This is a genomic window from Candidimonas humi (assembly GCF_019166065.1).
Lineage (GTDB): Bacteria > Pseudomonadota > Gammaproteobacteria > Burkholderiales > Burkholderiaceae_B > Candidimonas > Candidimonas humi.
In genome coordinates, this window is the sequence record NZ_JAHTBN010000001.1 from 741,254 (window position 1) to 797,857 (window position 56,604).

Annotated in this window: 46 protein-coding genes (1 of these 46 running past the window's edge); 20 read left to right on the top strand and 26 right to left on the bottom strand. The window is 64.0% G+C overall.

Annotated elements, in window-relative coordinates; translation table 11 throughout:
• Positions 1 to 1,830: the 3' portion of a WG repeat-containing protein gene (locus KVP10_RS03220; protein WP_217962991.1), read on the top strand. The gene continues 918 nt to the left of window position 1, outside the view; only the last 1,830 of its 2,748 coding nucleotides appear in the window; the start codon falls outside the window, past its left edge; the stop codon is at positions 1,828 to 1,830.
• 389 nt (positions 1,831 to 2,219) lie between these two features.
• The gene (locus KVP10_RS03225; protein ID WP_217962992.1) at positions 2,220 to 4,007 is read left to right on the top strand and encodes a hypothetical protein; all 1,788 of its coding nucleotides are present in this window, start codon (positions 2,220 to 2,222) and stop codon (positions 4,005 to 4,007) included.
• A 75-nt stretch (positions 4,008 to 4,082) separates the two neighbouring features.
• On the opposite strand, the gene KVP10_RS03230 is transcribed toward KVP10_RS03225, so the two are convergent.
• A complete protein-coding gene (locus tag KVP10_RS03230; protein WP_217962993.1) occupies positions 4,083 to 5,246 on the bottom strand; it encodes an ankyrin repeat domain-containing protein in 1,164 nt (387 codons plus the stop codon).
• Between the two features lie 138 nt (positions 5,247 to 5,384).
• Between KVP10_RS03230 and yddG the strand changes: the two genes are divergently transcribed.
• The 6 genes from yddG to KVP10_RS03260 all read left to right on the top strand — a co-directional run bounded on the left by yddG (position 5,385) and on the right by KVP10_RS03260 (position 11,135).
• Positions 5,385 to 6,317, top strand: a complete 933-nt coding sequence (gene yddG, locus KVP10_RS03235) for an aromatic amino acid exporter YddG (protein ID WP_217962994.1) — start codon at positions 5,385 to 5,387, stop codon at positions 6,315 to 6,317.
• A 153-nt stretch (positions 6,318 to 6,470) separates the two neighbouring features.
• Positions 6,471 to 7,253 (top strand): IclR family transcriptional regulator, encoded by a 783-nt coding sequence (locus tag KVP10_RS03240; protein ID WP_217962995.1) that lies wholly within the window; start codon positions 6,471 to 6,473, stop codon positions 7,251 to 7,253.
• 157 nt (positions 7,254 to 7,410) lie between these two features.
• Positions 7,411 to 8,373: a Bug family tripartite tricarboxylate transporter substrate binding protein gene (locus KVP10_RS03245; RefSeq protein WP_217962996.1), complete on the top strand. Its 963-nt coding sequence runs from the start codon at positions 7,411 to 7,413 to the stop codon at positions 8,371 to 8,373.
• 52 nt (positions 8,374 to 8,425) lie between these two features.
• Positions 8,426 to 9,412, top strand: coding sequence for a fumarylacetoacetate hydrolase family protein (locus tag KVP10_RS03250; protein ID WP_217962997.1), 987 nt, complete (start codon positions 8,426 to 8,428; stop codon positions 9,410 to 9,412).
• 47 nt (positions 9,413 to 9,459) lie between these two features.
• Entirely contained in the window at positions 9,460 to 10,014 is a 555-nt protein-coding gene (locus KVP10_RS03255) for a VOC family protein (RefSeq protein ID WP_217962998.1), read from the top strand.
• A gap of 221 nt (positions 10,015 to 10,235) precedes the next feature.
• Positions 10,236 to 11,135: a LysR family transcriptional regulator gene (locus KVP10_RS03260; RefSeq protein ID WP_246600259.1), complete on the top strand. Its 900-nt coding sequence runs from the start codon at positions 10,236 to 10,238 to the stop codon at positions 11,133 to 11,135.
• A gap of 24 nt (positions 11,136 to 11,159) precedes the next feature.
• Here the strand turns inward: KVP10_RS03260 and KVP10_RS03265 are convergent, their stop codons facing one another.
• The 4 genes from KVP10_RS03265 to KVP10_RS03280 all read right to left on the bottom strand — a co-directional run bounded on the left by KVP10_RS03265 (position 11,160) and on the right by KVP10_RS03280 (position 15,813).
• Positions 11,160 to 12,323, bottom strand: a complete 1,164-nt coding sequence (locus KVP10_RS03265) for an acyl-CoA dehydrogenase family protein (RefSeq protein WP_217963000.1) — start codon at positions 12,321 to 12,323, stop codon at positions 11,160 to 11,162.
• 156 nt (positions 12,324 to 12,479) lie between these two features.
• Positions 12,480 to 13,388, bottom strand: a complete 909-nt coding sequence (locus tag KVP10_RS03270) for an NAD(P)-dependent oxidoreductase (RefSeq protein WP_217963001.1) — start codon at positions 13,386 to 13,388, stop codon at positions 12,480 to 12,482.
• On the bottom strand, positions 13,385 to 14,815 hold the full coding sequence (locus tag KVP10_RS03275; protein ID WP_217963002.1) for an NAD-dependent succinate-semialdehyde dehydrogenase: 1,431 nt from the start codon (positions 14,813 to 14,815) through the stop codon (positions 13,385 to 13,387). The genes KVP10_RS03270 and KVP10_RS03275 overlap by 4 nt, the downstream gene beginning before the upstream one ends.
• 14 nt (positions 14,816 to 14,829) lie before the next feature.
• Positions 14,830 to 15,813: a Bug family tripartite tricarboxylate transporter substrate binding protein gene (locus KVP10_RS03280; RefSeq protein ID WP_217963003.1), complete on the bottom strand. Its 984-nt coding sequence runs from the start codon at positions 15,811 to 15,813 to the stop codon at positions 14,830 to 14,832.
• Between the two features lie 7 nt (positions 15,814 to 15,820).
• On the opposite strand from KVP10_RS03280, the gene KVP10_RS03285 reads away from it, so the two are divergent.
• The 5 genes from KVP10_RS03285 to KVP10_RS03305 all read left to right on the top strand — a co-directional run bounded on the left by KVP10_RS03285 (position 15,821) and on the right by KVP10_RS03305 (position 20,431).
• On the top strand, positions 15,821 to 17,002 hold the full coding sequence (locus KVP10_RS03285; protein WP_246600260.1) for an NAD(P)-dependent oxidoreductase: 1,182 nt from the start codon (positions 15,821 to 15,823) through the stop codon (positions 17,000 to 17,002).
• 109 nt (positions 17,003 to 17,111) lie between these two features.
• On the top strand, positions 17,112 to 18,326 hold the full coding sequence (locus KVP10_RS03290) for an ABC transporter substrate-binding protein (RefSeq protein ID WP_217963004.1): 1,215 nt from the start codon (positions 17,112 to 17,114) through the stop codon (positions 18,324 to 18,326).
• Between the two features lie 7 nt (positions 18,327 to 18,333).
• Positions 18,334 to 19,134: an N-acyl homoserine lactonase family protein gene (locus KVP10_RS03295; protein ID WP_217963005.1), complete on the top strand. Its 801-nt coding sequence runs from the start codon at positions 18,334 to 18,336 to the stop codon at positions 19,132 to 19,134.
• A gap of 56 nt (positions 19,135 to 19,190) precedes the next feature.
• Positions 19,191 to 19,580, top strand: a complete 390-nt coding sequence (locus KVP10_RS03300) for a hypothetical protein (RefSeq protein ID WP_217963006.1) — start codon at positions 19,191 to 19,193, stop codon at positions 19,578 to 19,580.
• Positions 19,577 to 20,431, top strand: a complete 855-nt coding sequence (locus KVP10_RS03305; protein WP_217963007.1) for an alpha/beta fold hydrolase — start codon at positions 19,577 to 19,579, stop codon at positions 20,429 to 20,431. Before KVP10_RS03300 ends, KVP10_RS03305 begins: the two co-directional genes overlap by 4 nt.
• 55 nt (positions 20,432 to 20,486) lie before the next feature.
• Here KVP10_RS03305 and KVP10_RS03310 read toward each other — a convergent pair whose 3' ends face one another.
• Genes KVP10_RS03310 through KVP10_RS03320 form a run of 3 tightly spaced genes read right to left on the bottom strand, consistent with a single transcriptional unit; the run spans position 20,487 to position 24,246 of the window.
• A complete protein-coding gene (locus KVP10_RS03310; protein WP_217963008.1) occupies positions 20,487 to 21,086 on the bottom strand; it encodes a DUF488 domain-containing protein in 600 nt (199 codons plus the stop codon).
• Between the two features lie 30 nt (positions 21,087 to 21,116).
• On the bottom strand, positions 21,117 to 21,329 hold the full coding sequence (locus KVP10_RS03315; RefSeq protein ID WP_217963009.1) for a hypervirulence associated TUDOR domain-containing protein: 213 nt from the start codon (positions 21,327 to 21,329) through the stop codon (positions 21,117 to 21,119).
• 55 nt (positions 21,330 to 21,384) lie between these two features.
• The gene (locus tag KVP10_RS03320) at positions 21,385 to 24,246 is read right to left on the bottom strand and encodes a molybdopterin oxidoreductase family protein (RefSeq protein WP_217963010.1); all 2,862 of its coding nucleotides are present in this window, start codon (positions 24,244 to 24,246) and stop codon (positions 21,385 to 21,387) included.
• Positions 24,247 to 24,613: 367 nt separating this feature from the next.
• On the opposite strand from KVP10_RS03320, the gene KVP10_RS03325 reads away from it, so the two are divergent.
• Together KVP10_RS03325 and KVP10_RS03330 are read left to right on the top strand one after the other, a co-directional pair.
• A complete protein-coding gene (locus tag KVP10_RS03325; RefSeq protein WP_217963011.1) occupies positions 24,614 to 25,888 on the top strand; it encodes a M20 family metallopeptidase in 1,275 nt (424 codons plus the stop codon).
• Between the two features lie 111 nt (positions 25,889 to 25,999).
• Positions 26,000 to 26,485 (top strand): DUF421 domain-containing protein, encoded by a 486-nt coding sequence (locus KVP10_RS03330; RefSeq protein WP_217963012.1) that lies wholly within the window; start codon positions 26,000 to 26,002, stop codon positions 26,483 to 26,485.
• A 97-nt stretch (positions 26,486 to 26,582) separates the two neighbouring features.
• Here the strand turns inward: KVP10_RS03330 and gcvA are convergent, their stop codons facing one another.
• A complete protein-coding gene (gene gcvA / locus KVP10_RS03335; protein ID WP_217963013.1) occupies positions 26,583 to 27,500 on the bottom strand; it encodes a transcriptional regulator GcvA in 918 nt (305 codons plus the stop codon).
• A 271-nt stretch (positions 27,501 to 27,771) separates the two neighbouring features.
• Between gcvA and KVP10_RS03340 the strand changes: the two genes are divergently transcribed.
• Both KVP10_RS03340 and KVP10_RS03345 read left to right on the top strand, forming a co-directional pair.
• Positions 27,772 to 28,800 (top strand): alcohol dehydrogenase, encoded by a 1,029-nt coding sequence (locus tag KVP10_RS03340; protein ID WP_217963014.1) that lies wholly within the window; start codon positions 27,772 to 27,774, stop codon positions 28,798 to 28,800.
• 27 nt (positions 28,801 to 28,827) lie between these two features.
• A complete protein-coding gene (locus tag KVP10_RS03345; protein WP_217963015.1) occupies positions 28,828 to 29,253 on the top strand; it encodes a DUF1810 domain-containing protein in 426 nt (141 codons plus the stop codon).
• A gap of 178 nt (positions 29,254 to 29,431) precedes the next feature.
• Here the strand turns inward: KVP10_RS03345 and KVP10_RS03350 are convergent, their stop codons facing one another.
• From KVP10_RS03350 to KVP10_RS03380, 7 genes are all read right to left on the bottom strand, one after another.
• A complete protein-coding gene (locus tag KVP10_RS03350) occupies positions 29,432 to 29,785 on the bottom strand; it encodes a gamma-glutamylcyclotransferase family protein (protein ID WP_217963016.1) in 354 nt (117 codons plus the stop codon).
• 96 nt (positions 29,786 to 29,881) lie between these two features.
• Positions 29,882 to 31,159 (bottom strand): iron uptake transporter deferrochelatase/peroxidase subunit, encoded by a 1,278-nt coding sequence (gene efeB / locus KVP10_RS03355; RefSeq protein ID WP_217963017.1) that lies wholly within the window; start codon positions 31,157 to 31,159, stop codon positions 29,882 to 29,884.
• Positions 31,160 to 31,181: 22 nt separating this feature from the next.
• Positions 31,182 to 32,408: an iron uptake system protein EfeO gene (gene efeO, locus KVP10_RS03360; protein ID WP_217963018.1), complete on the bottom strand. Its 1,227-nt coding sequence runs from the start codon at positions 32,406 to 32,408 to the stop codon at positions 31,182 to 31,184.
• Positions 32,395 to 34,044: an iron uptake transporter permease EfeU gene (efeU, locus tag KVP10_RS03365; protein ID WP_217963019.1), complete on the bottom strand. Its 1,650-nt coding sequence runs from the start codon at positions 34,042 to 34,044 to the stop codon at positions 32,395 to 32,397. The genes efeO and efeU overlap by 14 nt, the downstream gene beginning before the upstream one ends.
• Positions 34,045 to 34,306: 262 nt before the next feature.
• On the bottom strand, positions 34,307 to 35,830 hold the full coding sequence (locus KVP10_RS03370) for a PepSY-associated TM helix domain-containing protein (protein WP_425514637.1): 1,524 nt from the start codon (positions 35,828 to 35,830) through the stop codon (positions 34,307 to 34,309).
• 20 nt (positions 35,831 to 35,850) lie between these two features.
• Entirely contained in the window at positions 35,851 to 38,175 is a 2,325-nt protein-coding gene (locus KVP10_RS03375) for a TonB-dependent receptor (protein WP_217963020.1), read from the bottom strand.
• A 75-nt stretch (positions 38,176 to 38,250) separates the two neighbouring features.
• Positions 38,251 to 38,655 (bottom strand): DUF2946 domain-containing protein, encoded by a 405-nt coding sequence (locus KVP10_RS03380; RefSeq protein ID WP_217963021.1) that lies wholly within the window; start codon positions 38,653 to 38,655, stop codon positions 38,251 to 38,253.
• Between the two features lie 256 nt (positions 38,656 to 38,911).
• Here KVP10_RS03380 and KVP10_RS03385 point away from each other — a divergent pair, with 256 nt between their 5' ends.
• Positions 38,912 to 40,309 (top strand): MFS transporter, encoded by a 1,398-nt coding sequence (locus tag KVP10_RS03385; RefSeq protein ID WP_217963022.1) that lies wholly within the window; start codon positions 38,912 to 38,914, stop codon positions 40,307 to 40,309.
• A gap of 55 nt (positions 40,310 to 40,364) precedes the next feature.
• On the opposite strand, the gene KVP10_RS03390 is transcribed toward KVP10_RS03385, so the two are convergent.
• Together KVP10_RS03390 and KVP10_RS03395 are read right to left on the bottom strand one after the other, a co-directional pair.
• Positions 40,365 to 41,723: a dihydrolipoamide acetyltransferase family protein gene (locus KVP10_RS03390; protein ID WP_217963023.1), complete on the bottom strand. Its 1,359-nt coding sequence runs from the start codon at positions 41,721 to 41,723 to the stop codon at positions 40,365 to 40,367.
• Between the two features lie 3 nt (positions 41,724 to 41,726).
• The gene (locus tag KVP10_RS03395) at positions 41,727 to 43,805 is read right to left on the bottom strand and encodes an alpha-ketoacid dehydrogenase subunit alpha/beta (protein ID WP_217963024.1); all 2,079 of its coding nucleotides are present in this window, start codon (positions 43,803 to 43,805) and stop codon (positions 41,727 to 41,729) included.
• A 125-nt stretch (positions 43,806 to 43,930) separates the two neighbouring features.
• Here KVP10_RS03395 and KVP10_RS03400 point away from each other — a divergent pair, with 125 nt between their 5' ends.
• On the top strand, positions 43,931 to 44,398 hold the full coding sequence (locus tag KVP10_RS03400) for an Lrp/AsnC family transcriptional regulator (RefSeq protein WP_217963025.1): 468 nt from the start codon (positions 43,931 to 43,933) through the stop codon (positions 44,396 to 44,398).
• A 489-nt stretch (positions 44,399 to 44,887) separates the two neighbouring features.
• Here KVP10_RS03400 and KVP10_RS03405 read toward each other — a convergent pair whose 3' ends face one another.
• From KVP10_RS03405 to KVP10_RS21375, 6 genes are all read right to left on the bottom strand, one after another.
• Entirely contained in the window at positions 44,888 to 46,876 is a 1,989-nt protein-coding gene (locus KVP10_RS03405; RefSeq protein WP_343218680.1) for a MacB family efflux pump subunit, read from the bottom strand.
• A gap of 38 nt (positions 46,877 to 46,914) precedes the next feature.
• Positions 46,915 to 48,105, bottom strand: a complete 1,191-nt coding sequence (locus KVP10_RS03410; RefSeq protein ID WP_217963026.1) for an efflux RND transporter periplasmic adaptor subunit — start codon at positions 48,103 to 48,105, stop codon at positions 46,915 to 46,917.
• Between the two features lie 67 nt (positions 48,106 to 48,172).
• Positions 48,173 to 50,689 (bottom strand): TonB-dependent siderophore receptor, encoded by a 2,517-nt coding sequence (locus tag KVP10_RS03415; RefSeq protein ID WP_217963027.1) that lies wholly within the window; start codon positions 50,687 to 50,689, stop codon positions 48,173 to 48,175.
• Positions 50,690 to 50,868: 179 nt separating this feature from the next.
• Entirely contained in the window at positions 50,869 to 51,936 is a 1,068-nt protein-coding gene (locus tag KVP10_RS03420; protein WP_217963028.1) for a FecR domain-containing protein, read from the bottom strand.
• Positions 51,937 to 51,951: 15 nt separating this feature from the next.
• Entirely contained in the window at positions 51,952 to 52,461 is a 510-nt protein-coding gene (locus KVP10_RS03425; protein WP_217963029.1) for a sigma-70 family RNA polymerase sigma factor, read from the bottom strand.
• A 114-nt stretch (positions 52,462 to 52,575) separates the two neighbouring features.
• Positions 52,576 to 53,202: a TetR/AcrR family transcriptional regulator gene (locus KVP10_RS21375; RefSeq protein ID WP_217963030.1), complete on the bottom strand. Its 627-nt coding sequence runs from the start codon at positions 53,200 to 53,202 to the stop codon at positions 52,576 to 52,578.
• A 139-nt stretch (positions 53,203 to 53,341) separates the two neighbouring features.
• Between KVP10_RS21375 and KVP10_RS03435 the strand changes: the two genes are divergently transcribed.
• Positions 53,342 to 54,859, top strand: coding sequence for an MFS transporter (locus KVP10_RS03435; protein WP_217963031.1), 1,518 nt, complete (start codon positions 53,342 to 53,344; stop codon positions 54,857 to 54,859).
• 46 nt (positions 54,860 to 54,905) lie between these two features.
• Here KVP10_RS03435 and KVP10_RS03440 read toward each other — a convergent pair whose 3' ends face one another.
• Together KVP10_RS03440 and KVP10_RS03445 are read right to left on the bottom strand one after the other, a co-directional pair.
• Complete coding sequence (locus KVP10_RS03440; protein ID WP_217963032.1) at positions 54,906 to 56,081, bottom strand: PepSY-associated TM helix domain-containing protein; 1,176 nt, start codon at positions 56,079 to 56,081, stop codon at positions 54,906 to 54,908.
• 20 nt (positions 56,082 to 56,101) lie between these two features.
• A complete protein-coding gene (locus KVP10_RS03445) occupies positions 56,102 to 56,491 on the bottom strand; it encodes a TonB-dependent receptor domain-containing protein (RefSeq protein WP_217963033.1) in 390 nt (129 codons plus the stop codon).
• Positions 56,492 to 56,604 lie beyond the last annotated feature (113 nt).

The following is a 56,604-nucleotide window of genomic DNA, read 5'->3' on the forward strand; positions in this document are numbered from 1 at the left end:
ATCGCCCCACCCGGGCGCTACGCGGGGATCTACCCGGACGGGGACAGCCTGCTCATTACCGCCTTCCCATCCGGCGAACGCCATTGCGCCCACTATCTGCGCGACGACGGATCGCGCGTGCCGCTACCCGCCGGCCTGTGCCCCTATGACGCAGGCCGCAGCCGCGCGCTGGGCTACGCCCTGGTCACGGGACCGCAAGGCCTGGGCGCCGTGGACATCTCCGGGCGCCTGCTCATTGCTGCGACCCATACTCGCCTGCTGCCACTGGATGCCGGCCATCTCGCCTACTCGGACTCCGACTCCGGCAATACCGCCCCGCGCTATGGCGTGCTGGACACCTTGGGCAAGCCGACGCTGGCCATGCGATACCTGGACATCAAGGCCGGCCCCGCCGGCACGCTCATCGTCCGCGACAGTTCCGGCTGGGGGCTGGCAAACCCGGCAGGCAAATGGCTGGTGCCGCCGCAATACGCGGACGTGCGCGTGCTGTCGCCGCAATTGCTGTCGTTCAAGGTAGCGGCCCATGACGGACACGGCGCAATCCAAGTGCTGTTCAGACCCGACGGCACGCGCCTGCCCGACACCAGCCTGTACGAACCGGAGGGCGTGCGAGAGCTCGGCAATCGGCAGTTCGCATGGAAGATCTACGGCCCCGACAGGCAGACCGGACTGATAGGCACCGACGGCCATCTGATCGTTCCGTTGCAGCGATTCTCCGGCGACCCGCGGCCCCTGGGGGATGGATGGTGGCTCATACATCGCGACACCCCGCAAGGCGCGCAGGACCAGGTATATGACGCCCATGGCGCACGCGTGACGGAGCTGGCGCCTTATACATCGATCTCGCCCTTCGTACATGGCGCGGCCACGGCGCGCACCCACGATGGCGACGCAGTGCTGATCGATCGCGGCGGGCATGTGCTGGCGAGCTACGCCGCGCTGTTTCCGCTGTACACCGATGCCGCCCGGGGCGACGCCGTGATCGAACAGACCCTGGACCGCTGCTACGTCGCCGACCCGGCAGCCGAACCCGCTCCAGCCGCAGCGCAGGATGCCGCGGACCACGCGATCTGCGCCGACCCGGCGCTGCGCGCACTGTCGCGCGCCACGGAAAAAGCCTATTACGGCGCGCAGTCCGGCCCCTGCGTGCCGCAGGATTTCATGGCGCTGCGCCGGCCGTACGACAAGGAACTGGCGCAATGCCGCGACAGCGCCTGCCTGGAACACGCCATGCGCGCTTTCCAGGCGCGCCTGGCCGACACGGCCCGGCAATGCGCCCAGTCTCCTGCAACGCTGAAATGGCTGGACCGCCCGGTGGAGCCCGCGCTGCGCGTACGCTTGCGGCGCCTGATCGTACAGCACGGCAAGAATTTCGAAGCGGACCCCGGTTCGGAAACGGACAACAGCCCGGAAGAGAACAAGCCGGAAGAAGACGGGCTTGTATTCCATGCCTTGAGCCTGGACGGCCGCGCAGCAGTCCTCGCCGTCCAGCAAAATGATGCGCACAACGCTCCCTTCTGGCTGCTATTGCGCGACCGGCCCGGCAAGGGCGAGCCGCCGCAATGGCGTATCGTGCTGGAAAACTACGGCGGCTACCTGCGGCCGCTGGAAGGCACCGACGCCGTCCACAATGGGCTGCCCGTGCTGCGCACCCAGCAGCACGTAAGCTGCTGCGAACACCAGGTGGATTATTACGCCTACGACGGGCGACGCTATGCACCCAGCCTGCAATGCACCCAGCTTTACGATGGGGACAGCCCGGTGTTGCTGTGCGGCGACGCGGCCCCGGCAGGCCCCGATTCTGCAGCAGCGCAAGAACAAGAAAACTGACTCCGACCATGCCCCGATACTCCTTACACTCAACATACCCGGCAAGCCTGCTGTTTCGGCCTGCCCCGCCGCATCAACCGCTACGGCCGCGCATCGCCGCGGCCCTGCTCTGCGTCCCGCTCCTGGCGGGCAAGGCCTTCGCGGCCCCGCCAACCCCATCGTCTCCTGCAGCCGCCCCCCAGCCTGCCGCCCAACACGAGGCCGTACCCGCAGCCGCCTCCGGGCCCCGGGCTGCTCCCGAGCCCGACGCCCCGCCCGGCGGAGCCCCGGCAGGCACGGCTGCCGCGACCGAACAATCCGCCTTCCGGCAGGCGCTGCGGCAAGCCGGCGAAGCGGCGCGAGCCGGCAACTTCGATGCTGCCGCGACATCGGCGCAACAGGCTTACGCCTTGGCGGCCAATCCCTATGAGCGCATCAGGGCGGCCGACTGGTATGCATCGATGCGCGAAGAACAGGGGCGCTACGACCCAGCGCGCGGCGCCCTGCACACGATCCGCCCGCTGATCCGCTGTGTATACGGATCGCACGACATGGCGCGCTCGATGGCACAAGAGGCGCGCCTGGCCTTCCTGCAGAACCGGCGCACCGAGGCTTATGCCCTGCTCGCCGAGATACGCGACATGCCGCTATCCGCGCCCGCCGTGACCTGGGGCCAGACGGATCGGGACGACTGGATACCCGAAGGCCGCCAGGCGCGGCTGTACTACAGGCTTGCGGGGATGAGCTTCCCCGGCGCGGCCGGCGGCCTGATGCGCGAGGAATACAAGACGACGGACGATCCCTCGGACTCGTCCACGCTGATCTACACGCCTATCGCGCCGCAAGGCCCGCTGCAAGACATGAAAGTGCGGCTGCGGGTGGGGTCGCGCGATCGCCACGGGACCACGGTGGCACAAGCGCTCGCGCATGAGCTGTCCTACGAACGCGAACTCTACGGCCGCAAGCCGCACGGGCATGAGGCCGGGGAAGCGCCCAAGCCGGATGCCGTTCCCGTCGAATTCGCGCCTGCCGGCAGCACGCACGCCTCGGGAGCCGTCAATATTGCCGACGAGCACGGCGGCCAGGAAGTGCATGGAGTCTGGATCGCCCGCAAAGGCGCCTGGCAGATCATCGTACGCGCAAGCTGGGCGCCGCAGCGCCAGGCCGCCGCGGCCAAAGCTCTGCGGGCATTGTTCGCGGACATAGGCTGGAACGCGCACCAGGCGCGGTATCGCGGGCAAACACCGCAAACCCGGGCACTGAACCAGAGGTTCGACACCGCGCTGGCGAATCAGCAATGGACCGAGGCGGCCGCCCTCGCCAAGCGCCTGCTGCCCACCACCCTGTTTCCCAACCGCCAGGCGCGCCTGTATACCGCCATGGGGATAGCTGCCGCACGCAGCGGCAGCCCGGCGCGGGCCATGCCGCTGCTGCGCAAGGCGTTCGGCAAATGGCGCTACAGCAAGCTGGGCTACGGCTCGGAATCCTTGTTCGACACTTTGCTGCTGTATGCGGCCGATACCGCGTTTCGCGCCGGCGATACGCGCCAGGCCGTAACCTGGCTCAACGCCCATAACCGCGACCTGCCCGATCCCAATTGGAAGCTGGATACGGCCAGTGGCGCGTTGCTCTACCTGCCCATGAACCTGAACCTGCCCGCACGCCTGGGCGACTTCATGCTCGTGAACCATGACCGCAATCTCGCCCGCTACGTACGCCTGCATCCGGACCAGGCCATCGGCGTCACCTTGATGAAGCCCGCGCCCGGCAAGGATCCCGAAGACATGGAAGATCTGCTGCGCAACTGGATGACGCACAAGATGGAACTGCAGGTCGGCAAGGCGACGGAGCTTTCCTACCCGCAAGCGACCCGCGGGGATGCGCACGGCCGCATGCTGCAGTTCACGGTGGCCAGGCCGGACGCAAGCCGCAGCGGCGTGATCAATATCGGCACGGACGCCCTGCCGCCCACGGGGCAACGGCTCATGACATTCTGGCTGTCGCGCGTGGCGGACAGGGAAATCGTACTGCGCACCGAAACCGCAGCCGGCGATACGGCTGCGCTGGCCGCCGCCGGCAAGGCCGCCGCGAGCTTCCCGTGGCCGGTTGCAGCCAGCTCGGCGCCACCGGCCGCCGGAGACCCCTGGGCATTGAGCTGCGCCGTCCCGGCCATGGCTGCCACGCCCAAACTGCCGTGAAGGGCGCGCGGACTCATGCAGCACATCGATAGCACTGGCCCGAGCCGGCGCCATGCTCTCGATTGCGGCCCCGTATCAGGGCAAGACGCAGCCGGGGCTCTCGGGCGCGGGGCCGTGGGGTTCCTCGGGCTGCGCCAGTAATTCGTGCAGTTGCGCCTTTTCGTCCGCCGACAGCAGGCCGGTCTGCGCCCCCGCATCCAGCAGCAGCCTGGCGCTGCGCTGCTCGTGCGACAACACGGCTTCTTCCAGGGGAGTCTTGCCTTGGGAGTCGCGCGCATCGATGTATGCGCCATGCTCCACCAGCATGGACAGGAACGGCGCAATGCGCGGCGAATCCGGCACATCCGACGCGTAACTCATCAAAGCCTGCACCGGCGCCGTGCCCGGATACGGATCGGGGCCATTGACGATGGCATCCACCGGCATATGCCGGGTCTCGATCAGCCATTTGCCGACCGTCAGCGCGGCGCCGCGGGCGGCCGCAACCAGCAAAGTGTCGTTCTGCGCCAGCAAGGGACCGCGGACGGACAAGGGCACGCCCTTGGCCGCCAGATACTGCACCAGGTCGAGATGATCGAGCCGCGCCGCCATCCACAACGCTTCCTTGCGCGCACCTTCGTCGCTGACGGGAAACAGGATATCCACCAGGGCCAGGTCGTGGCGCGCCACGGCGACGCCGAGCGCATTCAGGCCGGGCAGGAAATCCCCTTCGCAAGTACGCAGATCCATGGCTTCGCGCCCCAAGCGGCTCGACACCGAGGCATGCTGGCTGACCAGCGTGCTGGCCGCGGCCTGCGCGCCCGCGTCGGCGGCATCCAGCAGTTGGGCATCGGGCAGGTACAGCGCCGCGCAGCGTTCGCCGCAGGCATGCTGGGCGGCCAGCAGCCGCTGCACATCGTCGGCATGTATGGCCTGGTAGATGGCCTGGCGCTGGTCGCTGGACCGGTCTTCCTGCCAATTGTCGGTCAGTTGCATGCCCGCCAGCGCCAGCGTGGCCAGGGCAGGCAGCACCTGGACCGCAATAATCCCCCGCAGCCAGCGCGGCGCCCCGTACAGGCGCCAGTACAGCAGGTTCAGGACCAGTACCAGCAGATTGCCTGCGCCCAGCACGAGCCAGCCCAGCGCCGCTGCCAGACCCGCAAACATGCCGCCGTGGCTTTCCGACAGCACCAGTCCGCCGCCCAGCGCCAGCGCGGCCAGGGCGACAAGGACGATGAGGGCGCCCAGTACGGTTTTCATATCGCGGCCGCGCCCGCCGAGGCCGGGAAACACAAGAATCGGAGCATGCCTGGACAATACCATAAGGCCGTATCGAGGCAGGAATAGCCCGCGGGGCGCTATCATTGCCACCCGGAACCATCCATGGGAAACACGCACATGAACGATACAGGCAAGCCGCCGGCCGCCGGCGGCACGGGACGCGCCACGCTGGCGGGCATGGCCGCCGTGCTGCTCTGGTCCTGCCTGGCCCTGCTCACCACCCTGACCGCCGGTATTCCACCATTCGAACTGCTGGCGCTGAGCTTCGGCATTGCTTTCGTGCTGGGCGCCGGCCTGCTCGCGCTCGGCCAGCGCGGCGCGTGGCTGGCCGCATGGCGCCAGCCGTGGGGCGCGTGGGCCACGGGCTTCCTGGGCCTGTTCGGCTACCACGCCCTGTATTTCTTCGCGCTCAAATCGGCCCCGGCCGCACGGGCCAGCCTGATCGCCTACCTGTGGCCGCTGTTCCTGGTGCTGCTTTCGGCGCTGGCCGCCGGACGCAAGCCGGGTCCGCGCCACCTCGTGGGCGCCGCGCTGGGCCTGGCCGGCACCGCCGCCATCATGCTGGCGCGCGGCGACCCGGCAGCGGACGCGGACGCGGGCGCGGTCGCGGTCGCCGGCTACGCGACAGCCGGCTATGTGGCGGCTTTCGCCTGCGCACTGACATGGTCGGGATATTCGGTCCTGAACCGGCGCTACAGCCACGTGCCCAGCGGCATCGTCGGCGGCCTGTGCGGACTGGTAGCGCTGGCCGGCCTGGCCTGCCACCTGGCCCTGGAAAATACAGTGTGGCCCGGAACCAGCCAATGGCTGGCCATAGCCGGCCTGGGCCTCGGGCCCGTAGGCGCCGCCTTCTTCGCCTGGGACCACGCCAGCAAGCACGGCAATCTTGCCGTGCTGGGCGCGCTATCGTACCTGGCGCCCCTGATATCCACCCTGCTGCTGATCCTGGCCGGACAGGCCGACGCCGGCCTGTTCCTGCTGGTGCCGGCGCTGCTGATCATCGCCGGCGCGGTCGTGGCGACGGCGCCGCTCAAGCGGGGCGGACGCTGACGCACCAGGCCCAGCAGGCCGGGCTGAGGAAGCCGCCGAAAAGGCCGCTCAGGGTGGAATAGTTTCCGTACAATGGAAACATAACCTCAGACCCGAGCATTGCAGCGAAGATCCACGCTTGCCACGGACAATGCCCGATCCAGGAACCACCGCATGGGCAATACAGCTTCCTCCGAAGAAACCGGCGTACTGGAGCGCGCCGTCCAGCTATTGAAGCTGCTAGCCGCCACAGGCAAGAACGGCATGGCGTTGACGCGCCTGTCCAGCGCTACCGGAATGGCGAATTCCACGGTGCACCGGCTGCTCGGCCAGCTTTGCGCGCAAGGCATGGTGGTGCAGCACGAGGCCAACAAACGCTACGCCCTGGGACCGCTGGTATTCGAACTGGGCCTGGCGGCGTCGCAGTCCTTCGACCCCCGGGATCGCTGCGCACCATTCCTGCGACGGCTTGCCGAAGAGGTGCGGGACACGGTGTACCTGACGGCGCGTAGCGGCTCCGACGCGGTATGCGTGGATCGCCACGAAGGCCCCTCGCCCGTGCGCGTGCTGACCCTGGACGTCGGCAGCCGCCGGCCCCTGGGCATGGGCGCGGGCGGCGTGGCCATACTCGCCTACGTCCGCGATACCGAACGCGAAGAACTGATCCAGAAGCTCTGCAAGCGCAGGCTCGGGCGGCGCGAGCAATTCGAGGAAGAACTCAGGGCCGCGGTGCAGGCCTGCCGGCGCAACGGCTACTCGTTCATCCGCAATCGGGTGAACCCCGGGGTTTCGGCCGTGGGCGTGCCTTTGCTGGATTCTCTCGACCAGCCCATAGCCGCCATCAGCGTGGCGGCTATCGACGCCCGGATGCGCCCCGCGCGCATCACGGCGCTCGCAGCCCTGTTGCAGCAGCGCGTGCGCGTCATCCGCAACTCGATGCTGGGCCCCAGGCCCTGAGCCCGGGCCAGAATCCGGCATCCGGCAAGTCTAGTAGCCCGCACCCCGGAAGGCCGGCCATGCAGCCTAATTCCGTTCAACGGAAATCGACAGCTTTCCCGGCCTCCTCTTCCTATAGTTCCCTGCGTAGACAAAAACATTTCAAAAGGGACTCACTATGAATCATCCATTCCGGCGCATGGCGGCGCTGCTGCTTTTCGCATTCGCATCGACGGGCGCTGCGGCGGCCTACCCCGACCACTCCATCACCCTGGTCCACGGCTTCGGCGCCGGAGGCAATGCCGATTCCGTCGCGCGCGTCATCGCCGACGCCATGGGCAAAAAGCTGGGGCAGACGGTCGTCGTCGATCCCCGGACTGGCGCGGGCGGCACGATCGCCTCGGCTTACGTTTCGAAGGCCAAGCCCGATGGCTACACGCTGGTCATGCTCACCGGCGGCCATACGGCTTCGGCGGCGATGCGCAAAGAGCTTCCCTACGACCCCGTGGCCAGTTTCTCGATGATCTCCACGGTCTCGCGCTTTCCGTTCGTGATCTCGGTAAAGGCCGACAATCCGGCAAAAGATCTGAAGCAACTGCTGGACCAGGCGCGCGCCCATCCCGGCACAGTGACTTATACCTCCGTGGGCGTGGGCTCGACCCAGCACCTGACCGGAGAATTGCTGGCATCCAAGGCCGGCGTGTCCATGGTGCACGTGCCCTACCGCGGCGGCGGCGCGCCGGTGCAGGCAGTGCTGTCGGGAGACGTGAATGTGATGGTCGACACGCCGACGGTTACCGCCCCGCAACTGCAATCGGGCAAGCTGCGCGCCCTGGGCGTCACGAGCCCGCAACCCTGGCCGCTGCTGCCGGGCGTTCCGACCGTCGGCTCGGTCATCCCGGGCTTCACTGTGATGTCCTGGCTGGGCATAGCCGGGCCCGCCGATATGCCGCAAGCCGTGGTCGACACCTTGAACCACACACTCAAGGACGTACTCGCCGACCAGGAGGTGCAAAAGCGGCTGCACGCCATGGGCAGCGAGGCATGGTACGGCTCTCCCGGCGAAATGCGCGACATGATCGCCACCACGACCAAGCAATGGATAGAGGTCGTGAAAGCCGCGAAGATCCCATTGCAATAAGCCCCCTGCGGCAGGCTCTTCCCCATCCGAATTCCCTAAACAAGAGGTATCAATGAAGTTGGCATCCCTGCGCCGCGATCGCGACGGCGCTCTTATAGTCGTGAGCCGGGACCTGGTGAGCGCGGTCAGCGCGGCCGATATCGCCCCCACCATGCAAGCAGCCCTGGACCGTTGGCCGCAAGTGGAAGGCGCCCTGCGGGCCCTCTACGAAAAGCTCAACGCCGGGCAGGCGCAAGGCGCGTTCGCGTTGAAGCTGGAAGAACTCGCCGCCCCGCTGCCGCGCGCCTACCAGTTCCTGGACGGCGCGGCCTACCCCAGCCACATCACCCGCAACCGCAAGGCCCGCGGCGAAACATTGCCGGCGGACTTCTACGAAAAGCCCCTGATCTACCAGGGGATCTCCCACGGCTTCATGGCCTGGAACGAAACGGTGCGGCTGCCGTCCGACGAATACGGCATCGATTTCGAAGCGGAAATCTGCGCCATCACGGACGATGTGCCCATGGGGATATCCGCCGAGGACGCCCCCTCCCACATCAAGCTTTTCGTGCTGGTGAACGATATTTCCCTGCGCGCGCTGATCCCGTCCGAACTCAAGCGCACATTCGGGTTCCTGACGGGGAAACCGGCCTCCAGCATGGGCCCGATCGCCGTCACCCCCGACGAGCTTGGCGACCTATGGGACGGCAAGCTGGTATCCGGCACCATGAATTGCTGGGTGCGCGGCGAGCGCGTAGGCGAAATCGAAACCGGCAAAGATACCCCGTTCCACTATGGACACCTGATCGCCCATGTGGCTCAGACCCGCAAGTTCGAACCCGGAACGCTGGTGGGCCTGGGCACGGTTTCGAACAGCGACGAAAGCGCGGGTTGCGCCTGCATCGGCGAAATCCGCGCGCTGGAAGTGCTGCGCGACGGCGCGGCCAAGACCCCCTTGTTCGCCTTCGGCGACGAAGTCCGCATCGAACACCTGGATCGCAACAACAAGCCGGTGTTCGGCCGCATCCAGCAGAAATTCGCCCCCTTGGACGCCGCATGATGCGCTCGCGGACACGGCCAGCGACACACGCACACAGGAGATAACCCATGCTTTGCAAAAGCCTGCACCACGCGGCGTTCCGCTGCAAAGATGCGCGGCAGACCGTCGACTTCTATACCCAGGCACTGGGACTGAAATTCATCCACGCCATGGGCGAGGACCACGTGCCGTCCACCGGCGCATACAGCCCGCACATCCATGTGTTCCTGGAAATGGAAGACGGCAGTTGCATCGCGTTCTTCGAACTGCCCCACGACAAAGGCGAACCGTCCGGGCGCGATGCCGAAACCCCCGGCTGGGCCCAGCACTTCGCCTTCCGCGTCAAGGACGAGGCCACCCTGATGCAAGCCAAGGCGAACCTCGAAGCCCGCGGCATCAAGGTCCTGGGCCCCGTCAATCATGACGACTTCCTGCTGTCCATCTACTTCCATGACCCCTCGGGCCACCGCCTCGAGCTCGGCGTCAATATTTCCACGCCCGAGCGCGACGCCGTGTTCCGCAACGAGGCCGCATCGGTATTGGCGTTGTGGGACCAGACGCACGACTGGTCGCGGCGCGCCGAACTGTACGGCGCGGCAACCGGCTACCAGCGCGCCGACTGAGCAGCAAGGTATCGGGGGGCGGCGCGACCCGGCAGCCGCGCCGGCCGCCTCCGACTACGTGTCCTGTTTCAGAGGACAGGCTGGGCGCCTGTCAGGCACGGTATCCGCATAATGCGCCGCCACCGCGACCAGGGCCGGCACGCTGTATCCCGCACATTACAATGAATAAAAAACGGGACAGTAATTCTTCTCCGATACCCATGCCAAGAAAAATCCCCCCCATGAACCCCCTGCGGGCGTTCTATGTGGTCGCTCGAACCAATAGCCTGACCAAGGCCGCCAAGGAGCTGCATGTCGGCCAGTCGGCCATCAGCAAGCAGCTCGACGTGCTGGAGAAATATTTCGGCGTCAAGCTGTTCCGGCGCGAACAGCGCGGCATCAGCCTGACGGACATAGGCCAGGAACTCGCCGAACGGGTCGTGCCCGCGTTCGACCAGATCCTGGACGCCGCCGCCAGCCTCACCGAACGCAGCAACGACAGCAAGATCCGGGTCCATACCTACACGACCTTTGCCGCAAAGTGGCTCATTCCCCGGCTGGAAGACTTTCACAAGCAGTATCCCAAGCTGTCGGTCTTGATCATCGCCTCGGTCGACGAGGTGAATTTCGAGAAAGACCGCATCGACTTCAGCATACAACTCGGCCGGGGCACTCGGCCGGGGCTGGAAGTGGATCTGCTGTTCGACGACATCATCGAGCCGGTATGCAGCCAGGGCTTTCTGCGTAAACACGCGCCGGAAACCGCCTACCCCCAGGCGGTGCTGCGCACGCGCCTGCTGGATTCCCATTACCGTCCCAAGAGCGACTGGCTCATGTGGGCCAAGGCTTGCAACTACGAAAACGACATCGCCGACACCCCGCACATGAGCTTCAGCAGCTCGGTACTGACCTGGCAAGCTGCGATGGACGGGCTGGGCGTGGCCATCGGGCAGATGGCTCTGCTGACCGAAGACATCAAGGAAGGCAATTTGGTAGCCCCGTTCCACCAGCCGGTGCGCACGGGGCTTTCCTTCCATCTGCTGCGGCCCAGGGTGCAGCGCGAAGCACGAAAGATCGTACTGTTTCGCGACTGGATCCTGGCGCAAGCCGCAGCAACCCGGCCTTATCTGCCGGACTGCTGACTACGCCTCTTCTGACTGCGCCTCTTATTTGGCGGCGGGCTTCGGGGCGCGCTGCGAGAAGGTTCGGCCGAACACGCCTTCCGCGATGCGGTTCTTGAGTATTTCGACGGAGCCGCCCGCGATCATCCAGCCGCGGGTGCGGCGCACGCAGTATTCCACCAGTGCTTCCTGGCTGAAGCCCATACCGCCCATGACTTGCATGGCGTCGTTGGAAACCTCCCAGCCGGCAAGATTGCAGGCCAGCTTCGCCATGGCGGTGGATTGGGCACTGGGCAGGCCGTGCTCGCCTTCCAGGGCTGCCTTGTAGAGCAGCAACTGGGCCTGTTCCAGCTTCATCCACATGTCGGCGAACTTCCATTGCAGGCCCTGGAATTCGCATAATTCCCGGCCGAACTGCTTGCGCACCATGGCGTGCTCGCGCGCCGCATTGAACGCATACCGGCCCAAGGCCAAGGCGCGCGACGCATTCCCCAGGCGTTCGACATTGAAACCGGAAATCTGCTTCTTGAAGCCGCCCGCGCCCAGCAACAGGTTTTCTTTGGGCACCCGGCAGTTGTCGAAATACAATTGCGACCACTGCTCGCCGTTCATGAAGTTCGAGGGCGTGCCGACCTGGAAGCCCGGCGCTCCTTTTTCGACGAGTATGGACCCTATGCCGCCCACCCCGGGCCCGAACCGCACATAGATCAGGAACAGCTCGGCTTCGGGGCTGTGCGTGGAGAACACCTTGCTGCCGTTGATGACGTAATGATCGCCATCGAGCACGGCCGAGGTCTTCAAGTCGGTTGCCGCCGAACCGGCGTCCGGCTCCGTCATGCCCAGCGATATCAGTTTCTTGCCGGCCAGCAGGTCGGGGAGAAACCTGGCCTTTTGTTCCGCGTTGGCATATTCGACAAAAGTGCGGATGGGCCCGAAATTACCCGCCTGCACGATATCGGCGCTGCGCGGACAGACCAGGGCCACCTGCTGTATGGCCAGCACGGAATGCATCAAAGAACCGCCCTGCCCTCCGTCCTCTTCGGGAAAAGCGATGCCCAGCAAACCTTGTTTGGCCATCAGTTGCGCATCCGCCCATGGATAGTGCGGCGAGTGGGCGCGTTCGAGCGCGCCTGCAGCCAGTTTGTCCTGGGCGAAACGCGCCACGCTGTCGGAGAACGCTTGATATTCTTCTGAAAGAGTAAAGTTCATGAAAATCTTGGCAGTGGTTTTGGGTAATCGGAGTAGCCGGGCGCCCGGCGCGCCCAGGTCTGGTAATTCAGGCGTCGAGCAAGCAATGCTTGCTCGAATACGCACGCGCGAGGCCCGTGTTGCGAGGCATCCCCGCGCGGCGAAGACGCAAATCTTTCAATGCGCAAGGCCCGGCGCATCGCCGGCATCCCGGTCTTCTGAAATGACCTTGAGGATCACCGGATAGTAATTGTCCTTGAAACCCGCATCGATGGCCTTCTGCAACTGGCGTGCGGTCAGGCCCGTCAATTCGTTGTCCAGGCTGACGTTGTCCGAAAGCGTGATCGCCAGCTTCAGATCCTTGAGCGCGTAGGCGGCGGAAAACATTTTTTCCGGAAAGACGTCTTTTGCCAGATATTCCGCGCCCGTCAGTTGCAAGGCGAATGAGGCCGCCGACCCCAGCCCCAGCGTCCGGGCCAGCAAGTCCTTGGAAACCCCCGATCGCTCGGAAATGGCAAAAGCCATTGCCAGGGCGTGCACGGTATTGACCAGAACCATATTGTTCATGATCTTGGCAACCTGGCCCGCGCCGGTAAGGCCGCAAAGCACGACATCGCTGCCCATGCAATCCAGATAAGGCTTCAGGGCGGCGAACCGGGCTTCGGCGGCTCCCACCGTGATCAGCAGGGTTCCGTTCTGGGCGGCGGCCCGGCTCCTGGCCACCGGCGCATCCGCGAACCCCACGCCCTCGGCTTCGAGGCGCTGCGCCAGCCGGCGCGTGCGATCTACATCGCTGGTGCTCATGTCGACGATAGTCTTCAATGCACCGTGTTGCTCCAGCATGCCTCCGGCACCGAGGCACACGTGCTCCACCTGGTCGATGGACGGCAGCGACAGGAAGACGATCTCCGCCTTCGATGCGATCTCGGCAATATTGCTGGCTACCACGCCCGCTTCGGCCAAGGCGCGAACATTATCCATGTCGAGGTCGGCCGCCAGGACTTTGCAGCCCGACTTCCTGGCCAGGTTCGCGCACATCCCCTTGCCCATGGCGCCCACGCCGATAAAGCCCAGTGTCGGTTTCATTCCAGTCCTCCTTGGCGCACGCACTTCACCCGCAGGAATTCGCGCAAGCCTTCTATGCCCCCTTCCGAACCGAGGCCGCTGTCCTTGTAGCCGCCGAACGGAGTTTCCGGCAAGGAAGCCTGCAGCTCGTTGATGCACACCACGCCGCTCTGGATTTCGCCTGCGAAGCGATGCGCCAGCTTCAGGTCGTTGGTGAATGCATAAGCGGCCAGGCCAAAAGGCAAGGCATTCGCCGCATCCAGCGCTTCGTCGGCGCTTTTTACCGGGATCATCAAGGCGACGGGGCCGAAAGGCTCGATCCTGCAGGCGTCCGGCGCCTGGTCGTGCACGGCGAGCACAGTCGGCTCGTAGAAATAGCCGGGCAGATCCATGGCCTTGCCGCCGGCCAGCAGCTTCGCCCCCGATTCCGTGGCGTTGGCGACCAGGCGATCGATCGCATCCCGGCGGCGCTGGTTCTTCAAGGGCCCCATTTGCGCCTGCGGGTCGAACGGGTCCATGACTCGCAGCCGCCGCACGCATTCGACGAAGCTCTGGCAAAACTTGTCGTAGATCTTTTCGTGAATGAGGAAACGAGTGGGCGATGTGCAGACCTGCCCGCCGTTGCGGAACTTGGTCGCCACGGTCGCCTGGGCTACCTTCTCGATGTCCACGTCGTGCCAGACGATGACGGGCGCATGCCCGCCAAGTTCCAGCGTGGCCTTTTTCATATGCAGGGCCGCCTTGGCGCCTACTTGCTTGCCGACCGCGGTAGCACCCGTGAAAGTGATCATCGCCACGTCGGGGGAAACGCAAAGCTGGTCGACGATCTGGGGCGCATCGCCGAACACCATGTTGACCGTTCCTGCCGGCAATCCCGCGCGCTGTATGGCCTGCGCGATAAGCAGCGCGACCCCTGCGGTTTCCTCGGAAGGCTTGATCACTATGGTGCAGCCCGCGGCCAGGGCGGCGCTGATCTTGCGCGACGGGGTAATGGCCGGAGCGTTCCAGCCCGACACCCCCGCCACCACGCCATAGGGCTCGAGCCGGGCGAGCTGTTCAATGCCCGGGGCCCGCGCCGGAATCAGCCGGCCGTACAGGCGCCTGGCTTCCTCGGCGGCCCACTCGAACATTTCGGCGGCCACGTCCACTTCTTTCTGGGCCTCGCCCAGGGGCTTGCCGAGCTCCGTGGTGATCTGCCTGGCCAGATTGTCGCGATCCAGGCGCATTTCGACGGCGACCTTGCGCAACAAGTCCGAACGCTGCTTGGCCCCCGTCTTTTTCCACGAACGGAACGCCTGGCCCGCGCATTCGATGGCGCGCTGCACGTCTTGCGCCGAAGCCATGCGCAACTGGCCGATCACCTGCGCGGTAGAGGGCGACACGACCTCCAGCGTTTCCTGCGAAGAACCTGCGCAAAACTCTCCATTGATGAATTGTGAATAGTCCATGGACAAGCTCCTGCTTACTCAATAACGATATGCGATTTCTTGATGATGCCTTCCCAGCGCGAGGACTGATCCTGAATATATTGTTTGAATTGCTCGGGCGTACTGGAATAAGGGTATTCATCCAGCTTGAGCAATTTCGCCTTCACCTCGGGGTCGGACATGATCTGGTTCACTGCAGTATTCAGCGTGGCCACGATTTCCTTGGGCATGCCGGCAGGCCCCATCAGGCCATTCCACGGTTCCGCTGCGTAGCCGGGGATTTCCTTCTGGCCGATAACCATCACGCCTTGCACACCCTTGTCCGGCGACGAACTGGCCGACGCCAGGATACGCAGCTTGCCCGCCCGGACCTGGGGCAGGGCGACCACGCCGGCCAGCAGCGCAAAATCCACGCGCCCGGCGATCAGATCCGTGACCGCGGCCGAATCCCCCTTATAAGGCACATGCATGGCATTGATATGCGTTTCGCTCTTCAGCCACTCGGCCGCAAGGTGATTGACTGCGCCGGTGCCCGCGGAAGCAAAGCTCAAGCGGCTGTCCTTCTCGCGGCCATAGGCGATCAGGTCACTGAAGTTCTTGAATTTGGAATCGGCGGGCACCACCAGATAATACGGATAGCTGGCGACCAGGGCGATAGGCGTAAAGTCCCTGATCGCATCGTATTCGATGCCTTTTTGAATATACGGAATGATAGAAAGCGTGCTGCTGCTGCCCAGCATCAGCGTGTAGCCGTCGGGCGCCCTCTTTCTTACAAGATTCGCCGCCACCGCGCCGCTCGCGCCCGCCCGGTTTTCCACTATGAAACTCTGGCCGAATTTCTGGCCCAGTTTTTCGGCCAGCAATCTGCCCACCATGTCGGTGGGGCCGCCGGCGGAAAATCCAATATAAATAGTGACCGGCTTGTCGGGATAAGCGGCGGCCTGCGCAGGCGCCGATGCCGAAAACACTCCCGCGCCCATGCACAGGGCGGCCAGGCCCAATACTACGCGACGATTCATAAGCACATTGATCTCCTCGATTTATTTTGCAGTGCTCTGCAATTCCAATTCTGACGAGGGCAAAGTCTATCAACGTTTAAAAACCGCCAGCGTACACATTTTGTCTGTCTGTTATTCCATATCCGACTATGAGCATCGCCCAGCTCGTTCGGTGCCCGCGGCCGTCCTAGGCATATGGCGCAAAACGATCGCCAGCTCTCAGATCATGAGATTCCAAAATGTCATATTAGCCAGAAAAAATGTCGCCTCCGGGGCTGGATATTCATCGATAAACTCTAGCCAACATTCAGGGGGTGCAATGAATATCGGATTTATAGGACTCGGCAGAATGGGATTTCCGCTGGCGAAGTCCTTGATAAAGAATGGCGAAACCGTCACCGTATACGATTTGAATATCGATGCTGCGAAAAAACTGGAAAAAGATGGGGCGACAGTGGCGGGGAATATTCCCGAGCTGTGCAAATCCTCTGATCTGATTTTTACGATGCTGCCCGGCCCGCCACAGGTGAAGGCAGTCGCGCTGGGCGAGAACGGCATCATCGCAAATATGAAGGCGGACGCCATCTATATAGACATGAGCACGGTCGACGTGGACACCGTCGATATGCTGCGCGAGGAATTCACCAACAAAGGCATCGCATTCGGCGATGCCCCCGTCGGCCGCCTGGCCATGCATGCCGACAGGGGCGAATCCCTTTTCATGCTGGGCATAGACGAAAAGCATTACTCCAGAGTCGAGCCCATCCTGCTCAAAATGGGAACGACCATTTACCACTGCGGCAAGGCCGGCGACGGAACCAGGACCAAATTGATCAATAACATGATGGTTCTGTGTTATTGCCAGATCAACTCGGAAGCCCTGGTATTGGCCAAAGCGCTAGGCCTGGACCTGAAAAACACATTCGACGTTCTGACCAATACTACGGCCAGCAACGGACAGCTCAAGCAAAAATGGCCGCAAAAGGTCTTGAAGGGAGACCTGACGCCCGGCTTCGATATCGCCTTGGGCTACAAGGACATTTCGCTGGCCTCGAATGCCGGAGCGGCAAGCCGGATCGCCTTGCCGCTATGCGATATCACAAAAAATATTTTCCGGATGGCATTGGCCGCGGAAAATTCGGGCAAGGACACTTCCTGCATCACGGATTTCTGGGCCGAGACCAACGGTGTGGACAAACCGCGGCTCTAGGGCCTGTTGACGCTAAAAAGTGGCGCCGCAATTTTCCGAAACAGGCGCCGGCCGCGATTTGCATATTGCGGCGCCATTTTCGGGATTCGAGATTATTCAGGAGACAATAATGCACACCAAGAGAATTTTTGCCTTGGCCGGACTCGGCTTCGCCATCTTCGGGGCATCGGCATGCGCCGCGCAAGGCATATCCGACGGAGTCGTGAAAATCGGGGTCCTGACGGACATGTCGGGCGCCTATTCCGGAAACGTGGGGCCGGGCTCGGTACTGGCTTCCAAGCTGGCCATCGAGGAATTCGGCGGCAAGGTGCTGGGCAAGCCCATCGAACTGGTGGTCGCCGATCATTTGAACAAGACCGACGTGGCGGCATCCAAAGCCAGGGAATGGTTCGATCGCGACAAGGTCGACGTCATCACCGAACTGGGCAACAGCGCCGTGGCGCTGGCCGTAATGAATATTGCGCAATCCAAGCACCGCATGACCATGGTTACCGGGGCCGGCGCGACCAAGATTTCCAGCGAGGAATGCAAGCCCACCAATGTGCAGTGGGTCTATGATACCTATGCGCTCGCCAAGGTGGGCACCATGCCGCTGGTGGAGTCGGGCACCAAGACCTGGTATTTCATCACGGCGGACTATTCCTTCGGGCACTCGCTGGAAAAAGACGGCGCGCGCTTCATCAAAGAGGCCGGCGGCAAGGTGCTGGGTTCTTCCCGCTATCCTTTCCCCGGCACCGATTTCGCCTCGTACCTGCTGTCCGCGCAATCCAGCGGCGCGCAGGGCGTAGCCTTCGCCAGCGCGGGGGCCGATCTGCAGAACGAAATCAAGCAGGCCAACGAATTCGGGCTGACCAAGCGGCAGAAACTCGTCGCCATGCTCATGAGCATCACCGACGTGCACGGCGTCGGCCTGAAGGCCGCGCAGAACATGCATTTCGCGGAAACTTTCTATTGGAACCTGGATGACGAGTCCAGGAAGTTCGCCGAACGCTTCTACAAAAAGGCGGGCAAAATGCCGACCGCCCTGCAAGCCGGGCAATATTCCGCCGTGCTGAACTATCTGCGGGCCGTGCAGAAATCGGGCAGCGACGATGTCACGGATGTCATGAAAACCCTGCGCAGCATGCCCATACACGACGCCTTTGCGCGCCATGCCAAGCTGCGAGCCGACGGGAAGCTGATACACGACCTGTACGTCGTCTCGGTCAAGTCGCCCGAAGAATCGAAGCAGCCCTGGGATTACTACAACATCCTGAAGACGGTGCCGGGGGACCAGGCATTCATGCCGCTGTCCGAAAGCAAATGCCCCCTGGTAAAGCAATGAGGCTATCATGGCGGCGCCGCTCTATGAGGTATACGCAATAAAGTATGCAAGCGTGGCGCGCAGGGCCAGCGACAATTTTCTGCTGCACGATATCCACGACGGCCAGATGGACCTGGATTTCTACTTCTGGCTGATTCGTGGACAGGATCGCACCATGCTGGTCGATACGGGCTTCAGCGCCTGTTCGGCCTCGCAACGCGGGCGAGCTTTCTCGCAGGAACCCGCGACCGCGCTTGCCCGCTTGCAGGTAAAGCCATCGGACGTCGACACGCTGATCCTGACGCATTTGCATTACGACCACGCGGGAAATGTGGATGCCTACCAGAATGCCCAGGTTCATCTGCAGGACGCCGAAATGCAATATGCCACCGGCCGGTATATGTGCCATGGGGCGCTGCGCCACTTTTTTTCCGTGGAGGATGTCGCGACCGTGCTCAGGCGCGTGTACGACGATAAAGTGTGTTTCCACGACGGCGACGCGCAAATTGCGCCGGGCGTTGAACTCTACAAAATAGGCGGCCACACCGCCGGCCTGCAAATCGTACGCGTCCATACGCAGCGGGGCTGGATTGTGCTGGCTTCCGATGCGATGCACTATTACAGGAATTACGAAGACCGGAACCCCTTCCCCGCGATCCTGCATGTCGGGCACATGATGGAAGGCTACAAGCGCATCGCCCAATTGGTGGATTCCGATGCGCATATTGTTCCGGGACACGACCCCGAGGTCGCCCGGCGCTATCCGTCTCAGGCAAAGCCGGATAACGGCATCTACCTGTTGCACGAAGCTCCGTCGGCCATGGAGTAAGCCGGCGCCCCGGCGCTGCACCCGTGCTCTCAACAAGAATCGAGGAATGGCAAAGCATGATCAGTGAAGACGACATACTCAGGCACTTGCCCGAAAGGTTCAACTCCCGGGCGTGGACGGTGCAATATGCGCGGCATCTCCGCACCCGCTTCATGCTGGGTGTCGGAAACAAGCTGTTCCGCATCGCCATCGCCGAAGGCAGGATCGTGTCTATCGAGCGCGGGCCGTTCTTGATGAACGAATGGGATTTTTCCCTGGAAGCCGAAGAAGAGACCTGGCAGAAATTCTGGCTTGCCGTCCCGCCGCCCGGATTCCACGACGTGATGGCCCTGTCCAAGACAAAGAGGCTTGCGATCCGGGGAAACATCTACCCCTTCATGTCCAACCTGCTGTATTTCAAAGCGCTGCTGTCCGCCGTGCGGGGATTGGGAGAAACCACGGAATGAGCAACAACACCGTCACATTCGAGCCCATCACGGGGCGGTATCTGCGGCTGGATCTGCTCGGCAAGACACACCGCGTCTATGTCGAAGAAGCAGGCAGCGGCATACCGCTGCTATGCCTGCATACCGCAGGCTCGGACAGCCGCCAATACCGGGCGCTCATGAACGACACCCGCATAAACAGCCGATTCCGGGTCATCTGCTTCGACCTGCCCTGGCACGGCAAGTCTTCGCCTCCCGCGGGCTGGCAGGAAGGCCCCTACCGGCTGACGTCGCACGACTATACAGAGATCATACGCACGATGGCCGCCGCGCTTGCGCTGGATCGCCCGGTCGTCATGGGCTGCTCCATCGGCGGGCGCATCGTGCTGCACCTGGCCTTGCATCATGCCAAAGAGTTTCGCGGCCTGATCGGCCTGCAGTCGGGTGCGCACGTCGACCCCTACTACGACCTGGACTGGCTGCATCGGCCCGACGTGCATGGCGGCGAAGTCTGCGCGGGCATTGTGTCGGGACTGGTGGGCCCGTCCAGCCCCGAAGAGCACCGATGGGAAACCTTGTGGCACTATATGCAAGGCGGCCCGGGCGTGTTCAAGGGCGATCTGCACTTTTATACGGCGGACGGCGATATACGCTCCGATGTATCCCGCATCGACACCCAAGACTGCCCGCTGTGGCTGCTTACCGGCGAATACGATTATTCTTGCACGCCCGAAGACACGGCCTCGCTGGCGAGTTCCGTAAAGGGTTCCAATTGGCAGGTCATGAAAGGCATGGGGCATTTCCCCATGAGCGAAGACCCGGAACGATTCATAAGGTATCTGCTGCCGGTGCTCGAACAGATCACTGCCTGAAACCCAGTGCCTGCAGGGGCGCGGCGTATTCGCGTCTGCGATGCAGGCATGCCGCTCAGAGCAGCGTTTGCTGCGCGGCCGGGTAGGCAATAGTGCCCGTGGCCTGCACTACCGCGCCCGGCGTAAGGTGGGCGGGCTCCAGGCGGCCTTGCCCCATGATATGAAAAACGTCTGCCCCGCGGGCCATCAGGTAATCGGCGACGATGCGCCGGTGGCAGCGCCACCATACGGCTTCCGAGCACATGATGGCGCAGCGCCGCGCATGCCCCAACTCCAGCAGATGATCCAGGCCTGCCTGGAATTGCGCCGAGTACGCGTAGTCGGCGTAGTTGTGGAAGCTGTCGTTGGTCCAGAAGCCATTGGTGTCGGCAGGCAGGCTGCGGGCTTTTCCGCGCAAGCCGCCCAGGGCGGCGATGTGCTCGTATGCAATGCCGTAGGGCTCGAGCTCGCCGGGTAAAGCATCGGCATTGAATTGCGGATTGGCCCGGGACATGGGCATCTTGCGTATGTCCGCCAGAAGCTCGACGCCGGCTTCGGTCAGCAGGCCGGCGAACTCGGCCAGGCTGCGGTTGGAATGGCCGATGGTGAAAAACAGCGGCGCGCCCTGCCCGCCGTCATCCCGTAGCTCGGGGCTCGCGCCCGCTTGCTTGGCCATATCTTGCCCCCCTTTCAATGCGTGCAGGTCCTAGGGCAGCAAGCGCAACGCCCCGCCCTTGTGCGCGGCAATGTGATCGGTCTTGTCGCTTTTGATTTCGTACTGGGGATCGTCCGCCGAGGCGCGATGCGTATGTCCCTTGTAGTCGAAATCACTGGTGTGAACGGCGATGATGGTGCCCGACACCCTGCCGGCTTCGGAATTCCAGCCCACATGATCGCCTATCTTGAATCTGTTGCTCATCGCACGGCCTCTTTTCGTCTGGAAGAAGGTTTTTCGGTTGAAGCACGGGGCAAGCTCACGCGCCGGCTGGCGGAACCGCCAAGGTCTGCGGCGCGGCCTGCCTGATGCGAGTCAGCAGCCATGCGCGCTGGCGCTCGTTGCGGCCCTCGACGCCGAGCAAGTCCTGCTCGAGGCCGCGGTCGCCGAGCGCGCGGGCACCCTGGATCAATACGGTCGTCGAGATGGTGCTTTCGTTCGCCATCAGCCAAAGATCCTGCAGGTCGCGCAGCAGCCCGAAGGCTGTCGCGCGGCGCTGGATCAACAAGGCCTGGTCCAGCGCCTCGGGCTCGCCCTCGAGGCGCTCGCCATATTTACCCGCATAGGCCTGGACCGCAACGGCGTTCTCGCGCGACCAGGACATGAACAATGCGCTCTGCGCGCCTATGTCCGGGGCATCCGGATGGCTGGTACGCAGTTTTTCCCAGCCGCGGGCCAGGCGTTCTTCGCTCGCGTGCAACAGGCCGATATAGTCGGCCAGATGCGTGCGGGCGGCGTCGGCCTCACCTTTGCCCGCGCCTGCATCCGCCGCGGATTCCCGCTTGGATTCGTCGGGCTGCGGCAAGGGCGAGCATTCTACTTTTGCCAGTTTGACGGCGGCATACTTGAAATGCGGCTGCTTGCTGACCGGGTCCCAATCGTACAAGGTCAGCTCGTTGGCGGCACGCGCGCGGCCCGGCTCGTCCCAATAGCCGTAATGGAAAGGCATGAACAACGTGCCCGGCTCGATGTCGCCGACGCGGGCCGGGGCGTCGGCCGCGCCGCGCCTCGACGTGACGCGCAACATATCCCCTTGTTTGATGCCCAGGCGGCGGGCATCGTCCTCGTTCACCTGGATGTAGGCATCCGGCGCCGCGTCCCGCAAAGCCTTGGAACGGCCCGTCTTGGTGCGGGTATGGAAGTGATAGACCACGCGCCCCGTGGTCAGGAAGAAGGGATAGTGTTCGTCGGGCTCTTCTTGCGGCGGCACGTATTCGACAGGCCGCAGCAAGGCGCGGCCCGCCGGCTGCCTGGCCTTGTATTCCCGCGCCGTGATCGCCGCGCCGGTCACCAGGTCGTGGCCATAGCTTTCGCAATAATCCGGATCGGTCGCGAACTTCAGGTCCGTGTAATAGCGGGTCGAGCCTTGCGGATGCTGTTCATTGACGGGCCACGGCACGCCCGAACCCTGGCTCAGCTTGGCATAGGACAACCCCGAATAATCGCAGGGGCGGCCCCGCGTGCATTCCCGCCAGGCATTGAACGCACCCTCGGCATCGTGCCACTTGATGAGCGGTGCGCCGTCCTTGTCGCGAAAATCCATGCGCCGCGCGAAATCGAGAAAAATATCGAGATCGGGCCGCGCTTCGCCCGGCGGATCGATCGCCTTGCGATTCAGGTGCACGACCCGGTTCACATTGGTCGAACAGCCCGTCTTCTCGCCCCATATCGCCGCGGGCAGGACCACGTCGGCCATTTCCGCCGTCTCGGTCATGAAGGCGTCCTGCACGATCACGAACAAGCCCTGCTTGCGCAGGATCGCTCGCAGCCGCCCCAGGTCTGGGATGGAAACCGCCGGATTGGTGCCCACGATCCACAGCACGCGTATGGATCCGGTCTCGGCATAGCGGAAGATCTGCAGCGCATGCGTCGGCGGTCCCCAATTGGGCAAGGTATCCGGGTCCACATTCCACAACCTGGCGACTTCTTCGAGATGGCGCGGGTTGCCGAAATTGCGGAAGCCCGGCAGATCGCCCCCCGTGCCGCTTTCGCGATTGTTCTGCGCCGTAGGCTGGCCGTTCATCTGCAAGATGCCGCAGCCAGGCCGGCCGATGCGGCCGAGCACCAGATTGACGTTATTGACCTGGACTGCGGCGGCCGTGCCCTGGTTGGATTGGTATACGCCTTGCAGGCAGGTTGTCAGCAGCATGCGCGAACCGCCGATCAGGTCCGCCGCGCGCCGGATCTGGTCCGCGGGAATACAGGCAATCTCGGCGACCCGCTCCGGCGTATAGGTGGCAACCGTGCGGGCCAGCTCGTCGAAGCCCAAGGTGTGCGCCTCGAGGAAGGCACGGTCTGCATAGCCCCCTGCTATCAATTGCCGTATCAAGCCATTGAGCACGGCGACGTTGGTGCCGAGCCGCGGCTGTATATGGATATCGGCCTCGGCGGCGGTGGCCGTGCGCCGCGGATCGATCACCACCATGCCCGAAGGCACGGCCGCGCGCCGCCGATCCAGCACCCGCGCCCACAGCACCGTGGCGGTGGCCGCCATGTCGTGGCCCACCAGCAGGAAACAGTCGGTGACGTCCACATCTTCGTAGGTGCCGGGCTGGCCATCGGCGCCGAAGGTTTCTTTCAGGGCTGCGCCGGCCGTGGCGGTACACAGGCGCGTGTTGCCGTCCATGTGCAGCGTGCCGACGCCGGCCTTGCCGATCACGCTGAGCGTGTAGTTTTCTTCGGCGAAAAGCTGGCCCGAACTATAGAAGGCGATCGAGCCGGCGGTATGGCGCTGCTTCGCTGTGCGGATGCGGCCGACCAGCAGTTCCATGGCCTCGTCCCAGCTTGCCGGCTCCAGCCGGCCGCCGCGGCGGATCAGCGGACGAGTCAAGCGGCCCGGGTCGGCATTGGCCACCCAGCTATGCAGCCCTTTGGGGCCGAGACGGCCGCGATTGACTACATCCGTCTCGCAGCCACGCACGCCGACGATGCGCCCGCCCGGCTTGTCGTCCTTGACGCCTATGTCCAGCCCGCAGCCGTTCGAACAGAGGAAACAGCAGGCCTGCACCCAGCGATCCGGGTCTTCCGCCAGGTTCTGGTCCACTCTCGAAGGCCAATGCTCTCCGCACTGCGGCGTGCGCGGCCCCCAGATGTCGGTGATGCTGTCGCGGGTACTGGCCATCTCGTCCTCCTTGCTGCAGGCTCGATCACGCTTTGCGGCCCGGGGGCAGCCCAGACGCTGCGCGCTTCGTATTTATGTGCATGTATGCACTCGCGGTCGACGGCTATCGCGGGCGCCTGTCATCGGGCGCCTGTCGTCCCATCATACGCCCAAGGGGCCGTGGCACAGGCCACTTATTGCCGTCTGCCTCGAACGCCCCCGGGCCAGATCGAACTGGAGCCACCATTCCGAAACGACTTTGCCCGCGACGCCAGGCCGGCACGCCGCGCTGCCTTCCAACCCTGTTTTTCCAAGCGTATGATCTACATCATCGCCTGCAGCAGCGACGCGCATCCAAACGGATTTCAGGTAATAGAAAGGAAATGCCATGAACTCTTTGACTTCTGCCCTGGACGGTGACGCCAAGGAATTGCTTCCCGAACTGGAAGCCATTTACAAAGACCTGCACCGCAACCCCGAACTGTCGATGCAAGAAACCCGCACCGCCGGCATCGTGGGCGATTTCCTCGCCAAGGAAGGCTTCGAGGTCAGCCGGCAAGTGGGCGTGACGGGCGTGGTCGGTGTGCTGAAAAACGGCGCGGGGCCGACCGTCATGCTGCGTGCCGACATGGACGCCTTGCCCGTCACCGAAGACACCGGCCTGCCCTATGCCAGCACCGTGCGGGCCAAGGATGAAGACGGCGTCGACGTGGGCGTGGGCCATGCCTGCGGGCACGATATGCATGTAACCTGGCTGATGGGCGCGGCGCGGCTGCTGTCGCGCCATCGCGATGCCTGGAAAGGCACGCTGTTGGCCGTGTTCCAGCCCGGAGAAGAAGTCGGGCGCGGCGCGCAAAGCATGATCGACGGCGGCATGCTCGAACGCTTTCCCAAGCCCGACATCATATTGGGCCAACACGTCATGGTGGGCGAAGCCGGCACCGTGGGCTACCGCAGCGGCGTGATTCTATCGGCCGGCGACAGCATCAAGGTCAAGCTGTTCGGCCGCGGGTCTCACGGTTCGCAACCGCAAACTTCCATCGACCCCGTCATCATGGCCGCATCGACCACCTTGCGGCTGCAAACCATAGTCTCGCGCGAAATCGCCCCGCTGGACAGCGCGGTATTGACCGTGGGCGCCCTGCAGGCCGGCACCAAAGAAAACATCATTCCCGACGACGCCACGCTCAAGCTCAATATCCGCACCTATGACGAAGACGTGCGCGCCACCATGCTGTCGGCCGTCAAGCGCATCTGCTGCGCCGAATGCGCCGCCTCGAACGCGCCACGCGAACCCGAATTCACCAAGCTCAGCACCTACCCCCTGACCCGCAACGATGTCGAGGCCACCGAAACGGTAGCCCGCTCCTTCGAGGCGCAGTTCGGCGAACGCGCCTATGAAACCAAGCCGGCCGGGGCCAGCGAAGACTTCAGTGTCTTCGGGCGTAACTGGAAAGTGCCTTATGTATTCTGGTTCATCGGCGGTACCGACGCCCAGGTCTTCCGCAAGGCGGTGCAGGCCAAGCAGGTCAACACCATTCCCAACAACCATTCCCCCAAGTTCGCGCCGGTGATCAACCCGACGCTGAAAACGGGGCTGGAGGCCATGCTGACAGCCGCATCGGTATGGCTGTGCGACGGGAAACAGAAGCCGGCCGGGTAAACGCTCGCTGCGGACGCTACGCCTCGCCGTAGCGTTGCCGCAAGACACTCCCGGGGCACAAGCCCGCCAGGGCGATAGAATCTTTACTTCCATATCGGCCGGAGGCCTTCCATGTCAGACCTCTTTGCTTTGTCCGCCCCCTGGTGGCATTTCGTGCTGCGCGGCGTCGCGATCTACATATTGGTTACGGTCTTGATGCGCGTATCGGGCAAGCGGGCCATGGGCCAGTTCACCCCGTTCGACCTGATCCTGCTGATCCTGATCGGGAATGCCGTGCAGAACGGCATCAACGGCGGCGACAATTCGCTGACCGGCGCCATGATCATGGCGGTCACTCTCATTGTGCTGAACTGGGTCGTGGCATGGCTCTCGTCGCGCTCGCAGCGCTTTCGCTGGTGGGCCGAGGGCAAGTCTTCCGTCCTGGCCGAAAACGGCCGCGTGGACCACAGGATGCTGCGCCGGGAACTCATCAGCGACGAAGACTTCAAGAATGCCTTGCGGCTGGCCGGCTGCGCCGGCGAGCACGATATCAAGCTCGCCACCCTGGAACCCAACGGCCGCATCATGATCGAGACGGCCGACGGGAAATGGCGCTAGTGCCGTGCCAGAGCGGTTCGCCCAGCCCCGCATGGCGGCGCCCTTCTGGCTCGGATCGAGGCTCCTTCGCATTTGCGAAATCGCGCCGAGGCATCGTTCAACAAGGCGTCGGCGTCTCTTGCTTCAACCAATTCCGGAAAGCCGCGAGCTTGGGCAGCGCCGCGCTTTCCTGGCGATAAACGATGTAATAAGCCAGCTCCGACTCCAGCCGCACCTTGGGGAAAAGCCGGACCAGCCGGCCTGCGACCACGTCGTCGCAGGCCATGACGCTGCGGGCCAAGGCGATGCCATGGCCGTCGATGGCCGCCTGCAGCACCGCAGCGGAATTATTCACGCGCATGCCTCGGTCGGTGTCGATCTCGGGCGCCCCCGCGCGCGCCAGCCAGTCGCCCCATGAGGCAAAGCCGATGTGCGTATCGACCGACAGATCGTGTATCAGCGCCTTGCCCGCCAGTTCATGCGGGTCGGCCAGGGGCCCGTTCCTGGCCAGCCACGCTGGCGAGCATACCGGAAAGATCTGCTCGTCCATGAGCTTTTCCACGACAAGCCCGGGCCAGGCGCCGCGCCCGTAGCGCACGCCGATATCGATACCTTGCGTCGCGAAATCCACCAGCCTGAGGCTGGTATCCAGGCGCACGTCGGTTCCGGGGCACAAAGCGTGGAAATTTTCGATGCGCGGCAGCAGCCACTTGGCGGCAAAAGCGGGGCTTACCGTCACCGTCAACACCCCGTCCCTGGACCCTTCGCGCAAGCGATTCAGGCCCAGCGCGAGCCTGTCGAAGCCGGCCCGTATGTCCGGCAAGGCACGTTCGGCTGCCTCGGTCGGGGTCAGGCGCGAGCGGCCGCCGGAACCGCGATGAAACAGCGGCGTGCCCAGCCAGTCTTCCAGAGTGCGGACCAATTGACCGACCGCTGCCGGCGTCACGTTCAGTTCGGAGGCGGCAGCGGAAAAGCTCTGGTGGCGGGCGCTGGCTTCGAATGCCCGCAGCGCATTCAAATAGACGGGCGTCTTCATGAACACAATTTTTTATTTCAATACAGCATAGATTATCTCATTTGCACCCAGGGGCGCAGGCGCTCGAAAATAATACGATGCCCGGAATCCAGTCTAGGAACGACTTGGACTGGCAAACAACCGGTGTAGGCTTCCCGGCCTCTGTTGCACATCGCGGACGATGATCGCCATGCATAGTTTTTCTTCCGCGGTGACTGCCGCCGCGGGGTTCCTCTTGGCGCCTGCCCGGCGATCCGACCGAAAATCGATATACGAATCTGGAGTGATACGCATGAAGGCCTATTATCGCGCCATGCAAGTGCCCCGCCCCGGGGTGCTCGAACTGGTACAGCGCAAGACCCCGGTGCCGGGCGCCGGGGAAGTGCTGATCGAGGTCGAGGCCTGCGGCATCTGCGGCGCCGATGCCGGCGACATAGAAAAAGCCGACCCGGCGTTGCAGCCGCCGCGAGTGCCCGGCCACGAAGTCGTGGGCCGCATCGCGGCGCTCGGCAGCGGCGTTGCGCCGGTCTGGCACATAGGCCAGCGCGTCGGTGTGGGCCGGCTGGGCGGCCATTGCAAACAATGCGCCCAATGCCGCCAGGGACAATTCCAGCTCTGCCGCAACCAGCCCTTCGTCGGCTCCACCTGCGACGGCGGCTACGCCGAAATGATGCTGGCGCGCGAGACCGGCCTGGTATCGATACCCGACGAACTGGCGTCCGAACAAGCCGCGCCCATACTGTGCGCGGGCATCGCCACCTTCAACGCCTTGAAAAAATGCGGCGCCCAGGCCGGCGATACCGTAGCCGTCTTCGGCATAGGAGGCCTGGGGCACATGGCCTTGCAATATGCGCGCCGCATGGGTTTCAAGGTGGTGGCTATCGGGCGCGGCGACGACATCGCCGCGGATGCGATGGCGCTGGGCGCGCACGTCTACATCGACACCGATAAAGAAGATGCCGCCACTGCCCTGCAAGCCATGGGCGGCGCACAGGCCATACTTGCCACCATAGGCCAATCCGCCGCCGTGTCAGTCTTGATGAACGGCCTGGCGCCGCAGGGACGGCTGGTAGTGCTGGGCATCGGCAAGGACCCCTTGCAGGTCGCAACGGGCCACCTGGTATCAGGCGAGCGCAGCGTGCTGGGGTCGATCACCGGCACGCCTTATGACAACGAGAAGACCCTGGGCTTCAGCGTGCTCGCAGGCGTGCGGCCGATGATAGAGACCCTGCCGCTAGAACGGGCCGCCGAAGCCTATCAAAGAATGAAGTCGGGCGAGGTGAGGTTTCGCATGGTCCTGACCATGGGCGACCCGCACTGAGCCTTGCCCATGCGAGGACACGCAGCCATGAACCAGGACGCCTTCAACTTGCAGCGTTTCGTCGACGCCCAGGCCGACACATACCAGGATGCGCTGGCCGAACTTGCCCGGGGCCGAAAGACGAGCCACTGGATGTGGTTCGTGTTTCCGCAATTGCGGGGCCTGGGCCGCAGCCCTACCGCCCAATACTATGGCATCGCTACACGGCAAGAAGCCATCGCCTATCTCGCGCACCCGGTGCTGGGCCCGCGGCTGCGCCTGTGCGTGGATCGGCTCCTGGCGCTGGATTGCACCGACCCGCACGCCATTTTCGGCTCGCCCGACGACTTGAAACTACGCTCGTGCCTGACCCTGTTCGCCGCCGCCGCACCCGACGAACCGCGGTTCGACGCAGCGCTACGGCGTTTGTATCCAGAGGGCAAGGATCAAAACACACTCGAGCTGCTCGCCTAGCCGAAAAAACGGCCCGCAAGGTTTTAGCTGCGTTGCAAGAACACGCGAGCGGGCGCGACGCGTCTGAAAATTTGGAAACCGACGAGCGCAATTGGCGCCATTGCCGCCTTCCTATAAGGAAGGCCCATTTACCCCCGATGCAGGCCGCCGCGGTCACTCGGCGATATGCCGCCCGCCTTCAGGCGCGCACATACACCCAGGCATTCTTCCCCGATTTGAGCCGGACCTGCTCACGCTTGTAATCCGACACTTCGTAGCTGTCGGCGGCGGCCAGCTCCGCCTGCGTGATACGAAAGACTTTGCCGGGGACTTCGTCGGCCGGGTTTCCTGTAGCCGTGACGATGGGATGGTATTTCTGGCCGCTCTTGCGCAAGACTTCGGGGTCGGTGATTTCCACCATGGCCCGGCTGTAGCCGGGCATGGCATCGTCCTCGCCTTCCAGCAGGCGGCCGAAGGATTCGATCTGGACGGTTTCGAGCTGCAAGGTTCCGTACGAGAACAGCAGCACGTTTCGCTCTTGGGGCGTACCCACTTTCCTATAGTCCTGTTATTTTCTGTGGATTCTGCCGCATGGCCCTATCCTTTCCTGTGGATTCTGCCTCATGGCCCTATCACGGCCAAGCGTACATCAAGCGAACAATTGCTCTCCGATATAGCAGCCGGCTTGCGGCGCGGGGGGCACGAAGAAAATGGCCGAGCCTATGTGGGCGATGTATTCATTCAGCGCGTCGGACGCGCCCAGCTTGGTCTGCAGCGCTTCGAAATGCGCCGGATCGTTCTGGTAGCAGATGAACAGCAGGCCCGCGTCCAGCAAGCCGTAGCGATTGATGCCGTCGGTGTAGTTGTACGATCGGCGCAGAATCTTCAGGCCGTCGTTGTTTTCGTGGGCCGCCAGCCGTATGTGGGCCGTGGCCGGAATGACCAGTTGCCCTTCGCCGTCGCGCTTGTGAAAATCGGGCGTATCGAACTCTTTTTGCCCGGTCAGAGGCGCGCCGGACTCTTTGCGGCGACCGAAGACATTGTTCTGGTCGCTGACCCGGTCGGTGTCCCAGTTCTCGATATGCATCTGGATCTTGCGCACCACCTGGTAACTGCCGTGCCGCTGCCAGGCGGGGCCTTCCTGGATCCAGACGTGGCGATCGAATTCTTCGGCCGATTTGATATTGCGCGTGCCGTCGCGGTATCCGAGCAAGTTGCGCGGCGTGGACTGGCCTTTGCCGGCCGAGGCGCGGCCGAAGCCGAGCACGGCCCAGCGGGTCGATGCCGCGCCGATGTCCTTGGCGATGCGGGCCAGGTCGCGGATGGCGTGGTAAGCCACCTGGGGATCGTCGGCGCAGGCCTGCAGCGAAAGATCGCCGCCGGTAAGTTCCGGCTGCAGGGAATCGCTGGGCAGCTGCTTCAAGTTGCGCAGCAGCGGCGGCCGCTTGTGCGCGAGCCCGTAGGTGTCGGTAAAGATATTGGGGCCAAGACCTACCGTGACGGTCAACGAGGCCGGCCCGAGGCTCAGCGCCTCGCCGGTATCGGCGCCCACGCCATTGGCGCGCGTCGGCTCGACCTGGCCTACGGTCCGGCCCTTCATCAGCAGCGCGATCGCCGCCGACCACCGCGCCAGCAGTACCTGCAGATCCGAGCGGTCGTTCGAAGTGAGATCGAAGGTCATGTACAGGACATAACGCTGCTGCGGCGTCATGATGCCGGCCTGCTCGGCCTTGCCGTAGAACGCGTATTCCCTGGACAAATCGACGATCTCGTCGTCCGCCGGCATCCCGCCAGCGCCCAAGGCAGCGGCCGCGGCCGGGCCGGCGCCCAAGGCGGCGCCCAGCGTGCCGGCGGCGGTGCCGAACAACAGACTGCGGCGGGTGAGCTGATGGGCGGCGGCGCCGCCCGGCACTTTGGTCTTCGACATGATGCTGGCTCCGCCCGGTCCTCTAGCTACGCCCGGCGGTCGCCACTTTTTCGGCGATCTTCGACAAGGGTTCCTGCAGGGCCTGAATGCTGCGGCTCAGCTTGGCGGCATCGGCCGTCTTGATCTCGGCGGTATAGCGCTTGAAGCCGCCGGGCTCTTTCGGATCCCGATAGCTGTCGAGCAGCGTATCGACCTTGGCGAACTGCTGCTTGACCCGCTTGGTGAGCGCCGGATCGATATGCGTCAGGCCCGGCTCCAGGAATGCGAATGCCTGCTGGGCGCCTTCGACATTGCCCTCGAAATCGACGAGGTCATAATGGCTGAAGGCTTCTTCTTCGCCCGTGATCTTGGTGGTCTGGACTTCCTCGAGCAGGTCGGCTGCGCCATTGGCCAGATCCTCTGGGCGGTAGTGCAGTGTCTTGACGAGCTTGTCGAGCCGGCCGACGTTTTCCTGCAGCTCGGCGGCGAGCTGCTTGGTTTCGGGCGTGATCTTGCCGTTTTCGAACAGGTCTCGCTCGATGGCGTGGAAACCGTGCCAGCCTACCTTGGGATCGAGGTTGGATGCCCGCATATCGATGAGATAGTCGAGGTTGCCGGCATTGTCTGTAGCCTTGTGGCCCGGCAGCACGAAGCCGTCGACATCGGATTCGATGCGCTCGTAGAACGGCCGCGCCAGCGGATAGTCCACCTTGGCCTTGGCGAGGTTGCCGGCATCGATGTCGGTCTTGAGCCTGTCCACGGCAGTAACCATGGCGTCGACGACGCCATCGACATATTTGGCGTATCCCTGGGTGCCATCGGCCAGGATGGCGGCCGTGCTGCCGCTCGCTTGCGCGGCGGCCTTGCCCGTGACCGTGAAGGCCAGCATTTCCTGCTTGGCACCGGGACAATAGACCTGGTAATTGCCGCCGCCCAGGGTCAAGGTGAACGATACAGGGGGCAGGCCCGGCGCGAGATTTTCTTTCTCGCCCAGGATACGGTTGTCGCTCTGCAGTTCGACCTCGGTGATCGCGGTCGCGGTCTTGTTCGTCACCGTGAAGGTGACAGGCCCCGCCTTGGCCGAAGTATGGTCCAGCGCGCAGGTCTGGCCATGCTCGCCGCTCAGCGTGATCTGGACCTGGGACACGCCGTTCTTCACTGGCGCCTCGGAGTTCGCAGCAGCAAAAGCCGCCGGCGCCGCCATCATGGCGGCGATCAGGCCGGCAAGCACTGTGCGTGCATGGATACGGACAGAATCAGTGTGATGCATTCAGGGTTCCTCGGGTGTTGTTTCGGCCGTTTGCAAGACCGCCGTTGACGGAAGACATCTGTTCGGAGTCGCAGCCGGCGCGGTAAAGCTTTCCGAGCCGGCGACTATTGCGACAGGCACAGGCTGCCAGCAATAATGCGGCGAACAGCAGAACCAGGGGCAGGCCAACCGCCCAAAAGCCGCGCTCGGATCGCTCGGCGAGCAGGCCATGCAATGCCCGGGCGGCGCGCGATACGTAATCTGGCGAAACCCGCCAGGCCTGCGCCGTCGGCGATTGCGAGCCGGCGACGCTGAGCGTGCGCGGGGTTTGCAGGCCGCTGCCCGACAGGGCGACAAAAGCGGTTTCGTATCCGGAGGCATCCAGCAGATGGCCGCCGGCGGTCCAGACATCGAGCGCACGCCGGGACGTCCATGCGGCCTGGAATGGCCCCGGGTGCTGTTGCGGATTCAAGCCGATCGGAATCCGCCCGTGATTCAAGGCCACGACTTCGTCCAGCGTGAGCGTAGGTCTTGCGTGGGCCGAAGCGCCGGCAGTGTGCACATGCCAGGCCGACACCGCCAGGCCCGAGTGCGAGGCATGCTCATGCTTGCCCGAGGCCAGCGACACGCGCTCGGTATGGCCGCCTTCGAAACGGATGGACAGCTCCGGCGCCTGCGCGGACGAGACCTCGAGTTCCGCCTGGCCTATCGGCGTGGCGGGATCGTTGGCGGCCACCAATGTCGCCAGGCGAGGCAAATGCAATTGCGGCACGGGATAGGCAAAGGCGAGAATCGCCGCCACGAGGGCAAGCGCCCCCGCGCTCGCAAATTGCAGCCGTACTGCGGCTCGCGGGCCGGGGCGACGCGATGGCGGCCAGAAGACCAGCAGCGACACGGGTATGAGATAGGTCAGCCACCCCACGAGCTCGATCAGGCGGGGATCGGCGGGAATGCCGAGGACCCCGGTAATCAAGGCCGAACGAATCGTCCCCGGCGCCACCAGCCACGACAGGTCCAGCACGGTCTGCTGCCCTGCGTTCAGCCAGCCGGCCTCGTGCGCGGTACGCAGCGATGTCACCACCAGGCCGGCGGCAACCAGCACCAGAAACGCGCCGGTGACCCGGAAGAAGCGCGAGAGATTGATGCGCACCCCACCCGCGTATATCCCCCAGCCGATAAGGACGGCCAGCAGCAAGCCTATGACCGCGCCGGCCGCGGCCCAGGCGGCCGACTGGGCCGCGGAGAAAGTCGCCAGCAGGAAGACGCTGGTTTCGAAGCCTTCTTTCAAGACGGCAAGAAACGCCATGCTGGCCAACGCATAGGCGCTGGCCTGGCCCAGGGCCTCGGCCGTCTCGGCCTCGATCTGGCGCTTCAGGTCGCGTGCATGCGCGTTCATCCACATGATCATGCCGGTCACGAAGAAAATGGCGACGCAGCCTATGACCGATTCCATGCCCTCTTGCCTGGCCTGGGGCAAGGACTGCTCGATCCAGTCCAGGGCCACGCCCACCACGATGGACAAGATCACCGCGAGAATCACGCCCAGCCACATGGCTTTCAGGCTCTTGCCATTCTTGCGCAGGAAAGCGGCGATGATGCCGACGATCAAGGCCGCCTCGAGGCCTTCGCGCAAACCTATGACCAACGTTGCCAACATTCGAGTACCAGAGGCCTCATGCAGCGGGAAAACTCACCGGCATGCGCGGCCCGGACAAACTGCCAGGCCTGGCGCCGCCAACCGTAAAGATCCATCGTGCCGTTGTCTTCGATTCGAGCGAAGACCAGGCTTCAGCCGGCTGCCCAAGTAAATGCGGCGGCTTTTAACGATGAAAATGATTATTATTTAAATAATACATATACGATATTTACGAAGTACTGAAAGCCTCCCGTTTTTCTGCCGGCGGCCGCCGGCAGCCCCGTCAACTCGGCATACGGAATCGGGCAATCACGCTGTCCAGCGCCCATACCGCCAGCATCGTCCCGCCCATCAGCGGGAAGATCACGCCCAAGGTCGTCAATCCGATCTTCCAGCGGCGCATCGTCGCCGGCGTGGGCAGCCGGGCGGGCGCGCCCAGCGCGCGAGGCGGGCGCCGCTTCCACCACATCACGAATCCGGTGACCGCAATGCTCGCCAGGCCCAGCGAAATCAGGGTGCAGATCAGTTGATTTGCCAGGCCGAAATAGCGGCCCATGTGCAGCGCCGTGCCATAGGAAACCGCCTTGGAGACGGCGCCGTAGTCTCGATAGCGGATGTCGCCGAGCACCTTGCCGCTGTACTGGTCGATGTGCAACACTCTTTCGCGCTTGGGGTCTGCGGGGAAATACGACACGGTATAGACGCCGGACGGGCTGGCGGGCAAGGCCAGGTCGTAGCCCGCGGTCAGACCATGGGCCCCGGCGATGGCGAGCACACGATTCAGCGATAGCGGCCTTGCGGCGGCGGAGCCGCCCTCCGGGGATTCCGGCACATGCGTGGCGCCCACCGCCCATGCGGTCTGCGGCAGAGGCAGATCGTCCATGACCATGCCGGGCATGTCACTATCGCCCATCGCCATGCCGGGCATATCGCCCATGCCGTGCCCGGCGTGGGCCGATGCGCCGGCACTCCCCTGCCCCGCCGGCGGCCCGCTATGCTTGTCCTGCCCCGGAATGACCGATCGCAGTGTCGTCCCGCCCCAGACCCCCGGCGGCGAGCCCAGGTCCACTTGCGTGGCCAGGGACTTGAAGTGCTTGCCCCAAGAGCCCGACCAGGGCAGCCCCGTGACGACGAAAGCCAGGGCGCCGGCCGCCAGCCAGATGCCCAATGCCGCATGCAGGCTTTTCCAGAACAGCCGGCCGCCCAGATCGAAACGAGGCCACAGCACGCCGCGCCAGGTAAACGCGCCGCGCGGCCACCATAGCGCGACACCGGTGCCTATCAGCACCAGCGTCCAGCATGCCGCCAGCTCCATGATCAACTCTCCCGGCTTGCCGAGCAGCAGCTTGCGATGGATCATCCGGTCGACCTGCATGAAGCGCCGGTCCACGCTCAGCGTGCCCAGCACCACGCCGGTGTAGGGATTGAGATAAACGCTGTATTTGTCGCCGTCCGGATAGCGGAAAACGAACTCCGCGCTGCGGGCGGGGTCCGCCTCGATGGTTGCGGTGGTGGCGCGCGAGCCCGGGGGCACCGCGGCGGCCGCCCGCGCCAGCAGTTCGTCTTCGCTCAGGCGCGGCGCGTTGACTGGGGCCACGACCAACCGGTGCGGATACAGCAAAGGTTCGATCTGCGGCTGAAAGCAATACAGCGTGCCGGTCACGGCCAGTATCACCAGGAAGGGCATGACAAACAGCGCGGCATAGAAATGCCAGCGCCAAAGCGTGCGATAAGCGGCATGCGCGGCGTTCGCCGGCCGCGCCGGGGATGCCGGATGCATCAAGGAAACAGAAACAGGCGTTTGCATGGAAAACCTCGCTGCCGGCATCAGAGCCGGATTTTCGCTTCGAAGTAAAAGGTGCGCCCCGGATAGGGGTGATAGACGAAATAGCGCTGGTCAAAGATGTTGTCGACGCCCAGGCTCAGGTCCACGTGGCGATTCAGGCGATAGCTGAACTTCGCGTCCGCCACGGTGTAGGTGCTGGTGCCGCCGAACACGTTCGGATTGCTGTCCTGGTTGGTCAGCGTGTTGTATTGGCGTCCCGAATAGCGGACGGCGCCGGTCAGCGCGGCGCGGTCATTGAAGTGATAGGTGGCGGCCAGGTTCGCGCGCCACAACGGGACACGGTAGAAATAATTGCCCACAGTTGCCGGGTTCTGCGCATTGGCCAGGATGCGCGACTGGGTGTAGGCCGCATTCGCCAGCAGGTCCAGGCCCTTGATGACTACGTCCTGCCCCTGATAGCTGACTTCGACGCCGCGCGATCGCACCAGGCCGATGTTCTGGAAGCTGGTCACATTGGGCAGCACGGTCGTGTCGGTCTGGCTGAAGATCGTATTCTTGACATCGTCCTGGAACAGCGACACGCGATACAGGCCATTGCCATGCGCCCACAACACGCTCAGCTCCTTGGACAAATCGTCTTCGGGCTGCAGGTTCGGGTTGTTGTTGACGAGATTCGTGCCAGTGATCCGGCCCTGGAACAGTTCTCCGACGGTCGGGAACCGATAGGCCCGGCCGATCGAGGCCCGCAGCGTCACATCGTCGGTAAGGTCAAACGACAGCGACGCCTTGGGCGAGACATGGCGCTGGCCGGCCTCGGGATACGGCAGGCGCACATCCCCCAGCGTCTGGGAGCCGCCATAGGCGCGCCAATCCTCGTAGCGCAGGCCATAGACCAGCTTCCAGCCCGGCAAAAAGCGCCACGCATCCTGGGCATAGAGCGCCTGCGTGCGGGTGTGGCCGGCATAGGCATTGTCGAGCGCATCGTGGTCGCCCACGCGCCAGTCCAGGCTGTCGTACGTGACATTCTGTGTGGCGTAGGTATCGAAGTGATAGCCGAACGTCAGCCAGTGCGCGCCCAGGCCTGCTCGCGGCGTCGCGGGCGTGTAGGTGGCCTGCAGGTCGGCGGTTTTCCAGCCCGTCCCATCGCCCAGGGTGACGGTGCCCGGTCCCACGCCGTCGCCCTGGTCGGCCTGGCGGCTTACGCTGTGGCTGACATCGTAATAGGACAGGATGGCGTGGCCGTTCCAGCCCGTCGCATGATGCGTTTTCAACGACAGGCCGTACAGCCAGTTCTCCGCCTCGCCGCTGCTCGGGGCCATGGCCGAGGCGGGTATCGCATATTCGTAGCCGCCGATATCGACCTTGCCCTGGTAGACGGGATTGCCCGCGGCGTCGCGCAAGAAGGTGCTATCGCCGTCGCGATAGCTGTCGCGCCAGTAGCCCAGGGTGAAGCCGCCTTGCACGAAGGGCGTGAAGTCGTATTGCAGCTTGAGCTTGAACTGATCCTGGACAGTGTGGACCATGCCTTCCCCGTTCACCCCCAGCACCGCGGTGCGCGCGCCGGTCTGGTTGTCATAGAACTTCGCGCCCGTCACCGGCACATCCGCGCTCGTGGCGGGGGTGGACGACAGCGGCAAAGTGGCGAACTGCAGCGGCTGGCTGGTGTTTTCCAGGTGGTTCGCGCCGATCAGGTACGAGAGCTTGCCCACCTTGTCGCCTATCGAGGCCGAAGTCTCGGAACCATTGAAGCTGCGATCGACGCCGAACAGATCGAAATGCTGGCTGAAGGCCTTCGTGTCGACGTTCGCCTCGAACGCGTCGGGCATGTGCGTGGTGATGAGCACTGTGGCGCCGAGCGAATTGCCCGGATACAGCGCCGAAAACGGTCCATAGGCGACATCCACCCGATCGATGTCGTCGGGAAAGGCCATCGACCAGCGCGGCGGGAAGGAATAGCTGTTGCCCAGCAGATTGCTGACCAGCAGCCCATCGACATACACCAGGCCGCGGGCGCTCTGGGTATTGCTGGTGCCGCGCACGGCGATGATGGAATTCTGGTCGCCGATGTAGCGCTTGCGCACCGCCAGATTGGGCAGATAGCTCAAGGCATCTTCGGTATTGACGATGTTCCGGTTCTGCAACTGGTCGCGCGTTACGGACTCTGTGGTCGAGGGTATGTTGGGGTCGGTGGCGGGCCGGCTTGCCCGGCTGCCGGTGACCGTGATGGCGGGCAGCACCTGCGACACGGCGGAATCCGCGGCGTACGCGGGCAGAGCGAGCGTAAAGAGCGGCCACAGGGCGCCCAGCGCCTGGCGCGCGGGCAGCCGGCCACGCCGTGGGCCAGCCCCGAAATGAATGTCTTGCATGCTTGTTCCTGGCGAATGAGGACGACCGCAATGGCGCCCAGCTGGGCGCTATTGCGGCATTGGGAACTCAAGGGATCAGGAAAAGCGCGGCGGGGCTCGGGGCCGGCCGGAAGGGAAGGCGCCTATCGGCGTGTAGCGGCGCATGGGCGGCAGCGCCAGCGCCAACAAGACCAGCAACAGCATGGAAGGCAGCGCGGGCGGCACCGAGGGCAAGGCCGCCTCGTGCATCATCAAGGTGCAATAGCCGCAATCGTCCAGGGCATGCGACCCCGAGTGCTTGCCCTGCTCATCGTGGTGGCCGTCCACCGACACGTTGATGGCCACGGGCGCCTGCCCGGGCTGGGCCGCCTCGGTACAAATCGACAGGGTCAGGCTCTGCGCGGCCGCCAGGCAGCGGCTGACCGTGGGCGCGCAAACGAGCAGCAGCATGGCGACTATGCCTAGCCACGCGACGAATCGTTTGCTGTGCGCTGAAATCATTGCCTGTTTTATGTTTGCTGCCCGACGTGGCGGCCGGCTGCGCCCCATGCATGGGGGCTCTCTTCTACATGGCGCCGCCACTTGCGAAATTCGATACATTCTACAGAAATTGCAAAGTATCGGCCGCCACGCCGGTTCCACGCGCCCTTTCCCGCCCCTGTGGCCGCGCCCTGGCCAGACGCGCCGCCGGTACGCGGGTATCATAGGCGTCTTTATGCAAGGCCGGCCGATTTGCGCGGGCCCATACCCCCATTCCATGAGCAATCGCACGCGCCTCATCCCCATCACGGTCGCCTGCCCCCTATTCCTGCAGAATCTGGACACCTCCATCATGGCGACGGCATTGCCGTCGATCGCCAGCTCGCTGGACGTCGAGGCGCTGCACCTGAATCTGGCAATTACCTCCTACCTGCTCAGCCTGGCGGTGTTCCTGCCCGCCAGCGGCTGGTGCGCCGACCGCTACGGCGCGCGCAGCGTATTCTGCGCCGCCATAGGCCTGTTTTCCTTCGGGTCCGCCTTGTGCGGCCTGGCGACCTCATTGCCCCAGCTCGTGCTGTTTCGCGTGATACAGGGCATGGGCGGCGCAATGATGGTCCCCGTCGGCCGCCTGATATTGTTGCGCAGCATCGCGCCCCAGGAAATGGTCGCGGCGATGGTGTGGTTCACGGTGCCCGGGGCGGTCGGCCGTGTCGCCGGGCCCTTGCTGGGCGGCATCATCGTGACGCTGGTTTCGTGGCGCTGGATCTTCCTGCTCAATATTCCCTTCGGCGTGCTGGGCATCCTGATGGCCCGCGCATTCATCACGGACACCCAGGAACGCATCAAGCAGCGCTTCGACATCGTCGGCTTCGTCCTGCTTTCCATCGGCCTGGTCGGCCTGGTAAGCGGGCTGGACACCGCCGGGCGCGGGCTGGTGCCGGGCAGCGTCACCGCGACGCTCACCACGGTAGGCGCCTTGTGCGTTTTTCTTTACTGGTGCTACACGCGCCGCGTCTCCAGCCCGGTCATCGACCCCGGCTTGTTCAGGTTCAGGGCATATCGCACCGCCGTGGCCGGCGGCATGCCGCTGCGCATCGCCCTGGGCGCGTCGCCCTTCCTGCTGCCGCTGATGCTGCAGCTTGGTTTCGGGCTGACTCCGCTGATGTCCGGCCTGCTTACCATGGCGACCGCGATAGGCTCGCTGAGCGTGCGCGCCATGCTCCGGGCCAGCATCCGGCGCTACGGCTTCAAGACCATACTGATCGCCTCGACCTTGCTTACGGGCGTCTTCTATGCGCTCTACGGCCTGTTCACCCCGAATACGTCGCACGCCCTGATCTTCGTCATCCTGCTGTTCGGCGGCCTGTTCAATTCGTTCGCGATGATCACCCTGAATACGCTGGGGTATTCCGATGTGCCGCAGAACCGCATGAGCCAGGCGACCGCATTGTCCAGCATGGCCCAGCAATTTGCGCTGAGCCTGGGCGTGGCGTTCGCCGCGTTCCTGGTCACCCTCACAGCCCGCTCGCACGGCCACGGGCCCGACGCATTGGGCGCCACGGACTTTTCCCCCGCGTTCATCGTGGTGGGGATCCTGACCTGGTGCTCGCTGTTCTACTTCTTCCGCCTGTCCCCCGACGAAGGGGCGGAGCTGCGCGGCGGCAAGCGAGGCTAGGCCGCGTCATCAGCCGCGGCGTGGAGGGCCGGACGGCGGCCCGATACGCCGGCCGCTACAGCGGCCACTGCTCCAGCGTCTGCACGAAACGGCTCAGCCAGGCATTGGTTTGATGGCCGTCCAGGGCGCGATGGTCGATGGTCAGCGACACATAGGCCATGGGGCGGATCTGGATGGCGTCGATGCCGTCTATCTCGCGCACCACGGCGCGCTTTTCCAGCTTGCCCACGCCGAGAATGGCGCTCTGCGGCTGGTTGATGATGATGGGCGAGGCAAAGAGCGAGCCCGATACCCCATGGTTGGATATGGTGAAGGTGCCACCACGCACGTCGCTGGCGTCCAGCGTGCCATTGCGCGCGGCCGCCGTGGCTTCCTGCAGCCGGCGGGCGATGCCGATCAGCGACAGGTTCTGCGCCTTGTGGATGACCGGGACCACCAGGCCTGCTTCTCCCAGGGCCGTGCCGATGCCGATGTTGATGTCGTCAAAGATTTCCAGCCCATCATCGTGCCAGCGGCTGTTGACGGCGGGAACCTCGCGCATGGCGGCCACGCAGGCGGCGACCAGATAAGCGGTGTAGGAAAGATTGACGCCCTCGGCGGCAAAGGCGGCCTTGTTCTGGTCGCGATGGCGCATGACTGCGGTCCAGTCGGCCTCGAACACCGCGGTGACATGCGGGGCGGCAGCCACTGAGGCGGCCATGTGCCGGGCGATCGCCAGCCGCATGCTGGAATGAGGCACTATGTGGGACGCTGGTCCCGCGACGGCGCCTTTTGCCGTGGCGGGACCAGCCCCTGCCTGGTCTGTTTCGACGCGCGCCGCAATCCCGCCCGGCTCGATGAGAGCAGAGTCCCGGCCGGTGCTTGCGGGCTCGGGCGCCGCACGATCCTGGCCGGCAGGTGTGCTTGCCGGCTCGGCCAGCGGCTTGGTCCGCTTGTCGTGCGCGGCCTGCATGTCGGCGCGGGTGACCCTGCCGCCGCGGCCGCTGCCGTGGACGGTGGCGGGGTCTATGCCGAATTCCTGTGCGGCACGACGCACCGAGGGCGAGTAATGCGCCAGGTACTTGGGGCTGAACGAGGGCTGCGCTTGCGGCGCAGCTTGCGCAGGAGTGCTTGCTTCAAGGCCGGCGCCGGCATGGGCTGTGCCATCGGCCGAATCTTCTTTCGGCGCGTGCGCCTGGGTGTCGATGCGCCCGAGCAAAGCCCCCGGTGCGGCATCGGCCCCGGCTGCGAGCAGGATCTCGACCAGTTGGCCCGACGCGGGCGAAGACACTTCCTGCGTGACCTTGTCGGTTTCCAGTTCGAGCAAAGGTTCGTCCAGCTCGATGGGCTCGCCGATCCGCTTGTTCCAACTGACGACAACCGCCTTGGTGCCCTCCTGCTCGAGCGGGACCACAATATCGACGATATGGCTCATGGCTCAAAATCCCAGCAATTCGATTATCTTGTCGCGGATGCGGTCCGCGGAAGGCACGGCCCAATCCAGCAGCACGGGATTGTGCGGGCTGGGAATGTCGGGCATGGTCAGGCGCGAGACTGGCGCGTCCAGGTCCATGAAGGCTTCGTCGGCGACGACGGCGGCGATCTCGGCCCCGAAGCCCGCAGTTCCCAGGTCTTCATGCACGATCAGGCAACGCCGCGTCTTGCGCACCGACGACAGCACCGCCTCGCGATCCCAGGGCATCAAGGTGCGCAAGTCGATGACGTCGGCGCTGTAGCCTTCGGCAGCCTGCTCGCAGCGAGGCACCATCGCGCCCCAGGTGACGATGGTGATCTGGTCGCCCTTGCGGCAGAAACTGGCCTTGCCGAAAGGCAGCACGTAGTCGTCGCCCGGATAGGGCCGGCGCGCCCAGCTGTGGTCCAGCATGGCGCGGTGTTCGAAAAAGATGACGGGGTCATTGCCGCGCAGCGATGCTCGCAACAGGCCGACGGCATCGGCGGCATTGGACGGCACGGCCACCTTCCAGCCGGGCTGGTGCACGAAAGCCACCTCGTTGGTCTGGCTGTGCCAGGGGTCTCCGCACTTGAAAAAACCGCCCGGGATTCTGACCACCATGGGCGCGGCGAAACGATTGTTGGTGCGCCAGCGCAAGGTGCCGCAATCGTTGATCTGCTCGGTGGCGGGTTCCGCGTACTTGCGAAACTGGATCTCCGGCACCGGCACCAGCCCGGCCAGGGCCATGCCCACGGCCCTGCCTATGATCCCCTCTTCCGAAAGCGAGGTGTCGAACACACGCCCGGAGCCATATGTTTTCTGCAGGCCCAGTGTCACCGCATGCACGCCCCCCTTGGGGCCCACGTCTTCGCCGAACAACACGATGCGGTCGTTGACGGAAAGCTCATGATCGAGGGTCCGGCGGATCGCCGTCACCATATTGATGCGCTGGCCGGCTTCCTGGGCCTGGCCGGTCGAGGCCGGCGCCCTGTAGCCATGGCGATGCTGGCCGCCCAGTTGCTGCAATTCCCCGTCGTAGAACACATGGCGGCACACGCTTTGCGGGTCGGCGACCGGACGCGACTCGGCCTGCTCGCGGGCAGCTTCGGTGGTGGCTTCGGCCCGCTCGGACAGGGTTTGCCAGGCTTGTTCGGACAGCACGTCGGGAACCAGATAATCCTTGAGCTTGGGCAAGGGGTCGCGTTCTAGCTCGGCCTGGATAGTGCCCGCGTCTTTGTAGCCCTGGGTATCCTGAAAACTGTGGCCTTCGAGCCGCGGCATCGTCAGCCGCAGCATGGCGGGCTTGCGCCGCGTGCGCACATACTCGACGGCATCGCGCGTCAGGCGCGCCGCCTCGCCGGGGTCCGTGCCGTCGCCGTCAAAGATGGTCAGGCCTTGCCAACTGGCCAGATTGGCGGCTATGTTGCCGCCCGGCGTCTGGAAGGTGGACGGCACCGAAATGCCGTAGCCATTGTCCTCGATGTAGAACAGCATGGGCAATTGCTGCGTGGTCGCGATGGTCAGGGCGGACCAGAAGCCGTTGGACGCGACCGAGCCATCGCCGCCCAGCACCACGGCGATATCGCTTGCGTAATCGCGATCGCCCAATGTATCTACATAGTATTTCAAGGCCTGGGCCCAGCCGGCGGTGGGCGTGTATTGCGCGCCGACCCCGCCGCACATGGGCAAAGCGCTCGCGCCGTTGGGGTTGGGATAGTTGAACACCACGCCGATATCGCGCCCGTCCGAATAGCCGCCGGCCCGGCCCATGGCCGAGCCCAAGGCGTCGGCAGGATTCACCCCCAAGGCCAGAAGCAGCGGGCGCGAACGATAGTAGCCGCAGGCGGCGTCGTGCTTGCCGGTCAGTTGCTTGCCCAGCAATATCTGGGCCATATCGTGGCCGCGGGCCGAGAATTGGTACAGCACCTTTTTCTGCGGCACGAGCCGGGTTTCTTCGATGCGATCCATGGCCCGCGAAAGCAAGACCAGATATGCGATCTGCTCCCAATCGATGGCGGAATCGGGCCTGGGGCGGGTGATGGATTTGAATGCGACCTGAGCCATATCGGAACCTCTAGCCTGATAGATTTCTATAGTGAAATGCTATCATTCCGATAGGATGATTTCCTTTCAATTTCCATATAAAACGCTTCCGTATTGAAACGTTTATTTCATATTAAAGAGAAAACATGGAAAATCTCGATTTGGACAATGTGGATCGCAGCATCGTGCGCGTCCTGCAGCGCCAGGCCGACATCAGCCAGTCGGCCCTGGCCGAGCAGGTAGGCGCCTCCGCCGCTTCATGCTGGCGGCGCATACGCAGGATGGAGGCCAAGGGCGTGCTGGGGGCCAACGTCAGGCTGGTCGATCCGGACTCGGTCGGGCGCGGCCTGAATGTCTTCTGCCAGGTGCGCATGAAAGAACACGACATGCGGGCGCGCAAGCAATTCGAACGCTTCGTGGAAAGCCACGAGGAGGTGCTGGAGTGCTACTCCACCACCGGCGAATGGGATTATTTGCTGCGCGTGGTCGTCGAGGACGTGCGCGATTACGAACGCTTGCTGATGGAACGCATCCTGGTTCACGAGGCCGTCGCCACCTCGTCCTCGAGCTTCGCGCTCAAGCGCGTCAAGTACACCACGGCGCTGCCGGTTTGAATATCGGCGCCCGCGCTCAGCCTGATCTTGGGAGCAGTGGCGCGATGGCGCCAGCGTACGCCCTCCCCTAGATCACCGTCGCGGCCGACTCCGACCATGAGCCGGAAATACGCGCGATGGCGGCGTTCCCTGGCAAGTTTCGCGGGCTGGGACTATCCGTTCCGGATAATGGGGGGCATTGGCATCGCCGCCTTGCCGACCGCCTGGCCGCGACGTTGATTGGCGCTTCATTGATCATCGGAGCCAATCTGCCGGTGACAAAATTCACGCGAGCCGCGAGCCGTGCTGTGCCGATGCCTTCCTCTGACATGGACGGCGTCTCACGGATCCGCAGAAGAGCCCAAACGAACTGGGCCGGCAGCTGCAAGGCAACGCTGGATGTCAGCTTGCCACACGGAGCCTGGCAAGCAGTCCATCCACCACCCATGGCACTCGCATCGTTACGCTCATAAGAGGGAAGATCACCCCCAGGGTCGTCAGCCCAACCCCTCATTCGCTCGCCAGCGCCACCACCGGGTCGAGCCGCGCGGCCTGGCGCGCCGGCATGAAGCCAAAGATGAGCCCTGTAGCCAGCGCGCAGCCGAAGGCCCCCAGGATCGCGCGTACCGAGAAGATCAGCGGCACATTCCAAAAGATCAGCGCCGCGCCGATGGCCAGGCCCAGCACCACGCCAGCGCAGCCGCCCACCAGCGAGACCATCACTGCCTCGGCCAGGAACTGGCGCTGAATGTCGCGCTGGCGCGCCCCAGTAGCCATGCGAATGCCGATCTCGCGCGTGCGCTCTTTTACTGTCATCAGCATGATGTTCATGACTCCGATGCCACCCACCAGCAGCGAAATCGCGGCGATCAACCCCAGCATCAGGGTCAGTGTGTTCTGCGTGTCTTCCTGGGCCTGGACAGCGGCGGCCTGGTTGTAGATGCGGAAATCCTTCACGTGATGCGCCGCCTGCAGTTGCGCAGTGATGGCCTTTTCCGTGGCGTCGGCCTTGGACAGATCGTCCACCAGCACCGAGATCCAGGAAAGATGGGTCTGGCCCAGCACACGGCGGCTGCCGGTGGAAAACGGCATCAGCACCACGTCGTCATCGTCCGAATCCCCGGTCACGGCACCCTTCTCGGCCAGTTCCCCGATTACCTGGAACGGCACATTGTTGACCAGCACGTACCTGCCCACGGCGTCGGTCTTGCCGAACAGGCGCTCGCGCACCTTTTTGCCCAGCAGCAGCACGGTCGCGAGATCCCGCTCGTCCTGCCAGGTGAAGAACACACCCCGCACCGGCTTCCAGTTCAGGATGCGCGGGGCATCTGGGGTCACCGACCACACCCGGGCCGCGGCATCCACGTTGCCGGCCCGCAGTGTCACCTGCCCCTGCAGGAACGGCATGGCCGCCGCCACATTGGGCACCGGCCGCAGCAGGGCCACATCGGATTCGGAGAGCGTGCCGCCCAAGCCCCGGGCGTTGTCGCCACCCGGCACGACGTACATGCGGTTGGTGCCGAACAGCGCCATCTTCTCGATGACCCGGGCCTGGGTGCCCATGCCGATGGCGAGCATGACGATCACCGAGGCCACGCCGATGACGATGCCCAGCAGCGTAAGCAGCGTGCGGTAGCGGTTCACGCCCAGTGTGCGCCAGGCCGAGGCCACGGCTTCGCGGGCGTCCATCCAGGCGCTGGCGGTACGGCCGACGCCAGCACGCATGCGCGCGGCGAACTCGCCGGACGACGGCAAAGCGGCAGGCGATGCCGCTCGCGGCGCGGCGGATGGCCCCCCTGCGGACGGCTCTTGTGCCGGCTGCGTATCGGCGATGATCCGGCCGTCCCGGATCTCGACGATCCGCCGCGCCCGAGCCGCCACGTCGCGGTCGTGGGTAATGAGAATGACCGTATGGCCCGCCCCAGCCAGTTCTTCGAGCAGGGCCATGACCTCGGCCCCGCTCTTGCTGTCCAGGGCGCCGGTGGGCTCGTCGGCCAGGATGACGTGGCCGCCGTTCATCAAGGCGCGAGCGATCGACACCCGCTGCTGCTGCCCGCCGGAAAGCTGGCTCGGCCGGTTTTCCAGGCGCTCGCCCAATCCCAGCCGCCGCAGCAGTTGCGCCGCCCGCGCGGCCCGCGCCTGCGCCGGCAAGCCGGCGTAGACGGCCGGCACCTCGACATTGCGCAGGGCATCCAGCGTGCGGATCAAATGGTAGCCCTGGAACACAAAGCCGAACGCTTCCCGGCGCAGCCACGCCAGTTCGTCGGCCGAGAAGCCGGCGATGTCCCGGCCGGCATAGCAGTAGGTGCCCGCGCCAGGACGGTCCAGGCAGCCCAGGATGTGCATCAGGGTCGACTTGCCCGAGCCCGAGGCGCCCATCAGCGCCACGAACTCGCCGGCGTGGATCGACAGCGAAATGCCGCGCAGCACCTCCACCGCCGCAGCACCGTCCTCGCCGCCGTAAGACTTCCGCACCTCGCGCAGTTCGATCAGCGGCACATCGACGAGCTGCGCACCGATACTTGGCCCGCCTTGCCTTACCACCGGAACCTCCCGGCGGCGGCGCGCTCATGGCGGATGCCGGTCACCAGCCGGTCGCCGGGCGCCAGGCCCGACAGCACCTCGGCCGTCAGGCGGTCATGCACGCCGATGCCGACCTCTCGGACCGCGATATCGCCGTCGGCGACCAGGACCCGCGCCGTGTACCTGCCCGGCGTGTCCGCGACGGCCTGCAGCGCGGTCAGCGGCGCCAGCACCACGCCATGTGCGGCGGCCTCGACGAAGAATACCTGCGCGCTCATCTGCGGCATCAGCGCGCCGTCGGCGTTGTCCACGTCGAACAGCACCGTGTAGAGCACCACCTTGCCGGCAGAGGGCGCCGAGGCAGCCTTTGAGGAGTCGGACGACGCAGATTCCGGCGGATTGGGCGGCGCAGGCAGGATCTGGCGCACCCTGCCCGTCCAGCGCCGGTCATCGCCCAGCGTGGTGAAGTACACCGGCATGCCAGGCCTGACGCGCCGCACGTCGGCCTCCGACACCTGGGTCCAGACCGTCATGGCGGACAGGTCGGCGATGCGCAGGATCTTCGGCGTCTGGTAGGTGGCGTTCAGCGTCTGGCCCTGCCGGGCATCGAGCGTGACGACCGTGCCGCTCATCGGCGCGTAGATACGGGTGTAGCCAAGCTGCGCCTGGTCGCCCTTGAGCGTCGAGGAGGCGCCTTCGATCTGGGCATGCAGGTCCGCCACGCGCGCCACGGCCACGCGCCAGCTTGCCCGGGCGCTGTCGACGTCCTGCCGGCTGACGGAATCCTGCGCCGCCAGCCGGCGCTGGCGGGCGTACTGCACCTGGGCCAGGTCGCGCTCGGCCTCCTGTTCGGCAAGCTGCGCGCGCAGGCTGTCGAGCGCGGCGCGATCCGCGTCGACCTTGGCCTGCTGCACCGCCGGGTCGATTTCCACCAGCAGCTCGCCCTTCTTCACCACGCTGCCCGCCTCGACGGCGATGCGGCGGATCTCGCCCGAGGCCTGCGCCCCCACGTCCACGTAGCTGCGCGGCTGCAAGGTGCCCAGTGCCGTAACACTGACCTCGATGTCGCCGCGCCCCACCGTGACGGTATCGACGACGGTGCGCACCCTGAACAGCATCCACCAGAGCGTGAAGGCCAGCAATAGCAGAAGGAGCACAACAGCCAGGCGCCGGGCCGGCACGATGGAACGCAACGAGGCAGGCATACTGCGCCTGCCTCTATCGGATCCGTTCGCAAATCGCGGCACAGACATGCGGAACCCGATTGCCCCGCTACATCTTATAGTGCAACGCAAGCAGCACTTTCGCGGGATTGCCGTAATAATTGCCGGCGGCGCCCGCAACCGTCGCGAAATACTTGCGGTCCAACAAGTTGGTGACGCTCACCGAGGCGGACAGTCTCTTCGAAAACTGGTAGCCCACCGTTGCGTCGACCGTCGCATAGCCCGGTGCAACAGTGTCGCCCGCGCCGTTCGAGAAATAGGTGCTGCTGGTTGCATACACCGCGCCGCCGACATTCCAATTGTGCAGTTGGCCGGGCAATTGGTAATTGGCCCACAACTTGAACTGATGCTTAGGCGTGAACGAGAACGGCGTGCTGGACGTTACGCTTTGGTCGAGGCTGCGCAGCGCCACATACGTATAGCCTGTCGACACAGTAAGACCGGGCAGGACCTCGCCGCTGGCGGTCAACTCGACGCCACGGCTGCGCGCGCGGCCCTGGGCAATGTAAAAGCCCTGATGCCCAGGGTCGGAGAAGGCCCGGTTGCTCTCGTCGATCTGGAACAGCGCGACCGAGGTATTCAGCTTGCCGCCGAAGTACTCGCCTTTCAGGCCGATTTCGTATTGCTTTCCGGTCACGGGCTTGATCATCTGGCCGTCATAGGAAAAGAACGAAGTCTGCGGCTTGTAGATCGATGTATAGCTCGCATACGCGGAATAGATGTTATTGATGTCATAGACAAGGCCCACGAGCGGCGTGATTTTCGGCCCCGCCCGATCATGCGAATAGGTTTCGCCAAACTGGTTGTAGTAGGGATCGGCATTCGGCGTCAGCGTGTTGTCCCACCATGTGGCGCGCCCGCCGACAATCAGCGTCAGCGGATCGAGAATATTGAAGCGGGCGTTGCCATAGACCCCGTACTGGTTGGTCACAGTCCGGAAATCGTTCTGTGGGCCGCCGGCAAAATCGTTCGAATAGACCGACGTGTCGAAGATGCTCGTGAAGAAATCCCCCCACATGTCGAGCCCGCTTGCCGGGTTGATAAAGTATTGTGTCGAGCGGTCGGATTGATGCAGATAGTTCGCGCCTATCGTCAACTGATGCTTGCGGCCGAACAGCATGAATGGCCCGCTCGCGTATGCGTCCACGGCATCCTGCGTGTTCTGGTCCTTGTAGTTGTAGCTGTACGGGTTGCCGTCGTACGTAACCGGATCGACATACGAACCCGGAACCCCATTCATGAAATGCTGGCTGGACTGCACGTGGTTGTATGCGAGTTTCGCGACCCAGCCACCGGACAGCTTCTGCTCGATCCCGGCAAAGATGTTCGTCTTTTCGGCCGACAAGTGGTCCCAGTCCGCGCCGATATACTGGTCGCGCGGCGCCGCGACGATCGAATAATCTTCATATGTCGGCAGCCCGTACATGATGTGGCCGGACTGCTTCGAATAGCTCATGCCGATACGGGCGGTCGTCGTCGGCGTCAAGTCCGCTTCCAACGTGCCGTATAGCTGCTGGTCTCGCTGCCAGGATCCTTCCTGCATCAAATGCTGGTCGTGCTGCATCGCCACCAGCCGGCCGCGCAATGTACCCGCATCGTTCAATGGGCCGCCGACGTCGATTTGTCCACGATGGTCGGCGTAAGTGCCTACCGACACGTCCGCCGAGGCCTGGAATGTCGAGGGCGCGCGCTTGCGCACGAGATTGATCGCACCGCCATCCCCACCGAAACCGTTGAACAGCCCGGCAGGCCCGCGCAGCACTTCGACACGGTCGAACATCGCGATATCGTCGGCGACCATCGCGCTGCCGCTCTGCGGAATGGTTGTCGGCACGCCGTCCAGTTGGAAAGCCGTGATCGGGAACCCGCGCACCAGATAGCTAGTGGCGTTGGGATTGGCAAGCGCCACGGCCACGCCCGGCGCATACCGCAGCACATCATCGACCGAGGTCGCATTCTGGGCCTGGATCTGTTGCTGGGTGATTACGCTGACCGAACTCGGAATCTCCCGCTGCGTCAACGGCATCTTGGACCCCACCGACATGGGGGGATTGAGCCGCTCGGCCTCCGACTCGGCGGTTCCGAGCACGGTCACCGCCGGCAAGGTGGCCACATTCCCATTGACCTTGGAGACCGGCATAGGCCTCAATGTGTATTCTCCATTATTGTCACGGACTGCTTGCAGGCCGGTTCCGGACAGCAGCCGGCGCAGAGCGTCGCCGGCGGTGTAGTCGCCCCGCAAACCGGGGCTGGTCAATCCCGAAGTCAGTGCCGCGTTGACGGATATGGACTCACCGGACTGCCGGCCGAAGCGCCCCAGCGCCTGGTCCAGCGAGCCGGACGGAATATCGAAACGATGGCGCGATTCGGCCGCCGCGGCCTGCGTGCTTTGGGCCTGGGAAAACACAGGAAGCGCCCAAGCCATGGCGCTCATCGACACCCACAGCACGGCCTGTGCAACAGGCGCCCGCGAATGCCGTGCCCGCGTGGCGGGACGGCACACGCCCGCATCACGGTGCCTGCGGGATGTCGGCGAAAAAGACGGATGTGCCCGGCGAACAGCCATAATGCGGATTCCTCGGTAGATGCTTGTTGTCAGGAAAAGCGCCGACGAGGAATGGATGAAAGACAATTCCCGGGGGCTTCTAAAGAGGAAGCCGCATGAGATCGAAAAACCTGCCAGGCAATTTGTAATTTAATGTATCTACCGTCTACCCGGAGCCCAGGCAGCGTAAGCACAACGAATCATCGGGCAGCCACCGTCACCCAGTAGCGGGTGTAACGGACTATCCGTACGGGCAGACGCCGCTCCAGCGAGTCGAGTATCCGTTCCGTCGCATCGGGGCTGTCCAGAGGCCAGACACCGGTAATACGCAGGTTCGCCACTTCCGGCGCGCAGCGCAGCCTTCCATGGCGGTAGCGGCTCAATTCGGCGACAAAGTCGGCCAGCCTCATGCCCTCGGCGGAGAACATGCCACGGATCCACCCCTGTCCATCTTCGTCCAGCACTACAGGCGTCTCGATATGGTTGGACGTGAAACGCACTTGTTGGTGGGCTTGAACGAGCAACGACCCTGCGTGCATCGCACGAACCTGGACGGCGCCTTCGGTCACGGCAAGCTGGGTGTAGCGCCGGTCGCCGGCATCGGCGTCGCGCCGCACCGTGAATCGGGTCCCGATGGGCCTCAATTCTCCATCAGCCGTGGCGACAATGAACGGCCGGCGCCCGGGATCCTTGGCCGTCGCAACCATGATCTCGCCGCTGCGCAGAACAATGCGGCGTTCGCTGGCGCCAAAACGCAATTCGACGGCAGTCGCAGTGTTCAATAACAGCCGCGTTCCATCCGCAAGCACCATACTGCGGCGCTCGCCGGTCGGCGTGTGCACATCCGAGAACGCAATGGCGAGCTCGCTGCGCCAAGGAACCTGATCCTGGAAGAGATAAAGACCGGCGCCGCCCGCGCCGATCCATGCCAGTCGCTTGAACGCCCGGCGCCGGCTGGAAAAAGAGGCTGCCCGTGCCAGCGTCGCCCGGGCAAGGGCCGGAGCGACACGCGCTGCGCTGCCCTGCAAGCGGGTGCCCAAGTGCTCGAGGCGCGCCCAGGCCTGGGCATGATCGGGGTGGGCCGCCCGCCAGCGGCCGAATTCCGCCCGGTCCCGAGCTGTCGCTGTGCCCGATGCAAGCCGCACATACCAGGCAACGGCCCGTTCTACGATAGCCTCGGGAATATGCCCGCTTCCGGACTCGCCCGCCACGGCAGGGGCAGCACCGGGGACTGCGTCATCCAAAGGGGAACGGGCAGAATCTTCCATCAGCGAGCAAGACCGTCAGCCATTGATGTACAGCGCCTTATAGCACTGTGCCATGGCTCGGGTCATGGCCTTTTGCACCACGTTGACGGTGATGCCGAGGCGAACGGCGATCTCTGGGTATGTCAAACCGTCGATCTGGGAAAATAGAAAGACTTCACGGACGCGAGTAGGCAAACCATCGAGCAAGGCGGCAATCTCTTCCAGAGTTTCCAGGATCAAAGCACGCTGCTCTAGGGACGGTACGACCGCTTCCGCCTGCACTGCCAGCGTGTCCAGCCAAGCCTGTTCGAGCGCCTTGCGGCGCCAGTGGCTGACGACCAGGCCGTTGGCAATGGTGGTGAGATAAGCTCGCGGCTCGCGGATAGCCCCCTGTTCCCGTCCACGAAGCACGCGCACGAAGGTGTCCTGCGCCAGGTCGGCCGCGTCGAACGCATTGCCGAGCTTGCGGCGCAGCCATCCCTGCAGCCACCCATGATGGCTGTAGTAAAGAGTCTCGACGCTGGGTGAAGATGCCTGATCTGGCACGGACCGATCCCTGGTGTCCGCCCAGGGCAGCACCAATCTAAATAAGAATTAATATCAATTATCGCCATTAGAGAAGATTTTTGCAACGCCACGCCACACATCTGACTGGGCTCGTCAAATCAACAGCATCCGGCCAAACAACTCGGACAGCCGGCGACAGATCTGTTCCGCATCGCGCGGCTCGCCCGCAATCGCATCATCGACCATGCCGTGCATGCCGTCGAAAATCACGATCGCAGCGGCGCGCGTGTCGGACAGCTTCCATGCGCCCGCCGCCGCCCCCGCGGCGAGAAGTTCCCCGAGCTGCGCGAGGACGATCTCCTTGTCCTTCACGTTGCGATTGCCGGGACGGAACTCGTGGAACACAACGTCGTGCAGTTTGTAATTGGCGATATACGCCTGGACCGTCCCACGCAGCCACGCGGCGAACCGCGCGCGGTGGTCATCCGCCGGACAGGATGCCACGGCCTGCGCCACCTGGTCGGTGAAATCCCGCGAAAAGCGTTCGCGCAATGCCACGATGACATCTTCCTTGGTTTCGAAGTAATGATAGAAGGTGCCTTTGCCGACGCCGGCCCGCTCCACAATGTCGTTGACGGTCGTAGCCTCGATGCCCTTGGCGATGAATAGCTCCGCGGCCGCCGACATCAGGTCGCCCACCCGCACTTCCGCGGGAAGTATGCGTCTGGTCCGGCTGCGGCGAATTCGAATGAGTCCGCCGGTTTTTTCTCTGGTTGCCATTTTCCGGCCTCCTCCATGCATTTCGACCATCGGTCAATGAAATCAATATTACATCATTACTTCAATAGCTTATAGATATTGACCGACGGTCGGTCTAAAGACTAATATGCTTGAAAACCAGGAACTTGGAAGCTGACCCATGATTACCCGCCGCCCTTATGCCGTCGCCGCCGTCTATCTCGGAACTTTCATGGCTTCGCTCGCCATCAGCATCGTGAGCGTTGCGCTCCCCGCCATCCAGGCGGACCTGGGAATCAGCCTGTCCGGCCTGCAGTGGGTGGTCGGCGCCTATACACTGTGCCTGTCGGCATTCATGCTGTCGGCCGGGCCGCTGGCGGATCGCTACGGCCGCAAGCGGACCTGGCTCGGCGGCGTCGCGGTGTTCACCTTTGGCTCGATCATTTGCTCGCTGGCACCATCACTGGCCATGCTGATTGCCGGAGGCGCCATGCAAGGAGTCGGCGGCGCGCTGGTAATTCCCGGTGCGCTGTCAATTCTCACGCAGGCCTTTCCGGATCCGGTCCAGCGTGCGCATGTCATTGGCGGCTGGTCGTCTTTCAGCGCAATCTCGCTGATCCTCGGACCGATGCTGGGCGGCGTGCTGGTGGATCATGTCGGCTGGCCCAGCATCTTCCTGGTCAACCTGCCGATCGGCGCCCTGACGATAGGCCTGGGGCTCTGGAGCGTACAGGAAAGTGCGAACCCCGATCACGCTGCGCTCGATCCCTCCGGCCAGGCGCTGTCCGTCATTTTCCTGGGCGTCCTGACCTATGCCCTGATCAGCGCCGGCCACGAGGGCTGGGATGCTGGGCCGACGCTCGCGGCCCTGCTCGCCGCCGTGGTGGCGTTCGTCTTGTTCATAGCCGTGGAGTTGCGCTCGAGCCGCCCGGTGCTGCCGGTCGACTTGTTCCGGCGCGGCGATTTCGCCTGCACCAACTTCGCCTCCTTCGTGCTTGGGTTTTCAGGCTACAGCAGCCTGTTCCTGTTTTCCCTGTTCCTGCAGCAGGCGCAAGGCTGGTCTGCGACGCAAACCGGCTGGCGCATGGCGCCCGTATTCCTGGCGATGGGGATCGTTTCTCCGTTTTTCGGCAGGCTCTCCAAGCGCTATGGCACAGGCCGCCTGATGATCGTCGGCTACATCTTGCTCGGCCTTTCGATGCTGGCCATGGCCGCGTTTACATCCGTCACGCCCTACAGCATCATCGCGCTTTGCTTTGCGTTGCTGGGAATTTCCCTCGGCCTGACAGTCCCGGCGACGGGAGCCGCAGCGATGGCCAGCGCCCCGCGCGAGCGTACGGGCGCCGCATCGGCAACGATGAATGCGCTGCGGCAAGGCGGCATGACCATAGGCATCGCGCTGCTCGGAACCTTCATGAGCGTGCGGGCCGTCGCATCGCTGGGCGGCGTGTTATCGAGCATGGGGCTGCCCGGGGCCGCCGCACTCGCCGGCACCGCAGTTCATCGTCACGAAAGGCCCGCGACGCTGCATATCGCGCCTGACCTGTTCAAGAGACTCCTTGAAGACGCCTATGCACACGGCTTCGGCATTGCGGCCGCATCCGCCGGCATCCTGGGGCTGGTTGCGGCGACAGCGCTTGTCGTTACCGCCCATCGGGCCGCGCGTGCGGATCAACCTGCAACCATAGGACTCGAGTAGGGTTAGGCGGGAAACAACATCGCCACCATCAAGAACGTGCCCTCGGCTATGTGTCCGCACCGCGGGGTATTGGGCGCGCCGTCGCGAATCGCTCGACACGATCGGCAAACGTCCTGCGCCGTGCAAACCACAGATACAGGCCGCTGCACAGCACCACGATGGTGATGAGATCGAGCAACGCCCAGATGATCTTCAGCGGCAGGCCGCCATAGTCGCCGAAGTGCAGCGGGCGAGAGACCTCCAGTACCCGCAAGTACCAGGGCATTTTCACGACCGCCGTCAGCGACCCGTTGCGGGCATCCACCAGCACCGGGGTGAAAAGCCGCGAAGTCAATGTGCTGCTGCCGTGGCCCCAAAGCAAGTAATGATAGGGGCTGCCGCCCTCGGCGCCGGGATAGGTGATACCGGTGAACGTCGTGCTCGGCGCCGCGCGCCGAGCCGTGTCGTAGGCGGCCTGAACCGAGCTCAATCCGGCCTGGGGCGGCATGGGCTCGTTTCGATAGGACTGCAGCAGGGCCTTGACATCGGTGTGCTGCCAGACCGCGAACAAGGGCGTGGACAGTTCGTTCATCAGGCCCGTGGCCCCTACCACGAAGGCCCAGGCCAGCGTCACGGCACCCAGGAGGTTATGCAGGTCCAACCATTTCAGGCGCCGGCTGCGGCCCGAACGCACCGTGCCGAAATCGAGCTTTCTCATGAAGGGACCGTACAGCACTACGCCGGACACGATTGCGGCGACGAACAGCGCCGCCATCGCCCCCAGGAATAGCTCGCCGGCCAAGCCGGCGAACAGGTCCATATGCAAGCGCAGCATCCAATCCATGAAGCCCAGAGGCCGCTGGCCGATCGGCTTGGATTGCTCCAGCACCTGGGCCGTGCGCACGTCGAAGCGTATGAAGTGCCCGGACTTCGGATCGCGCTTGGCCGCTTCGAACGACGGCGCCATCCAGACGTATGCCTGCGGCTCGTCGTCGTCCACGAAGATCGAGGTCACGACTTCCTGTGGATACAAGGCGCGGGCGGACGAGGCCAGCTCGTCGAGGCTGGCGTTCGGCGTACCCTCAGGCAGTTGCACATAGGTGTGGGGTTCCAGCCAGTCGTGGATTTGCTCGGAAAAAACCAAAGGCAGGCCGGTGACGCAAATCACCAGCAAAAAGACGGTGCAGATCAAACTAGACCATTTATGCGTAAGCGCCCAGCCCCTATGTATTGAGGGAGACATACTCGTGTCCGACAAACCAATTAAAAATCTATCGTAGCCGAAAGCATGAAGGTGCGCGGAGCGCCGAGCGTAATCGTGCCCGGGGAGTTGACGCCCTCCCAATAGTTCTTGTCGAACAGATTGTGGATACCGGCGCGGAAAACGACCGGGGTCGCGCTGACCTTCGTGGCGTAGCGCGCACCGATGTCCACGCGGGTCCAATTCGGTATCTTGAGCTTGTTGGCGTTGTCGACGTACTGCGAACTGGTGTTGATGACACGGCCCGAAAGCGTCAAGCCGGCTACGCCGGGCATATCCCACTCGACACCCAGGTTGGTCGCCCAAGGCGCGGCCCCCGGCGCCGCATTCCCATCGTAGGCTCCGCCCTGCGTCCTGGTGAGGCCGATGAATGCAGTTTGGCTCTTCCTCATGAACGGGGGACAAGCGGTATTCATTAAACTTGTTTTTGCGAAGAACGAGCTTAATGGAGCGAATACCGATGTCCCCAGTAGATTCTATCTTAGGAATCCGAGATGTATTCATA

Bases quoted from the DNA above. Each gene is read 5' to 3' on its own strand.
- KVP10_RS03260 (WP_246600259.1), top strand. From the start codon at position 10,236: ATGAACCCCCTGCGGGCGTTCTATGTGGTCGCTCGAACCAATAGCCTG.
- KVP10_RS03230 (WP_217962993.1), bottom strand. From the start codon at position 5,246: ATGAAAACCGTACTGGGCGCCCTCATCGTCCTTGTCGCCCTGGCCGCG.
- KVP10_RS03340 (WP_217963014.1), top strand. From the start codon at position 27,772: ATGAAGGCCTATTATCGCGCCATGCAAGTGCCCCGCCCCGGGGTGCTC.
- KVP10_RS03280 (WP_217963003.1), bottom strand. From the start codon at position 15,813: ATGAATCGTCGCGTAGTATTGGGCCTGGCCGCCCTGTGCATGGGCGCG.
- KVP10_RS03245 (WP_217962996.1), top strand. From the start codon at position 7,411: ATGAATCATCCATTCCGGCGCATGGCGGCGCTGCTGCTTTTCGCATTC.
- efeU (WP_217963019.1), bottom strand. From the start codon at position 34,044: ATGTTGGCAACGTTGGTCATAGGTTTGCGCGAAGGCCTCGAGGCGGCC.
- KVP10_RS03325 (WP_217963011.1), top strand. From the start codon at position 24,614: ATGAACTCTTTGACTTCTGCCCTGGACGGTGACGCCAAGGAATTGCTT.
- efeB (WP_217963017.1), bottom strand. From the start codon at position 31,159: ATGTCGAAGACCAAAGTGCCGGGCGGCGCCGCCGCCCATCAGCTCACC.
- KVP10_RS03250 (WP_217962997.1), top strand. From the start codon at position 8,426: ATGAAGTTGGCATCCCTGCGCCGCGATCGCGACGGCGCTCTTATAGTC.
- KVP10_RS03440 (WP_217963032.1), bottom strand. From the start codon at position 56,081: ATGTCTCCCTCAATACATAGGGGCTGGGCGCTTACGCATAAATGGTCT.
- KVP10_RS03420 (WP_217963028.1), bottom strand. From the start codon at position 51,936: ATGGAAGATTCTGCCCGTTCCCCTTTGGATGACGCAGTCCCCGGTGCT.
- KVP10_RS03290 (WP_217963004.1), top strand. From the start codon at position 17,112: ATGCACACCAAGAGAATTTTTGCCTTGGCCGGACTCGGCTTCGCCATC.
- KVP10_RS03310 (WP_217963008.1), bottom strand. From the start codon at position 21,086: ATGGCCAAGCAAGCGGGCGCGAGCCCCGAGCTACGGGATGACGGCGGG.
- KVP10_RS03400 (WP_217963025.1), top strand. From the start codon at position 43,931: ATGGAAAATCTCGATTTGGACAATGTGGATCGCAGCATCGTGCGCGTC.
- KVP10_RS03380 (WP_217963021.1), bottom strand. From the start codon at position 38,655: ATGATTTCAGCGCACAGCAAACGATTCGTCGCGTGGCTAGGCATAGTC.
- KVP10_RS03320 (WP_217963010.1), bottom strand. From the start codon at position 24,246: ATGGCCAGTACCCGCGACAGCATCACCGACATCTGGGGGCCGCGCACG.
- KVP10_RS03305 (WP_217963007.1), top strand. From the start codon at position 19,577: ATGAGCAACAACACCGTCACATTCGAGCCCATCACGGGGCGGTATCTG.
- KVP10_RS03435 (WP_217963031.1), top strand. From the start codon at position 53,342: ATGATTACCCGCCGCCCTTATGCCGTCGCCGCCGTCTATCTCGGAACT.
- KVP10_RS03255 (WP_217962998.1), top strand. From the start codon at position 9,460: ATGCTTTGCAAAAGCCTGCACCACGCGGCGTTCCGCTGCAAAGATGCG.
- KVP10_RS03330 (WP_217963012.1), top strand. From the start codon at position 26,000: ATGTCAGACCTCTTTGCTTTGTCCGCCCCCTGGTGGCATTTCGTGCTG.
- KVP10_RS03295 (WP_217963005.1), top strand. From the start codon at position 18,334: ATGGCGGCGCCGCTCTATGAGGTATACGCAATAAAGTATGCAAGCGTG.
- KVP10_RS03270 (WP_217963001.1), bottom strand. From the start codon at position 13,388: ATGAAACCGACACTGGGCTTTATCGGCGTGGGCGCCATGGGCAAGGGG.
- KVP10_RS03370 (WP_425514637.1), bottom strand. From the start codon at position 35,830: ATGCAAACGCCTGTTTCTGTTTCCTTGATGCATCCGGCATCCCCGGCG.
- KVP10_RS03390 (WP_217963023.1), bottom strand. From the start codon at position 41,723: ATGAGCCATATCGTCGATATTGTGGTCCCGCTCGAGCAGGAGGGCACC.
- KVP10_RS03445 (WP_217963033.1), bottom strand. From the start codon at position 56,491: ATGAGGAAGAGCCAAACTGCATTCATCGGCCTCACCAGGACGCAGGGC.
- KVP10_RS03275 (WP_217963002.1), bottom strand. From the start codon at position 14,815: ATGGACTATTCACAATTCATCAATGGAGAGTTTTGCGCAGGTTCTTCG.
- efeO (WP_217963018.1), bottom strand. From the start codon at position 32,408: ATGCATCACACTGATTCTGTCCGTATCCATGCACGCACAGTGCTTGCC.
- KVP10_RS03385 (WP_217963022.1), top strand. From the start codon at position 38,912: ATGAGCAATCGCACGCGCCTCATCCCCATCACGGTCGCCTGCCCCCTA.
- KVP10_RS03415 (WP_217963027.1), bottom strand. From the start codon at position 50,689: ATGGCTGTTCGCCGGGCACATCCGTCTTTTTCGCCGACATCCCGCAGG.
- KVP10_RS03265 (WP_217963000.1), bottom strand. From the start codon at position 12,323: ATGAACTTTACTCTTTCAGAAGAATATCAAGCGTTCTCCGACAGCGTG.
- KVP10_RS03375 (WP_217963020.1), bottom strand. From the start codon at position 38,175: ATGCAAGACATTCATTTCGGGGCTGGCCCACGGCGTGGCCGGCTGCCC.
- KVP10_RS03315 (WP_217963009.1), bottom strand. From the start codon at position 21,329: ATGAGCAACAGATTCAAGATAGGCGATCATGTGGGCTGGAATTCCGAA.
- gcvA (WP_217963013.1), bottom strand. From the start codon at position 27,500: ATGAAGACGCCCGTCTATTTGAATGCGCTGCGGGCATTCGAAGCCAGC.
- KVP10_RS03240 (WP_217962995.1), top strand. From the start codon at position 6,471: ATGGGCAATACAGCTTCCTCCGAAGAAACCGGCGTACTGGAGCGCGCC.
- KVP10_RS03345 (WP_217963015.1), top strand. From the start codon at position 28,828: ATGAACCAGGACGCCTTCAACTTGCAGCGTTTCGTCGACGCCCAGGCC.
- KVP10_RS03410 (WP_217963026.1), bottom strand. From the start codon at position 48,105: ATGCCTGCCTCGTTGCGTTCCATCGTGCCGGCCCGGCGCCTGGCTGTT.
- KVP10_RS03300 (WP_217963006.1), top strand. From the start codon at position 19,191: ATGATCAGTGAAGACGACATACTCAGGCACTTGCCCGAAAGGTTCAAC.
- KVP10_RS21375 (WP_217963030.1), bottom strand. From the start codon at position 53,202: ATGGCAACCAGAGAAAAAACCGGCGGACTCATTCGAATTCGCCGCAGC.
- yddG (WP_217962994.1), top strand. From the start codon at position 5,385: ATGAACGATACAGGCAAGCCGCCGGCCGCCGGCGGCACGGGACGCGCC.
- KVP10_RS03395 (WP_217963024.1), bottom strand. From the start codon at position 43,805: ATGGCTCAGGTCGCATTCAAATCCATCACCCGCCCCAGGCCCGATTCC.